43 protein-coding genes (1 of these 43 running past the window's edge) are annotated in these 57,671 nt (G+C 74.5%); 31 read left to right on the top strand and 12 right to left on the bottom strand.

Translation table 11 applies throughout. The annotated features are described in order from the left end of the window. A protein-coding gene (locus ACTMS2_RS24220; RefSeq protein WP_441177447.1) for a hypothetical protein crosses the window boundary here: on the bottom strand, window positions 1–2,414 show its 5' portion. The gene continues 934 nt to the left of window position 1, outside the view; the window shows 2,414 of its 3,348 coding nt (coding positions 1–2,414); the start codon lies at window positions 2,412–2,414; the stop codon falls past the left edge of the window. Between the two features lie 67 nt (window positions 2,415–2,481). Between ACTMS2_RS24220 and ACTMS2_RS24215 the strand changes: the two genes are divergently transcribed. Further along, window positions 2,482–3,150 carry a M23 family metallopeptidase gene (locus tag ACTMS2_RS24215; protein WP_441177446.1) on the top strand — a complete coding sequence of 223 codons (669 nt, stop codon included), beginning with the start codon at window positions 2,482–2,484 and terminating at the stop codon, window positions 3,148–3,150. 18 nt (window positions 3,151–3,168) lie between these two features. Here the strand turns inward: ACTMS2_RS24215 and ACTMS2_RS24210 are convergent, their stop codons facing one another. Further along, window positions 3,169–3,903, bottom strand: coding sequence for a DUF899 domain-containing protein (locus tag ACTMS2_RS24210; RefSeq protein WP_441177445.1), 735 nt, complete (start codon window positions 3,901–3,903; stop codon window positions 3,169–3,171). Between the two features lie 458 nt (window positions 3,904–4,361). Between ACTMS2_RS24210 and ACTMS2_RS24205 the strand changes: the two genes are divergently transcribed. After that, entirely contained in the window at window positions 4,362–5,267 is a 906-nt protein-coding gene (locus tag ACTMS2_RS24205) for a Sir2 family NAD-dependent protein deacetylase (protein ID WP_441177444.1), read from the top strand. A 69-nt stretch (window positions 5,268–5,336) separates the two neighbouring features. On the opposite strand, the gene ACTMS2_RS24200 is transcribed toward ACTMS2_RS24205, so the two are convergent. Beyond that, window positions 5,337–6,287 carry a tetratricopeptide repeat protein gene (locus ACTMS2_RS24200; RefSeq protein WP_441177443.1) on the bottom strand — a complete coding sequence of 317 codons (951 nt, stop codon included), beginning with the start codon at window positions 6,285–6,287 and terminating at the stop codon, window positions 5,337–5,339. 187 nt (window positions 6,288–6,474) lie between these two features. Between ACTMS2_RS24200 and ACTMS2_RS24195 the strand changes: the two genes are divergently transcribed. The 9 genes from ACTMS2_RS24195 to ACTMS2_RS24155 all read left to right on the top strand — a co-directional run bounded on the left by ACTMS2_RS24195 (window position 6,475) and on the right by ACTMS2_RS24155 (window position 18,591). Next, window positions 6,475–7,062: an STAS domain-containing protein gene (locus ACTMS2_RS24195; protein ID WP_441177442.1), complete on the top strand. Its 588-nt coding sequence runs from the start codon at window positions 6,475–6,477 to the stop codon at window positions 7,060–7,062. Window positions 7,063–7,167: 105 nt separating this feature from the next. Further along, window positions 7,168–8,766 (top strand): glycoside hydrolase family 64 protein, encoded by a 1,599-nt coding sequence (locus ACTMS2_RS24190; RefSeq protein WP_441177441.1) that lies wholly within the window; start codon window positions 7,168–7,170, stop codon window positions 8,764–8,766. A gap of 166 nt (window positions 8,767–8,932) precedes the next feature. Further along, window positions 8,933–10,069, top strand: coding sequence for a CaiB/BaiF CoA transferase family protein (locus ACTMS2_RS24185; RefSeq protein ID WP_441177440.1), 1,137 nt, complete (start codon window positions 8,933–8,935; stop codon window positions 10,067–10,069). A 366-nt stretch (window positions 10,070–10,435) separates the two neighbouring features. Further along, window positions 10,436–10,525, top strand: a complete 90-nt coding sequence (gene kdpF, locus ACTMS2_RS24180) for a K(+)-transporting ATPase subunit F (protein ID WP_151452733.1) — start codon at window positions 10,436–10,438, stop codon at window positions 10,523–10,525. After that, window positions 10,525–12,180 carry a potassium-transporting ATPase subunit KdpA gene (gene kdpA / locus ACTMS2_RS24175; protein WP_441177439.1) on the top strand — a complete coding sequence of 552 codons (1,656 nt, stop codon included), beginning with the start codon at window positions 10,525–10,527 and terminating at the stop codon, window positions 12,178–12,180. The genes kdpF and kdpA overlap by 1 nt, the downstream gene beginning before the upstream one ends. A gap of 19 nt (window positions 12,181–12,199) precedes the next feature. Then, window positions 12,200–14,386, top strand: a complete 2,187-nt coding sequence (kdpB, locus tag ACTMS2_RS24170; protein WP_441177438.1) for a potassium-transporting ATPase subunit KdpB — start codon at window positions 12,200–12,202, stop codon at window positions 14,384–14,386. Continuing rightward, window positions 14,386–15,267 (top strand): potassium-transporting ATPase subunit C, encoded by an 882-nt coding sequence (locus ACTMS2_RS24165; RefSeq protein WP_441177437.1) that lies wholly within the window; start codon window positions 14,386–14,388, stop codon window positions 15,265–15,267. Before kdpB ends, ACTMS2_RS24165 begins: the two co-directional genes overlap by 1 nt. Window positions 15,268–15,358: 91 nt before the next feature. Continuing rightward, the gene (locus tag ACTMS2_RS24160) at window positions 15,359–17,911 is read left to right on the top strand and encodes a DUF4118 domain-containing protein (protein ID WP_441177436.1); all 2,553 of its coding nucleotides are present in this window, start codon (window positions 15,359–15,361) and stop codon (window positions 17,909–17,911) included. Continuing rightward, window positions 17,908–18,591, top strand: coding sequence for a response regulator (locus ACTMS2_RS24155; RefSeq protein ID WP_441177435.1), 684 nt, complete (start codon window positions 17,908–17,910; stop codon window positions 18,589–18,591). Before ACTMS2_RS24160 ends, ACTMS2_RS24155 begins: the two co-directional genes overlap by 4 nt. 95 nt (window positions 18,592–18,686) lie before the next feature. On the opposite strand, the gene ACTMS2_RS24150 is transcribed toward ACTMS2_RS24155, so the two are convergent. Then, a complete protein-coding gene (locus ACTMS2_RS24150) occupies window positions 18,687–20,042 on the bottom strand; it encodes a carbohydrate-binding protein (protein WP_441177434.1) in 1,356 nt (451 codons plus the stop codon). Window positions 20,043–20,243: 201 nt separating this feature from the next. Between ACTMS2_RS24150 and ACTMS2_RS24145 the strand changes: the two genes are divergently transcribed. Then, window positions 20,244–20,603, top strand: coding sequence for a hypothetical protein (locus ACTMS2_RS24145; protein WP_157747160.1), 360 nt, complete (start codon window positions 20,244–20,246; stop codon window positions 20,601–20,603). Between the two features lie 57 nt (window positions 20,604–20,660). Here ACTMS2_RS24145 and ACTMS2_RS24140 read toward each other — a convergent pair whose 3' ends face one another. Then, on the bottom strand, window positions 20,661–22,529 hold the full coding sequence (locus ACTMS2_RS24140; RefSeq protein WP_441177502.1) for an adenylyl cyclase: 1,869 nt from the start codon (window positions 22,527–22,529) through the stop codon (window positions 20,661–20,663). Between the two features lie 297 nt (window positions 22,530–22,826). Further along, on the bottom strand, window positions 22,827–23,114 hold the full coding sequence (locus ACTMS2_RS24135) for a DUF1905 domain-containing protein (RefSeq protein ID WP_441177433.1): 288 nt from the start codon (window positions 23,112–23,114) through the stop codon (window positions 22,827–22,829). 110 nt (window positions 23,115–23,224) lie between these two features. On the opposite strand from ACTMS2_RS24135, the gene ACTMS2_RS24130 reads away from it, so the two are divergent. Together ACTMS2_RS24130 and ACTMS2_RS24125 are read left to right on the top strand one after the other, a co-directional pair. Beyond that, complete coding sequence (locus ACTMS2_RS24130; protein ID WP_441177432.1) at window positions 23,225–24,076, top strand: ATP-grasp domain-containing protein; 852 nt, start codon at window positions 23,225–23,227, stop codon at window positions 24,074–24,076. A gap of 289 nt (window positions 24,077–24,365) precedes the next feature. Then, the gene (locus ACTMS2_RS24125; protein WP_441177431.1) at window positions 24,366–25,769 is read left to right on the top strand and encodes an endo-1,4-beta-xylanase; all 1,404 of its coding nucleotides are present in this window, start codon (window positions 24,366–24,368) and stop codon (window positions 25,767–25,769) included. Between the two features lie 79 nt (window positions 25,770–25,848). Here ACTMS2_RS24125 and ACTMS2_RS24120 read toward each other — a convergent pair whose 3' ends face one another. Both ACTMS2_RS24120 and ACTMS2_RS24115 read right to left on the bottom strand, forming a co-directional pair. Next, window positions 25,849–26,796 (bottom strand): cation diffusion facilitator family transporter, encoded by a 948-nt coding sequence (locus ACTMS2_RS24120; protein ID WP_441177430.1) that lies wholly within the window; start codon window positions 26,794–26,796, stop codon window positions 25,849–25,851. A 197-nt stretch (window positions 26,797–26,993) separates the two neighbouring features. Beyond that, entirely contained in the window at window positions 26,994–29,621 is a 2,628-nt protein-coding gene (locus ACTMS2_RS24115; protein WP_441177429.1) for a CHAT domain-containing protein, read from the bottom strand. Window positions 29,622–29,807: 186 nt separating this feature from the next. Between ACTMS2_RS24115 and ACTMS2_RS24110 the strand changes: the two genes are divergently transcribed. From ACTMS2_RS24110 to ACTMS2_RS24100, 3 genes are read left to right on the top strand one after another with little or no spacing between them, the layout of a single operon-like run. Further along, complete coding sequence (locus tag ACTMS2_RS24110) at window positions 29,808–31,118, top strand: S8 family peptidase (RefSeq protein ID WP_441177428.1); 1,311 nt, start codon at window positions 29,808–29,810, stop codon at window positions 31,116–31,118. 31 nt (window positions 31,119–31,149) lie between these two features. Continuing rightward, window positions 31,150–31,788 carry an RNA polymerase sigma factor gene (locus ACTMS2_RS24105; RefSeq protein ID WP_441177427.1) on the top strand — a complete coding sequence of 213 codons (639 nt, stop codon included), beginning with the start codon at window positions 31,150–31,152 and terminating at the stop codon, window positions 31,786–31,788. Beyond that, the gene (locus ACTMS2_RS24100; protein ID WP_441177426.1) at window positions 31,763–32,227 is read left to right on the top strand and encodes a hypothetical protein; all 465 of its coding nucleotides are present in this window, start codon (window positions 31,763–31,765) and stop codon (window positions 32,225–32,227) included. The genes ACTMS2_RS24105 and ACTMS2_RS24100 overlap by 26 nt, the downstream gene beginning before the upstream one ends. A 138-nt stretch (window positions 32,228–32,365) precedes the next feature. On the opposite strand, the gene ACTMS2_RS24095 is transcribed toward ACTMS2_RS24100, so the two are convergent. Next, the gene (locus ACTMS2_RS24095; RefSeq protein WP_441177425.1) at window positions 32,366–33,409 is read right to left on the bottom strand and encodes a hypothetical protein; all 1,044 of its coding nucleotides are present in this window, start codon (window positions 33,407–33,409) and stop codon (window positions 32,366–32,368) included. A 423-nt stretch (window positions 33,410–33,832) separates the two neighbouring features. Here ACTMS2_RS24095 and ACTMS2_RS24090 point away from each other — a divergent pair, with 423 nt between their 5' ends. After that, complete coding sequence (locus tag ACTMS2_RS24090; protein WP_441177424.1) at window positions 33,833–35,167, top strand: hypothetical protein; 1,335 nt, start codon at window positions 33,833–33,835, stop codon at window positions 35,165–35,167. 135 nt (window positions 35,168–35,302) lie between these two features. Here the strand turns inward: ACTMS2_RS24090 and ACTMS2_RS24085 are convergent, their stop codons facing one another. Next, window positions 35,303–36,439 carry an FAD-dependent monooxygenase gene (locus tag ACTMS2_RS24085; RefSeq protein ID WP_441177423.1) on the bottom strand — a complete coding sequence of 379 codons (1,137 nt, stop codon included), beginning with the start codon at window positions 36,437–36,439 and terminating at the stop codon, window positions 35,303–35,305. Window positions 36,440–36,500: 61 nt separating this feature from the next. Between ACTMS2_RS24085 and ACTMS2_RS24080 the strand changes: the two genes are divergently transcribed. The 10 genes from ACTMS2_RS24080 (at window position 36,501) to ACTMS2_RS24035 (ending at window position 54,598) form a co-directional block, all read left to right on the top strand. Next, the gene (locus tag ACTMS2_RS24080) at window positions 36,501–37,139 is read left to right on the top strand and encodes a TetR/AcrR family transcriptional regulator (RefSeq protein WP_441177422.1); all 639 of its coding nucleotides are present in this window, start codon (window positions 36,501–36,503) and stop codon (window positions 37,137–37,139) included. A gap of 149 nt (window positions 37,140–37,288) precedes the next feature. Next, window positions 37,289–37,552, top strand: coding sequence for a hypothetical protein (locus ACTMS2_RS24075; protein WP_441177421.1), 264 nt, complete (start codon window positions 37,289–37,291; stop codon window positions 37,550–37,552). A gap of 562 nt (window positions 37,553–38,114) precedes the next feature. Further along, complete coding sequence (locus ACTMS2_RS24070; RefSeq protein WP_441177420.1) at window positions 38,115–38,972, top strand: DUF4132 domain-containing protein; 858 nt, start codon at window positions 38,115–38,117, stop codon at window positions 38,970–38,972. Between the two features lie 5 nt (window positions 38,973–38,977). Further along, on the top strand, window positions 38,978–44,017 hold the full coding sequence (locus tag ACTMS2_RS24065) for a hypothetical protein (protein WP_441177419.1): 5,040 nt from the start codon (window positions 38,978–38,980) through the stop codon (window positions 44,015–44,017). 113 nt (window positions 44,018–44,130) lie between these two features. Continuing rightward, window positions 44,131–45,321 carry an ATP-binding protein gene (locus ACTMS2_RS24060; protein WP_101409609.1) on the top strand — a complete coding sequence of 397 codons (1,191 nt, stop codon included), beginning with the start codon at window positions 44,131–44,133 and terminating at the stop codon, window positions 45,319–45,321. Then, window positions 45,318–49,007 carry a vWA domain-containing protein gene (locus tag ACTMS2_RS24055; protein ID WP_441177418.1) on the top strand — a complete coding sequence of 1,230 codons (3,690 nt, stop codon included), beginning with the start codon at window positions 45,318–45,320 and terminating at the stop codon, window positions 49,005–49,007. Before ACTMS2_RS24060 ends, ACTMS2_RS24055 begins: the two co-directional genes overlap by 4 nt. Beyond that, entirely contained in the window at window positions 49,004–50,905 is a 1,902-nt protein-coding gene (locus tag ACTMS2_RS24050; protein ID WP_441177417.1) for a hypothetical protein, read from the top strand. The genes ACTMS2_RS24055 and ACTMS2_RS24050 overlap by 4 nt, the downstream gene beginning before the upstream one ends. A 318-nt stretch (window positions 50,906–51,223) precedes the next feature. Further along, on the top strand, window positions 51,224–52,231 hold the full coding sequence (locus tag ACTMS2_RS24045; RefSeq protein ID WP_441177416.1) for a hypothetical protein: 1,008 nt from the start codon (window positions 51,224–51,226) through the stop codon (window positions 52,229–52,231). A gap of 166 nt (window positions 52,232–52,397) precedes the next feature. Next, entirely contained in the window at window positions 52,398–53,237 is an 840-nt protein-coding gene (locus ACTMS2_RS24040) for a class I SAM-dependent methyltransferase (RefSeq protein ID WP_441177415.1), read from the top strand. 158 nt (window positions 53,238–53,395) lie between these two features. After that, entirely contained in the window at window positions 53,396–54,598 is a 1,203-nt protein-coding gene (locus tag ACTMS2_RS24035; RefSeq protein WP_441177414.1) for an erythromycin esterase family protein, read from the top strand. Window positions 54,599–54,604: 6 nt separating this feature from the next. Here ACTMS2_RS24035 and ACTMS2_RS24030 read toward each other — a convergent pair whose 3' ends face one another. Then, on the bottom strand, window positions 54,605–55,861 hold the full coding sequence (locus tag ACTMS2_RS24030) for a CobW family GTP-binding protein (protein WP_441177413.1): 1,257 nt from the start codon (window positions 55,859–55,861) through the stop codon (window positions 54,605–54,607). A gap of 166 nt (window positions 55,862–56,027) precedes the next feature. Here ACTMS2_RS24030 and rpmB point away from each other — a divergent pair, with 166 nt between their 5' ends. Genes rpmB through rpsN form a run of 3 tightly spaced genes read left to right on the top strand, consistent with a single transcriptional unit; the run spans window position 56,028 to window position 56,736 of the window. Next, on the top strand, window positions 56,028–56,264 hold the full coding sequence (gene rpmB / locus ACTMS2_RS24025) for a 50S ribosomal protein L28 (RefSeq protein ID WP_441177412.1): 237 nt from the start codon (window positions 56,028–56,030) through the stop codon (window positions 56,262–56,264). Beyond that, window positions 56,264–56,431: a 50S ribosomal protein L33 gene (rpmG, locus tag ACTMS2_RS24020; protein WP_013287204.1), complete on the top strand. Its 168-nt coding sequence runs from the start codon at window positions 56,264–56,266 to the stop codon at window positions 56,429–56,431. Before rpmB ends, rpmG begins: the two co-directional genes overlap by 1 nt. Beyond that, complete coding sequence (gene rpsN / locus ACTMS2_RS24015) at window positions 56,431–56,736, top strand: 30S ribosomal protein S14 (protein WP_441177411.1); 306 nt, start codon at window positions 56,431–56,433, stop codon at window positions 56,734–56,736. Before rpmG ends, rpsN begins: the two co-directional genes overlap by 1 nt. A 116-nt stretch (window positions 56,737–56,852) precedes the next feature. Here the strand turns inward: rpsN and ACTMS2_RS24010 are convergent, their stop codons facing one another. Further along, on the bottom strand, window positions 56,853–57,566 hold the full coding sequence (locus ACTMS2_RS24010; RefSeq protein ID WP_441177410.1) for a hypothetical protein: 714 nt from the start codon (window positions 57,564–57,566) through the stop codon (window positions 56,853–56,855). Window positions 57,567–57,671: the final 105 nt, after the last annotated feature.

Here is a 57,671-nt window from a genome sequence, read left to right as displayed (position 1 = left end):
GCGCGTACGTCGCGGTGCTGGTCGGGCTGCCGCCACGCCGACACCAGCACCGTCATCGCCGCCGGGGGACCGAAGCGCCCGAGCAGTCGCAGCGCCTGCTTGCGGCTGGTCACCTTGCCCCGCCCCAGGGCGACGGCGGACAGCGGGGCCACCAGGTCGGCCGGGCGGGTGAAACGCGCGACGCGACCGGCGGCGTAGAGGGCGACCCTGGCCCGCTCGTCGTCGGCGTGCGACAGCAGCAGCGGCAGCGCCTCTTCGGGCCGGTCGGTCCACGGCAGCGCCGCCAGGGCCGCCTCGGCCAGGGTGACGTTCGGCGAGTCGACGTGGCGCAGCACCAGCTCGCGCCCGGGGCCCGACACCGGCGCGGCGGCCCGGACGGCGGCCGCCCGGTGGTGCAGCGGGGTGCCGGCGTCGGCGGCGAGGCGCGCCTGCAACCGTACGAACGCCTCCTGCTGGCGGGGCAGCCACCGCTCGGCGTGCACGGGCGGGCCCGGGACCCAGCGGGTGCCGGCGGTGAGGAACGCCCCCTTCGGCGGGTGGCGCAGCACCCGGTCGAGCAGGTCGGTGCGTCGTGCGCTGACGGTCCGCCACACCGTGGGGAAGGTGATGGTCGAGGCGTCGGAGCGCAGTACGTACGCCACGCGTTGCGCCCGTGTCCTCGGATCGGCGAGCCACAGCTCGACGGCCTCCCGCACGACGGGGGCGACGGTGCCGGTAGCCGTCGCCCGGCGCAGCAGTTCCTGGAGTTCGGGCAGCCCCCAGGCCCGCCGACCCAGGGCCCGGGTCACCGCGAACAGCGCGGCGAACCGGCCCCGGGCCATGCCGGCCTCGACCCAGCCACGCAGCCGGGCGAAGACCAGCTCCTCCTGCCCCCGACGCAGCGTCTCGTCGAGGCGTCCGAGCGGTGGCAGCCGGTGCCCGCCGAAGAGCCGGTCGAGGGTGTCCAACGCCCACCGCAGCAGGGCCGGTTCGTCGACGTGGTGGCCCAGCACCCGGGCGGCGAGGGTGCCGAGCGCGGCGAGGGTGCGCGCCGACGCGTCGCGTGTGGTCGTGGCGTCGACGGTGATCCGGGCCAGCATCTCGACGGCGTCCGCGCGCAGCATCGGGGCGAGGTCCGCCAGCTCCGCCAGCGCCACGGCCCGGACCGGGTCCTGCTCGTTGCGCAGCCGGTCCAGCCTGGCCAGGGCCTCGGCCGCCGCGACGGGGTCACGGCTGCGCCGTGCGGCGGCCAGGAGCAACTGGTACGCGACGGCCCGGTCGCGCGCGTCGGCGGCGCGCAGCGCGGGGGTGAGCACGGCCGACGCCGCCGGCCAGGGCAGCAGCGCGCTCCAGGACCGCACCTGCGCCTCGTCGTGGCGGACGTCGTCGAGGGTGAGCACCCGGCGGGCCTCCCGCTCCCGCCAGGCGTGCGGCAGCACCTCCATCAGCGGCGCGTCGGGAATCCGGGTGGCCGTTTCGACATCGGCGAACACGGCGTCGTGCAGCTCGCCCCGCCGCGCCGGGGGCAGCGCCCCCAACAGCCGCCCCAGTGAGTTGTTGCGGTCGCGTACCCGCCGGCCCAGGGTGACCAGGTCCGCCTGCGGCAGCCGGACGAGCCGACGCAGCAGCGCCGGGGGCAGCCACTGGTAGCCCACCCAGTCGGCGCGGGACACCGCGGTCAGCAGGGCCAGTACCCGTCGTGGCGCGGCGGCGGCGAGCGGCCCGTAGCTCGCCAGGTCGCCGGGGAGGTACCCGGTGGGCGCGTAGCGTTCGAGCAGCGCCAGCGCGCGTTCCGGTCGACGTGCACCGGCGACCAGGACCCGTGGGCCGTGCGTCGACCACCAGCGGTCCCGGTCGGCGGGGTGGATGTCGGGCAGCGTCGACTCCGCGTGGTCGAGCACCACGTCGCCGTGGCGGCGGGCCAGGCGGACCGAGTCCGGCAACGCGTGTTCGACGACCGGCAGCAGCCGGCGGACGGTGTCCGCCCCGCAGGCGGGCAGCAGGGCGACCGCCTCGGCGGCGCCGAAGCGCCCGAGCACGCCGTCGACCAGGTCGTCGGCGACCGTCGGCCGGCGCAGGTGCCGCAGCGACCGGTAGACCAGGTGGCGCAGGTCGGCCGACGCGTCCCCGACGAGTGCGTGCAGGTCGTCGCCGGCGAGCCAGCCGGCGCGCAGGCCCGCCTTCACGGCGACCGCCCGGATGGTGGGTTGCGGGTCGCCGAGGGCCGCCCGCACCGCCGTGTGGTCGCCGACGATCCCGGCCGCGGTGACGGCCAGGAAGCGGTGGTACGCCTCCCCGCCGCGCAGGTCCGCCAGGATCTCCGGCAGCTCGCCCGTGGCGGCCACTTCACGGGCGCGGCGGGCGAGCGCCACCATCCGTTCCCGGTGGGTCAGCGCGTCCAGTTCACCGAGCAGGCGACGTGTCGATTTTCGCACGCCGCTCATTGTGTCGGTCGGGATGCCGCCCCGCACACCCGTTCCGCGGGGCTTGCCGGCGTCTGCCATGCTCGGGCCGGTGACGACCGGCCTCCGCAGCAGTCCCCGCACCCACCGTCGCGTCCGCAGCCGCCGCCTCCGGGTCGCGCTCGTCTCCGGCGCGGTCGCGCTGCTCCTCGCCGCCGCCGTGTTCGTCGTCGCGGTGGTCGTGCCGCTGGTGCGGCCGGCGGGACCGCGTCCGCTCTTCCAACTGCCCGTAGCGTGCGGGGAGACGTGGCAGTTGGGCACCTATCCCGGTCACGACGACTACGACGTGGACCTGTTCCCGACCGAGGGCAAGGCGTGGGGGCGGCCGGTGCTCGCGTCGTACGCGGGGAAGGTCACCGTGGCGGGCATCAACGGGTCGGTGGGTGGCCGTACGCCCGAGGACCCGGACGGGCCGCGCGGGCGTGGCGGCGGCTACTGGGTGAAGATCGACCACGGCGGGAAGTGGGAGACGCAGTATCTGCACCTGCTGGAGCCGCCGCTGGTCCGGGTCGGTCAGCGGGTCGCCCAGGGCGAGCAGATCGGGCGGGTGGGCAGCACCGGCAACTCCGGCGCCCCGCACCTGCACTACGAGCAGCGGCGGGGCTGGGAGAAGGTCGAGGCGTACTTCGACGGCGCGCCGTCGGGCATCACCCACGACGACACCGAGTACACGGTCAGACGCAAGAGCAACAACTGCCCGCCCGGGTGAGCGTGGCGCCGATCGCCGTCAGTGGCAGTGGCAGTCGCCGCCGGTCGTGGCCGTGTCGTAGGTGTCGTGGAGGGGGAACTCGTTGACGTAGCGCTGCCGGCCCAGCGGCGTGAGGTCCAGGAAGTTGTAGGTGTTGAGCAGCGTCTCGAGACCCCGGCCGTACACCGAGTAGGTGTGCAAAATCCGTTCGCCGTCGCGGACGAAGACGCTCAGGCCGTGGCCCTCGCCCTTGATGAAGCCGGTGAGGCCCTGCGCGGCCAGGGTCTCGGCGTCCTTGTAGTTGTATTCCACCGGTGCGACGGCCGGGTCGTTGGTGGCGTGGAAGTCGTAGTTGAAGTCGCTGCCGTGCGAGGAGTACCAGGGAAAGCCCCAGCCCATCCGGCTCCTGAAGGACGCGAGGGTCGCGTACGGCGCCCGGGAGACCACGGCGAGGGTCGTGTCGCTGGCGTGCAGGTGCGCGAGGTGGCCGAAGTTGTCGACCAGCAGCGAGCAACTCGTGCAGCCCTCGGTCCACTCGGGATCGAACATGAAGTGGTAGACGAGCAGTTGTCGCCGCCCCTCGAACATGTCCGCCAGCCGGACGGAGCCGGAGGGCCCGGTGAGGGAGTAGTCCTTCTCGACGGCGACCGCGGGCAGTTCGCGTCGCAGCGCGGTGACCTCGTCCCGGCGTCGGGTGATCTCCTTCTCGCGCTCGAGGAGTTCCTTGCGGGCCTCGACCCACTCGTTCCGGGACACGACCTTCGGAATAGTCATCGACGACACGCCTTTCCGCTGAAGCGCCTGCGCCATTCTTATCGGGCGCTACGCGTTCACACCAGCCTCCGGCCGGCGCGGTGGGATTCCCATTTCCGATGACCGTCGCGGCAATTTCCGTCGGCGGAGGCGACAACGGGCAGGTCGGACCGTCCGACCCGTCCCGGGCCGGTTCCCGCGCGGGGGAACGGTGGTCGGCGTACGCCGGGCAAGTGCGCAAGGGAGAACAAATTCGCCGACGCGCCCGGTCCGCTCGCGGATCGCGGAGCGCCGTCGCGCGGCGGGACAGCCGGTGGCGTACGGGGACGGCGGGACAGGCCGCACCGGCCCGCCGGCGGTGGGCCGGCGACTCGCTCGCCGGGGCGGTCCGACGAGCCGTCCCGCGCATCCCCGCCGGGCGGTCGCGGACGCCGCACTAGTCTTGCGGCGCGGGTACGTGACGGAAGGGGACGGTTCCGGTGGGGGAGCGGTCGGTACGGAAGGCCGCGGCGCTGTTGGCGCAGGCGCGTCGCGTCGTGGTCTTCACCGGCGCGGGCATCTCCGCCGAGAGCGGCGTGCCGACCTTCCGCGACGCCCTCACCGGCCTGTGGCGCAGCTTCGACGCGCGGCGGCTCGCCACGCCGGATGCCTTCCGCGACGATCCCGCCCTGGTCTGGGGCTGGTACGAGTGGCGGCGCGCCACGGTGGGCCGGGCCCGCCCGAACGCCGGTCACGTGGCCGTGGCGGCCATCGAGGCTCGCGTCCCCCACGCGGTCGTCGTGACGCAGAACGTCGACGACCTGCACGAGCGCGCCGGCTCCGTCGCACCGATCCACCTGCACGGGAGCCTGTCCGCGCCGCGCTGCTCGGCCTGCGCCCGCCCAGCGCCGCTGCCCGCCGGGGCGTCGCTGCCCGACGGGACCTCCCTGTCCGCCGAGGCGCCGCCGTTGTCCGGCGGGGCAACGCTGCTCGACGGGGCGCCGTTGTCCGGCGGGGCAACGCTGCTCGACGGGGCGCCGTTGTCCGGCGGGGCGCCGGACGAGCACGGTGACGGCCGCGTGGCGCCGCCCCGGTGCGCGCACTGCCCGGGCCTCGTCCGGCCCGGGGTGGTGTGGTTCGGCGAGGCGTTGCCGAGCGCCGCGTTGGAGGCCGCCGTCGAGGCGGCGTCCGCCTGCGACCTGCTGCTGACCGTGGGCACCTCGGGACTGGTGTATCCCGCCGCCGAGATCCCCCGGGTGGCCGCCCGCTTCGGCGCCCCGGTGGTGCAGGTCAACCCGGAGGAGACGCCCCTGGACACCGTGGCCGACGTGAACCTGCGCGGCCCGGCCGCCCAGGTGCTTCCCGCCCTCGTGCACGCCGCCTGGGGCGCCGCCGACCCGGCCTGACGGCGCGCGGCGAGGTCTGGGCGGTCGTCCAGGCGGAGGACCTGGCGCCGGGCGGCCGAGGCCGTCGGATCAGGAGGGGCGAGGCATGCCGAGTTGGTCCAGCCAGCCGTCCACGTCGAACCCCTGCTCCTCGGCCCGGTCGAGCCACCGGGCGGCGCGGGCCTGGTCGGTGGGCACGCCGGAGCCGAGCAGACACATCACCCCCAGGGTGGCCGCCGCCCGCGCGTTCCCGGCGTTCGCCGCCCGCTCGTACCAGCCGGCGGCGACGGCCTCGTCCCGGGGGAAGCCCCGGCCGCTGGCGTGCCCGGCCGCGACGTTGTACAGGGCGCGGGGGTGCTCCCGCTCGGCGGCGCGCAGCAGCCACTGCCGCGCCACCGCCTCGTCGCGCGGCACCATGTCCCCGGTGTCGTACAGGACGTGCAGCTCGAACATCGCGTCGGCGTTGCCGGCCTCGGCGGCCTGCCGGTGGTACGCGACCGCCGCCTCGCCCTCGCCCAGCAGGTAGTGCACGATGCCGGACCAGTAGCGCGCCTCCCCGGTCGGGTCGTCGGCGCGCAGCGGCTCCAGCAGTGTCAGCGCGTACCGCCCGACCCGGCCCACGGCCTCCCGGCCGACGGCGGCGAACAGGTACGCGCCCTGGCGGTTGCCCTGCCCGGCGGCCTCGGCGAAGCAGCGCAGGGCCGCGTCCAGGACGTCGTTCCCGCTGGTGGGGACCGGGTGCGGCGACGGCCACGCCGGCGGCTGCCCGATCGGCAGGTCGAGCAGCCGACGCCCCAGGGGCACCCACGCGTCGGTCCGGCCAGCCCGCGCGGCGGCCAGGTAGCCCCGGACCAGCACCTCGCACGCCCGGATCGGCAGGATCCCGATCATCACGTCCCCGCGCACGATCCGGCCGTCGATCTCACGGCACAGCCCTTCGAGGTACGCGGCGTCGAGCGGCTCGGCGGCCGTCACCCGCTCGGTCTCGGCGAGCAACGTGTCGCCGGGGGCGGACGAGGCGGTGGCAGGGGTCAAGGTCACGCCGCCACCCTACTGTCGGCGCTCACGCGCCCCGGGGCCCGCCCGGGCCGGAGTTGTCACACAACCGTCATCCGCCCGAAGGGTGACCGCGAACCGCGACCGGCAGGTTGAACCGGGCGGCGACGCCCGCCGGCGAGCGCGTGGTGGCGACGCCGTACGGATGCGGTGGAAGGAAGGGACCGGCACGATGAGCGTCGTCCGGGGTGACGAGCACACGACTCTGATCTGCGACGTCTGCGGCGAGACGGTCGTGGAGGCGGGGAGTGGACCGGCCGGTGTGGTCTGGGAACTGGTGTCCGACCACGAATGGACCGGCTCGCCGCTCGCCGACGGGCCGCACCGCTGCGCCCACTGCACCCTGCTGGCGGGTTCCGGAGAGGCGAGCACGGGCGGCCCGGGACCGGGCGGGATCCTCGGCATCGACCATCGCGGCGACGCGACCGTCATCACCTGCGCCGGAGACATCGACGTCGACGGTGCGGGCACGCTGCGTACGGCCCTGCTGCACGCCACCGACATGGGCGGGCACGTCGTCGTCGACCTGACCAACGTCCGGCTGATCGACTCCACCGGGCTGGGCCTGCTCGTCGGCGCCCAGCGGGACTGCGCCGCGCGGGGTGCCACGCTCAGCCTGGCCGCGCCGTCGCCGTTCCTGCGGACCGTCCTGCGGACCCTGCGCCTGGACGAGGTGCTCCCGGCGTACGACAGTCTTGGCGAGGCGGTCGCCCGGGTGACCGGCGCCGAATGGACCGGGGCGCCGGGGCACCGACCCTGATCCCGGCGGACCTATTGGCGTACGTCTATTGACAGGGGGGCGCGTCGGTCCGACGCTGAGAGAGCGCTCTCTCAGTTGTCCACCACCCCCTGAGGAGGAGTACGCGTGAAGCTCCGAAGAAGGCTGCTCGCCGTCGTGTCCGCGCTGGTCGCCGCCGTCCCGGTGACCGTCGCGGCGTCCCCCGCCCACGCCGTCGGCCCCGCGCTGCTGCCCGTCACGATCACCAACAGCACCGGTCGGGGCGAGGCCGTCCACCTGTACGTCATCGGCGTGCAGCTCTCCAGCGGCCGCCTCGGCTACGTCAACCAGGGCGGCACCTTCGTCCCCTGGTCGGGCGGGCAACTCCCGCCGTCCCCCGCCCCGGACGCCTCGATCCCCGGCCCCAACAACGGCGGCAGCACCACCATCCGGTTCCCGCGCGGCTTCTCCGGCCGCGTCTACTTCTCCTTCGGCGAGAAGCTCAAGTTCTTCCTCACCCCGGACGGCTTGGTGCAACCCGCGCCCTGGGCGGCCGGCGACGCCAACCGCGACATCCTGTTCGACTGGAGCGAGTTCACCTACAACGACGCCGGACTGTGGCTCAACAGCTCGCAGGTCGACATGTTCGCGGTGCCGCACGCGGTCACGGTGACCGGCGCCAACGGCGTCACCAAGCGCACCGGCGACGTCGTGGCGGGCGGCCGCAACGCGATCATCGAGGGCATCCGGTCGCAGCCGGGCTGGGCCAACACCGTGCACACCCGCTCCGACGGGACCGTGCTGCGGGTGCTCGCACCCGGCAAGGCAGCCGGCGCCGGGCTGTTCAGCGCCACCTACCTGGACTCCTACATCGCGTGGGCGTGGAACGCGTACACGACCAGGACGCTGACCGTGGTGCCCTTCGCCGACCAGCCGAACACCCGCTACTTCGGGCGGACCTCCGGCAACGTCATGACCTTCACCAACGGTGCCGGGCAGGTGGTCGCCTCCTTCAACCGGCCCTCCTCCGCGAGTGTCTGGGGCTGCGACGGGGACCTGCCCGCACCCAACGACCCGGTCGTCGGCCCGATCTCCCGGACGCTCTGCGCGGCACTGAACCGGGGCACCCTCGGCACCATCGACACCCAGCCCAGCACCAACGCCGCCGAGTTCTACCGCAACAACCCGACGAACCACTACGCCCGGGTCATCCACGCCAACATGGTCGACGGCAGGGCGTACGCCTTCGCCTTCGACGACGTCGGCGCGTTCGAGTCCCTGGTCCACGACGGCGACCCCCGCGCGGCCGGCGTCGTCCTGAGCCCCTTCGGCGCGGGCGGCAGCGCACCGGGGAACCCCGGCGGCGCGGTACCCGTGCTGAGCACCTGGAACAACAAGTGCATCGACGTGCCGAGCGCGAACTTCGTCGACCGCGCGCAGTTGCAGATGTGGAACTGCAACGGCACCGACGCGCAGAAGTGGACGTTCACCGGCGACACCCTGCGCAGCCGGAACGACAAGTGCATGGACGTCGACGGCGGCGCCACCGGCAACGGCGCGGTCGTGCAGCTCTACGCGTGCAACGGCACGGGAGCACAGCGGTTCACCCTGAACGCGGCGGGCGAACTGGTCAACCTCCCGTCCGGCAGGTGCGTCGACATCCGGGACTGGAACGGTGCCGACGGCGCGAAGCTCCAGCTCTGGGACTGCGCGGGCGCCGCCAACCAGAAGTGGCGCAAGGGCTGACCGGCCCGGCGGGTGGCGGCGCCCCGTCGCCACCCGTCGCCGGGGCGAGCGACGGCCGCCGCGCCCGCTGTGCCATCGTGGTCCTTCCATCGACGCGCCGGACGTCGGCACCCGGCGGGCGCCACGACGCGCCGGGGCGTGGCGTCGACGGGGAAGGGGCGCGGCGATGGGGGAGCAACGGTCCGGGCCGCTCAGCGGCGTCCTCGTCGCCGACTTCTCACGCATCCTCGCCGGCCCGTACGCGACCATGCTCCTCGCCGACCTCGGCGCCGAGGTGATCAAGGTGGAGGGGCCCGGCGGGGACGACACCCGGGCCTGGATGCCGCCCGTCCGGGAGGGGACCTCCACCTACTACCTCGGCGTCAACCGCAACAAGCGCTCCATCGCCCTCGACCTCGCCGACCCCGCCGACCTGGAGGTCGCCCGGGAACTCGTCCGCCGCGCCGACGTCATGATCCAGAACTTCCGGCCCGGCGGGCTGCGGCGCTTCGGCCTCGACTACGACAGCGTCGTGGCCCTCAACGAACGGATCGTCTACGCCTCGATCAGCGGGTTCGGCGCCGGTGCCGGCGCCGATCTGCCCGGCTACGACCTCGTGGTCCAGGCCGCGTCCGGCCTGATGAGCCTCACCGGCGAGCCGGACGGGCCGCCCTACAAGGCCGGGGTCGCCGTGTTCGACGTGATCGCCGGCCTGCACGCGGCCGTCGGCATCCTCGCCGCCCTGCACCACCGCGACCGCTGCGGCACGGGCCAGCACGTCGAGGTGGACCTGCTCTCCGCCGCGCTGTCCGGCCTGGTCAACCAGAGTAGCGGCCACGTCGCCGGGGGCGCGACGCCGTTCCGGATGGGCAACGGACACCCGAGCCTGTTCCCGTACGAGCCGCTGCCCACCGCCGACGGCGACCTCGTCGTCATCGCCGGCAACGACGGGCAGTTCCGCAAGCTGTGCCACGTGCTCGGCCTGCCCGACCTGCCCGACGACCCCCGCTTCGCGCGCAACCAGGACCGCACGGTCAACCGGGAGGCCCTGCGGCCCATCCTGGTCGCGCGCCTGGCCGAGCGCACCCGCGACGAGTGGTTCCGGGACCTGCGCGCGGCGGGCGTGCCGTGCAGCCCGATCAACACCGTCGCCGGCGGCGTCGACCTGGCCCGGCGACTCGGGCTCGACCCGGTGGTCAGCGCCGGCGGCGTGCCCGGCATCCGCAACCCGATCGGCCTGAGCGCCACCCCGCCGCGCTACGACCTGCCGCCGCCGGGGCTCGACGAGCACGGCGACGAGATCCGCGGCTGGTTGGCCGGCTGACGCCCGCCCCGCCCCGGCTGACGCCCGTCCGGCTGCCGGACCTCGCCCGGCTGCCGGGTCCCGGCCGGCCCGCCCGGCTGCCGGGTCCCGCCCGCGTTCTTTGGTCGGAGGGCGTCGGTGAGCGGCGTCACGGCCGCAGCCCGGCCGCGTGAAGAACGCGTCAAGAAACGTGCCGCCGCCGTCATGATCGCGTGATGAACCCTGTCCCTCGCGCGGGCACGGAGTTTCGATTGCCCGGCACGGCCGGAAGGCGGTCGTGACGAGCGGTCCGGTAAGAGGAGTCAGTGTGTCCGACGTGGTGTTCGTCCTGGTGACGGTGGGGCTGTTCGCCGCACTCGCCCTCGTGGTGAGGGGCGTGGAGAAGCTGTGAACGTCGTCGATGCCGTCGGCCTGGTGCTGGCGCTGGGCCTGGGTGTGTTCATGGTGGTCGCGTTGCTGTTCCCGGAGCGCTTCTGATGTCCGCCACGACAGCCGGCGCCCTCTTCGTCCTGTCCCTGGTGGCGGCCCTGGCGGCCGTCCACCGGCCGTTCGGCGACCACCTGTACCGGGTGGTCGCCGCAACCCGGCACTCCCGCGTCGAGCGTGGGATCTACCGTCTGGTCGGGGTCGACCCGGCCGCCGGGCAGACCTGGGGCGTGTACGCCCGCGCCGTACTCGCCTTCGCCAGCGTGTCGATCCTGTTCCTGTACGTGTTCCAGCGGTGCCAGGACCACCTGTGGCTGTCGCTCGGGCTCGACCCGGTCGTCGCCCACGGCGCCTGGAACACCGCGGTGTCCTTCGTGACCAACACGAACTGGCAGTGGTACGCGGGCGAGTCGACGATGGGCCACCTGGTGCAGATGGCCGGCCTGGCGGTGCAGAACTTCGTCTCCGCCGCCGTCGGCATCGCCGTCGCGGTGGCCCTGGTGCGCGGCTTCGCCCGCAGCCGCACCGGTGAGTTGGGCAACTTCTGGGTCGACCTGACCCGGATCACGCTGCGGGTCCTGCTGCCCGTCGCGGTCCTCGGCGCGCTGGTGCTGATGGCCGGCGGGGTGGTGCAGAACCTCTCCGGCGGCACCGAGGTCGCCACCCTGACCGGCGGCACCCAGACCGTCACCGGCGGCCCCGTGGCCAGCCAGGAAGTGATCAAGGAACTCGGCACCAACGGCGGCGGCTTCTACAACGCCAACAGCGCGCACCCCTTCGAGAACCCGACCCCCTGGACGAACTGGATCGAGATCTTCCTGATCCTGCTGATTCCGTTCAGCCTGCCGCGCGTCTTCGGCCGGATGGTCGGCCAGACCCGGCAGGGCCACGCGATCGTCGCGGTCATGGCCGTCCTCGCGATCGCGAGCGTCACGCTGACCAACGTCTTCGAGCTCGCCGCCGGTGGCACCGTCCCGCAGGCCGTCGGCGCCGCGATGGAGGGCAAGGAGGTGCGCTTCGACGTGTCGAACTCGGCCACCTTCGCCGCCGCGACGACGCTGACGTCGACCGGGGCGGTGAACTCGTTCCACGACTCGTACACCGCGCTGGGCGGCATGATGACGCTGGGCAACATGATGCTCGGCGAGGTCGCACCGGGCGGCGTCGGCGCCGGCCTCTACGGGATGCTGGTGCTCGCCGTGATCACGGTGTTCGTGGCCGGGCTGATGGTCGGTCGCAGCCCCGAGTACGTGGGCAAGCGGATCGGCTCCCGCGAGATCCGCTTCGCCTCGCTGTACTTCCTGGTCACCCCGGCCCTCGTGCTGATCGGAACGGCCACCGCCTTCGCCACCGGCAACCACGCGACCGCGCTGAACGTCGGCCCGCACGCCCTCACCGAGGTGCTGTACGCGTTCACCTCCGCCAGCAACAACAACGGCTCGGCCTTCGCCGGCATCACGGTGAGCACGCCGTGGTGGAACACGGCGCTGGGCCTGTGCATGCTGCTCGGCCGGTTCCTGCCGATCATCTTCGTGCTCGCCCTGGCCGGGTCGCTGGCCCGCCAGCGACCCGTACCCGCCTCCGAGGGCACCCTGCCGACCCACCGGCCCCTGTTCGTCGCGATGGTCGCCGGCGTCACGGTGATCCTCGTGGCGCTCACCTTCCTGCCCGCGCTCGCGCTCGGCCCGCTGGCCGAAGGGCTGTGACCCGATGAGGAAAGAGACCATGACCGTCGTAACGCGGGCACCGCACGACCGGGCCGACGCGGGCACCCCCGTCGTACGGGGCGGCCGGGGCGGCGGCCTGCTGGACGCGCGGCAGCTGCTGCGGTCACTGCCCGACGCGCTGCGCAAGCTCGATCCCCGCACCCTGTGGCGCAACCCCGTGATGCTGATCGTCGAGATCGGCGCGGCCTGCACCACCGTGCTCGCGCTGGCCGATCCGTCGGCGTTCGCGTTCGCCGTCGCGGCCTGGCTGTGGCTGACCGTGCTCTTCGCCAACCTCGCCGAGGCCGTCGCCGAGGGGCGCGGCAAGGCACAGGCCGCCAGCCTGCGCAACGCCAGGAAGGACACCGTGGCCACCCGCCTGCGCGGCTGGACGCCGGGCGCCGCGGTCGGCGCCTACCGCGACGAGGCCGTGCCCGCCCCGGAACTCGCGCAGGGCGACATCGTCCTGGTGGCGGCCGGGCAGCTGATCCCGGGCGACGGCGACGTGGTGGAGGGCATCGCCAGCGTCGACGAGTCGGCCATCACCGGCGAGTCCGCCCCGGTGATCAGGGAGTCCGGCGGGGACCGCAGCGCGGTCACCGGCGGCACCCGGGTGCTCTCCGACCGGATCGTCGTACGGATCACCCAGCGGCCGGGGGAGAGCTTCGTCGACCGGATGATCGCGCTGGTCGAGGGCGCCAACCGGCAGAGGACGCCGAACGAGATCGCGCTGAACGTCCTGCTCGCCGCGCTCACCGTCGTCTTCCTGCTGGTGGTGGCGACCCTCCAGCCGCTGGCCGTCTTCGCCAAGGGCCACCAGGCGGCGGCGCCCGACAACGGCGCGATCACCGACGCCGGCGTGACGGGCGTGGTGCTGGTGTCGCTGCTGGTCTGCCTCATCCCCACCACCATCGGCGCGCTGTTGTCGGCCATCGGCATCGCCGGCATGGACCGCCTGGTCCAGCGCAACGTCCTGGCCATGAGCGGTCGCGCCGTGGAGGCCGCCGGCGACGTCGACACCCTGCTGCTGGACAAGACCGGCACCATCACCCTCGGCAACCGGCAGGCCGCCGGGTTCCTGCCCGTCGACGGCGTCGACGCGAGCCTCGTCGCCGACGCGGCGCAGCTGGCCAGCCTCGCCGACGAGACGCCCGAGGGTCGCTCGGTGGTGGTCCTGGCCAAGCAGGAGTTCGGGCTGCGCGAGCGCGAGCCGGGCCTGATCCCGCACGCCACGTTCGTGCCGTTCACCGCGCAGACCCGGATGAGCGGCGTCGACCTCGACCCCGGCGGGAGCGCGCCCTGGCCGGCCCGGCGGATCCGCAAGGGTGCCGCCTCCGCCGTCACCGGGTGGGTCCGCGAGCACGGCGGAGAACCCGCCGGGCAGCTCGGGCGGATCGTCGACGAGATCAGCGGCGCGGGCGGCACCCCCCTGGTGGTCGCCGAGCACGTCGACGGCGAGCCGGCCCGCGCCCTGGGGGTGATCCACCTCAAGGACGTGGTCAAGGCCGGCATGCGCGAGCGCTTCGACGAGATGCGCCGCATGGGCATCCGCACCGTGATGGTCACCGGCGACAACCCGCGTACGGCCGCGGCGATCGCCGCCGAGGCGGGCGTCGACGACTTCCTCGCCGAGGCCACTCCCGAGGACAAGCTCGCCCTGATCCGGCGCGAGCAGCAGGGCGGCCGGCTGGTCGCGATGACCGGCGACGGCACCAACGACGCCCCCGCCCTCGCCCAGGCCGACGTCGGCGTCGCGATGAACACCGGCACGTCGGCCGCGAAGGAGGCCGGCAACATGGTCGATCTCGACTCCGACCCGACCAAGCTGATCGAGATCGTGGAGATCGGCAAACAACTGCTGATCACCCGGGGCGCGCTGACCACGTTCTCCATCGCCAACGACGTGGCGAAGTACTTCGCGATCGTCCCCGCCATGTTCGCCGGCATCCACCCGGGCCTCGACACCCTGAACGTCATGCGGCTGGCCAGCCCCGAGTCGGCCATCCTCGCGGCCGTCATCTTCAACGCCGTGGTCATCGTCGCCCTGATCCCGCTGGCCCTGCGCGGCGTGCGCTACCGGCCGGCGTCGGCGTCGCGGCTGCTGCGCCGCAACCTGCTGGTCTACGGCCTCGGCGGCATCGTCGTGCCGTTCGTCGGCATCAAGCTCGTCGACCTGCTCCTGCAACTGCTTCCGGGAGTCTCCTGATGCGTCTGCCCACCTGGCTCTCCGCACACGTGGCCGCGCTGCGCGCGCTGCTGGTCTTCACGGTGCTGCTCGGCCTGGCCTACCCGCTCGCCCTGGTCGGCGCCGGTCGGCTGCCCGGCCTGCGCGACCGGGCGGACGGGTCCCTGATCACCGCCGACGGCCGGCCGGTCGGCAGCGCGCTCATCGGCCAGGCGTTCACCGACGCCGACGGTGAGCCCCTGCCCCGCTACTTCCAGTCCCGGCCGTCGGCCGCCGGCGACGGCTACGACCCGACGGCCACCGCCGCGTCCAACCTCGGCCCGGAGAGCGTGGTCGACACCCTCGCCGCGGACCCGCGCGCGTCGAGCCGGAGCCTGCTCAGCCAGGTCTGCGCCCGCAGCCGCGCCGTCGGCGAACTCGACGGCGTCGACGGCCGGCGCCCCTACTGCACCCCCGACGGCGTGGGGGCGGTGCTGGCGGTGTTCCGCGCCGACGGGCTGACCGGCCCTGTCACCAGGGTCGTCAGCGTCAACCAGAGCGCGCCGGCCACCCCGTTCCTCGCCACGTACGAGGGGGTGGTTGTGGAGCTGGCCCGGCCCGGCGAGGACCTCGTGGCCGCCGGCGGCCTGATCGTGCCGGTGCGGGGCGACGCGCCGCGGACCCCCGCCGTGCCCGCCGACGCGGTCACCGCCAGCGGCAGCGGCCTCGACCCGCACATCAGTCCGGCGTACGCCGAGATCCAGGTGGCGCGGGTGGCCCGCGAGCGGGGCGCGGATCCGGCGGCGCTCCGGCGCCTCGTCGCCGAGCACACCCGGGGCCGGGCGCTCGGCTTCATGGGTGCCCCCGCCGTCGACGTGCTCGCCCTCAACCTCGCCCTCGACGAGACGCTGCCCGTCGCGTGAGGGTCGGCGTGGGGCGGGGCCGGGTGCCCCGCCCCACCCGTGGTCCGTGGTACGACGACCGGCCGTGCCGGTGATCAGGGAGGATGGCTGCGTGCCCAGGGGAGAACTGCGCATCTACCTCGGGGCCGCGCCCGGCGTCGGCAAGACGTACGCGATGCTGGAGGAGGCCCGGCGGCGCGCCGAGCGCGGCACCGACGTGGTGGTCGGCCTGGTCGAGACCCACGGCCGCGCCCAGACCGCCGCGATGGTCGGCGACCTGGAGGTGCTGCCGCGCCGGGTGGTGACCTACCGCGGCGCGACGTTCACCGAGATGGACCTCGACGCGGTGCTGGCCCGGCGGCCCGAGGTCGCCGTGGTCGACGAGCTGGCCCACACCAACGTGCCCGGCTCGCGTCACGAGAAGCGCTGGCAGGACGTACAGGAGCTGCTCGACGCCGGCATCACCGTCCTGTCGACCGTCAACGTCCAGCACCTCGAATCGGTCAACGACGTCGTCGCCCGCATCACCGGCACCACCCAGCGCGAGACGGTGCCCGACGCGGTGGTCCGCGCCGCCGAGCAGGTCGAGCTGGTCGACATGACCCCGGAGGCGCTGCGCCGCCGGATGGCCCACGGCAACATCTACCGGCCCGACCGGATCGACGCGGCCCTCGGCAACTACTTCCGCATCGGCAACCTCACCGCCCTGCGCGAGCTGGCCCTGCTGTGGCTGGCCGACAAGGTCGACGAGCAGCTCGGCGCCTACCGCGCCCAGCAGGGCATCTCCGAGACCTGGGAGGCCCGCGAGCGGGTGGTGGTGGCGCTCACGGGCGGGCCGGAGGGCGCGACGCTCATCCGCCGCGCCGCGCGGGTCGCGGCCCGCAGCAAGGGCGCGGACCTGCTCGCCGTGCACGTCGCCCGCAGCGACGGGCTGGCCGGCGCCGATCCGGCGCAGCTCGCCCGGCAGCGCGTCCTGGTGGAGAGCCTCGGCGGCACGTACCACCAGGTGCTCGGCACCGACATCCCGGCGGCGCTGCTCGACTTCGCCCGGGGCGTCAACGCCACCCAGCTGGTGCTCGGCGCGAGCCGGCGCGGGCGGTTCGCGCAGCTCTTCTCCCGTGGCGTGGGGGTGACCACCACGGCGCTGTCCGGGCCGATCGACGTGCACCTGGTCACCCACCCGCAGATGGGCCGGGGGCGGCACGGCGCGGGCGTGCCGGCCGCGCTGTCGCGGCGGCGCCGGCTGCTCGGGTTCGGCCTCGCCGGGCTCGGCATGCCGCTGCTGACGGTGCTGCTGCGGGCCCTGCCGGACCTCAGCCTCACCAACGACATCCTGCTCTTCCTCACCGGCGTCGTCGGGGTCGCACTCGTCGGCGGGCTGTGGCCGGCGCTGGTCGCCGCGCTGGGTGGTTCCCTGCTGCTCAACTGGTTCTTCACGCCCCCGTTCCACACGCTGACCATCGCCGAGGCCGACAACCTGCTGGCCCTGGGCGTCTTCGTCGCCGTCGCCGTGGCCGTCAGCGGGGTCGTCGACGTCGCGGCGCGGCGCACCAGGGAGGCGGCGCGCGCCTCCGCCGACGCGCAGACGCTGGCCACGGTGGCCGGTGGCGTCCTGCGCGGTGAGCGGCCGCTGCCGGCGTTGCTGGACCGGCTGCGCGAGACGTTCGGGCTGCGTGCGGTCAGCGTCCTCGAACTCGTCGCCGACACCGGCGGTCGACCCGGGCGCGCCAGCGAGGACGGGGCGTGGCGGATCGTGGCCAGCGTCGGCGAGGACCCGGCGGGCAACCCGGGCGCGGGCGAGACGGCCGTGCCGGTGGACGACCGGATCACCGTGGTGCTCTCCGGCCGGCGGCTGGAGGCCGCGGACCGGCGCGTCGTGGAGGCGTTCGCCGCCCAGGCCGCCGTCGCGCTGCGGCAGGAACGCCTCGCCGAGGAGGCGGCCAGCGCCCGGCCGCTCGCCGAGGCCGACCGGATGCGTACGGCGCTGCTCGCCGCGGTCAGCCACGACCTGCGTACGCCGCTGGCCTCGGCGAAGGCCGCGGTGAGCAGCCTGCGCAGCCACGACGTCGAGTTCGATGCGGACGACCGCGACGAACTGCTGGCCACCGCCGACGAGTCCCTGGACCGGCTCGGGCGGCTCGTGGCGAACCTGCTGGACATGAGCCGCCTGCAGGCCGGCGTCCTCGGCGTGACCCGCGTGTCGATCGGGCTGGAGGACGCGGTGCCGAGGGCCCTGGACGAGCTGGGCCCGCAGGCCGCCGACGTCGGCACCGACATCCCCGCCGACCTGCCCGCCGCCGTCGCCGACCCGGGGCTGCTGGAGCGGGTGCTGGTCAACATCGTCGCCAACGCCCTGCGGCACAGCCCGCCGCAGCGGCCCCCGGCCATCACCGCCAGCGCCCACGCCGGGCAGGTGGAGCTGCGCGTCATCGACACCGGCCCCGGTATCCCGCAGGACCAGTGGGAGCACGTCTTCCTGCCGTTCCAGCGCCTGGGCGACCGGGACAACGCCACCGGCGTGGGTCTCGGCCTGGCCCTCTCCCGCGGCCTCGCCGAGGCCATGGGTGGCAGCATCACTCCCGAGACCACCCCCGGGGGCGGCCTCACCATGGTGCTGCGGTTGCCCGCCGCCACCTCGGACGCGGCGGAGGGGCAGCAGGAATGACCCGCATCCTGGTGGTCGACGACGAGCCGCAGATCGTCCGCGCCCTGCGGATCAACCTGCGGGTCCGGGGCTACGACGTGCAGGCCGTCGCGACCGGCACGGCGGCGCTCAAGGCAGCCGCCAGCGATCCGCCCGACCTGGTGGTGCTCGACCTGGGCCTGCCCGACATCGACGGGGTGGAGGTCATCCGGGGCCTGCGGGGCTGGACGCACGTGCCGATCATCGTGCTCTCCGGCCGCGCCGGCAGCCAGGACAAGGTCGCGGCCCTGGACGCCGGCGCCGACGACTACGTCACCAAGCCCTTCGGCATCGACGAACTCCTCGCCCGGATCCGCGCCGTGACCCGGCGACTGCACGTCAGCGCCGACGCGACCACCGCCACGCTGCGGGTCGGCCGGCACACCGTCGACCTCGCCGCCCGTACGGTCACCCGGGACGACGGCGCCGACGTCCGGCTCACCCCCACCCAGTGGGGGGTGCTCGAACAACTGCTGCGTCACCCGGGCAAGCTCGTCAGCCAGCGCCAGCTCCTGCACGACGTCTGGGGTCCCGAGTACCAGAACGAGACCAACTACCTGCGCCAGTACATGGCCCAGTTGCGTCGCAAGCTGGAGGACGATCCGGCCCGCCCGCGCCACCTGATCACCGAGCCCGGCATGGGCTACCGGTTCCGGCCCTGAGCGCGGTGGGGGCGCGCGTGCGTCGCGGGTGCCCGGCGCCGACCGTCGGCCACGGGGGTGCGGCCGCGCGGTCGGCGCCCGGGGTGGCGTGCGGCTCAGCGGCCCTGGAGGGCCCGGACGTTGTCGCCGAACGTCCAGCCCTTCGACCCGTCCCAGTTCAGCGACCAGGTCATCAGGCCCTTCAGGCCGCCCCGGTAGGTGTTCCACGCCTGGGCCACCGTCGCCGGGGCCATGTGGCCGCCCCCGGCGCCGGGCTGCGCCGGCAGCCCGGGGACCTGCTTGTCGTACGGGACGCGGATGGTGGTGCCCTGGACGACCAGCCCGGCGTTGAGGCAGTCGGTCTGGGCGGTGAAGCCCTGCACGGTCCCGGCCGGGTACGAGTCGCCGGAGCAGCCGTACATGCTGCCGTTGTAGTACTGCATGTTCAGCCACCAGAGCCGGCCGTTGTCGGCGTACCGCTTGATGACCGGCAGGTACGCGCCCCAGATCGAGCCGTAGGTGACGCTGCCGCCGGTGACGTACGCGGTCTCCGGCGCCATGGTGAGGCCGAAGCCCGCCGGCATCTGGGCGAGCACCCCGTCGATGATGCGGATGAGGTTGGCCTGCGACGGGGAGAGCTGCGAGATGTTCCCGCTGCCGGTGAGTCCGGTCTCGATGTCGATGTCGATGCCGTCGAAGTTGTACCGCTTGAGGATCGGTACGACGGTCGCGACGAACCGGTCGGCGACCGCCGCCGAGCTGAGGTCGATCCCGGCGGTCGCGCCACCGATGGACAGCAGGATGGTCAGGCCGGCGGCCTTGGCGCGGCACATCTCGGCCGGGGTGGGCACCTTGACCGTGGCGTCCATGCCGTCCTCCCAGAGCACGGTGCCGTCGGCGCGGATGACCGGGAACGCCGCGTTGATCACGTTGTATCCGTGCGCAGGGATGCGGGGGTCGGTGATCGGGATCCAGCCCAGCGGCGGGTGGACGCCGTTGGCCGCGCCGTCCCAGTTCTCCCAGTAGCCCTGGAGCACCTTGCCGGCCGGCTTCGGCTTGCCGGCGCAGGTGTCCGGGCCGGGTGGGGTGGGCGTCGCGGTGGGCGTCGGGGGCGGGGTCGGCGTCGCGGTGGGGGAGGGCCCGGAGGTGGCGGTCGGAGTGGGCGACGGCGTGCCTCCGCCGTCGCAGGCGCCCAGGTCGCTCCAGAGGGCGGGCGTCGCGGCGGGGTTCCAGCCGGCGCCCGGCGGGGGTGTGTGCGCCACCAGCGCCTGGTAGAGCCGTCCCGCGTGACTGACCCGGCTGCCGACGGCGTAGGCGGTGCCTTCGGCCCAGGCCGGCGCGGCGCAGGCCGCGGCGGCGACGTCGGGGACGCCGGGCTGCGCGGCGGCGCGACCGTCCACGGCGGGCACGGCCAGGGCGGCGGTCAGCGCCGCGCCGGCCAGGAGTGCGGGCATCGTACGTCGAAGTCGCATGGCATTCCTCCTCGTCGATGGCGGCAGGCTATCAGTTAACTTTGTTAAACGTAAGCGACGGGGTGGCGGCGCCGGACGATCGGGATGGCGGGGAGAGCGGTAAAACTTTTCGCCGACATCGACCGTGCTCATGGAGCTAATCTCCGAGATTCGATACCCTCCTGTGGACCCACCCGCCGTCCACCGTGGAGGAGATCGAGCATGCGCAGATTGATGTCGGCGATCGGAGCCGGAGCGATGCTGACCGTGGGGCTGCTCGTCGGCGCCAGCCCGGCACAGGCCGCGAGCTGCACGCTCGTGCAGTCCGAGATCTACAACGGGGCCAACATCATCGCCTGGTCGCAGGGCCTCCAGGGCTGCTCGGGCGACGTCTACTGGGAGATCCAGTCGGGTGACGCCGGCGGTTGGCAGGTCGCGCAGAGCGGCACCACGCACTACGACGACGAGGTGCAGAGCTACTACGGCGACGTCGAGCTGCCGTGCTACCTGCGGGTCTACGCGAAGTTCGGCACCCAGGAGAAGCTGACCCAGCCGGCGCGCAACAACAACTGCGCAGGCTGACGACCGGGCCGGACGGGGCGGGGTGCGCGCCCCGTCCGGCTCGGTTTGCCGCAGGAGTTACGGGGCGGGATAGCGCGTGAGGTACACGGGCGCGCCGACGCGCGTCGTGTCGGCCGCCTCGCCGACGCCGTTGACCACGTGGTCGATCGTGCCGGCGCTCAGGTTGACGGTCATGACGTGGTGCAGCCGCACGCCCGGGGTGACGGGGACCTCGAAGCCGTTCTCGGTGCGGATCGACGGGTTGTTCTGGTTGAACACGTACACCCCGCCGCCGTGCAGGGTGTGGTGGCGCACCCGGTCGCCGACCTTGTAGCCGGCCCATCCCCTGGTCCTGCCGTTCATCCAGTCGGCCTGCGTCGGCGGGTCGTACGGCAGCTCGTTCTGGTAGAGCACCGTCGTGCCGTGCTCGCCGTTCCAGACCGTGTTGTACCGCTGGAAGTGCTCGACGAAGAGGCCGGTGGCCGTCACGTGGTCGCCGTTGATGACGGCGCCGTAGCGGCCGGTGTTGGTCCGCCAGCGGTCGGTGTCGCCGTTGACGCCCTCGGTGAAGCCCTCGACGCCGTGGTCCCCGCGCCACACCCAGGTGTGGTCGATGAGGACGTGGTCGGCGTTGACCTCCAGCGCGGTGTGCGTCCTGCCGACGTGCGGCCCGCCGACGCGGAAGTACACGTCGGAGAGCGTGATCGGGTTGTGCGGGGTGCTGGCGTTGCGGCCGTGCCGCTGGCCGACCCGCAGCAGCACCGGCGACTCGGTGCGGCCCGCGTCGACGGTGACCCCGGCCACCACCACGCCGGGTACGCCGGCGACGTCCAGCGGGATCGCGCCGTTCACGGCGGTCAGCGTGGCGTGGCCGATGCCGAGGACCACGGTGTCGGGCCGCCTGACCTCGATGCTGCGGGCGATGTCGTACACGCCGGGGGTCAGCAGCAGGTGCCTGCCACGGGCGAGCTGGGCGTTGATGACGTGCACCGGGTCGGAGGGCTTGGCGACGAAGAAGTCCCGGATGCCGATGGTGCGGCCCGGCGTCATGCCGTCGGCCCAGGAGACGCCCCGGGTGTCGCGCCGGGCGGCGGGGACCCGTACGTGGTACCTGCCGCGCTCGTCGACGAACAGGTACGGCTTCTCCCTGCTCAGCGGCGTCGTGTCCAGCGTGGTGTAGGGCGGGTCGGGGAAGCCGGCGTCGTCCGGAGCACCCACCGTGCCCGCGAAGACCTGGTTCCACACGGCGTTGGACCAGCTCTCGACCTCGCTGTTGCGGGTCAGCCACTGCTGCTGGGAGCCGTTGGTGGTGGCGGGTAGCCGGGAGTCGGCGATGAACCCGCCGCTGGCGTACTGCGGGCCGGCGGTGCAGTAGTCCATCAGCGACAGTCCGCCGCCGCTGACGTCGAGGCGGCGCATGGACACCGCCTGGGACACCGCCCAGAAGTTGGCCGAGGCCCGGCAGCCGTCCTGGCCGGTGGCGTCGACGGACAGCGACAGGTTCGACAGGGTGCGCCAGAAGTTGACCAGGGCGATGCAGTTGCCGGTGCCGCCGTCCTCGAGGCAGCGGTTGTAGGCCTCGATCTTGCCGGTGACGGTGACGTCGGTGGGGGAGGCGCCCAGGCCGGAGACCTCGGTGTAGTAGCCCACCTTCGCCCGGAGGGGCTGCGCGGGCGTGCCGTAGCTGCCGGGCTTGAAGAGGTACGCGTGCCGCGCGGTGCCCATCTCGGCGTCGACCTGTCGGGCGTGCGCCGCGTCGAGTGTCGCCTGGATCTCGGCGAGGGGTGTGTCGGGGTCGAAGATCGTCACGTTGGGCCCGAAGTCCGGGGTCCCGTGGCGGGCCGGGCCGGCGGCGGCCGCCGTGCCGGTCGTGCCGGCGACCGCCGCCATTACCAGGCCGAGCGCGAGCGCCCGGCGCAGCCGCCGTCGCTCGTCGGGGGACTGCATTCTCATCGGTGTTCCTCTCCGCCGGCCGGGGCGGGTGCCGGGCACGGCGACGCGGTGGGGGAAGGTGCTCCGGCGCTGGGCGCGGGTGGGCGCGCCGGTGTCGGGCGGGCGGTCGTCGTCGACCTGCCGCCGGGGGCGACGGTGGGGACAGCGCGTCTGTGAGAGCGCTCTCTCGCCGCCGCGGGCTTGCCTCACGTCGGGATGGAAGGGATGGCATGTTTCTACCCCCTGGGCCCCGCCGGCGCTACTCCTGCGATCAGGAAAGATGTGCGTACGCCGTGCGGGTGGGCCGAGCGTTCAGCCGTCGACGACCAGGCGGACGGTCACTCCGTCGCCCACCGCCAGCCCCTCGGCCCGTCGTACGGCCGCCTTCACCGGCACGAGGTAGCGCCCGTCCTTCGGGAACAGCGAGGTGCGCCAGCCGGTCTGCCCGATCCGCGCCGCGACCGGGATCATGCCCCAGCCGTAGCTGACCCCTGCGGCGCGCGCGGCCAGCTCCTGACAGCCGTCCTCGGTGACGGTGACGAAGTGCCACGGCGCTGGCCCCCGCCAGAACCACAGCTCGCCGCTGAACTCCAGCTCCATCGGCTCAGCATAGGGACGGGGACCGACGCTTCGGTCCGGGTGAGCCACTGACCGATCCGCGCCGCGCGGCGGCACTCGCGTCGTCAGCGTCGATCAGGGAGCATGCACCCGTGCTGCTGCTCGTTCCGGCGGACCCGCTGCGTCCGCGCCACCCGGATGCCCACTTCGCCCCGGAGGCGCACGCCGCCCGGGACGCCGGCTTCGAGGTCGCCGTCGTCGACCACGACGCGTTGGCTCGTGGCGACGACGTGCCGCGAGCGGTGTCGCGGGTGACCGGGGAGGGCGTCGCGGTCTACCGGGGCTGGATGCTGCGCAGCGAGCGGTACGCCGCCTTCGCCGACGCGCTGGCCCGCCGGGGCGTCGCCCTGCGGACGACCGGGGAGCAGTACCGGCGCGCCCACGAGTTGCCCGGCTGGTATCCCGGCCTGGCCGAGCTGACGCCGCGCTCGGTGTGGACGGTCGGGACGCGGCGCGCCGACTTCGACCGGGCGCGGCACGCGCTCGGCGGCGGGGCGGCGGTGCTACGCGACTTCACCAAGTCGATGAAGCACCACTGGCACGAGGCGGCGTTCATCCCGGATCTCGACGACGGCCAGGCCGCCTGGCGGGTCGCGAGCCGCTTCGTCGAGCTGCGCGGGGATGATCTCGTGGGCGGCCTGGTGCTGCGCCGGTTCGAGCGGTTCACCGGCGCCGAGGTCCGTACGTGGTGGGTGGACGGCGCCTGCGTCCTGGTCGGCGCCCACCCCGACAGCCCGCGCGACACCCCGCCGGAGACGTTCGATGCGGGGTTGGTCAGCGGGTCGGTGGCGGCGCTGGGGCTGCCGTTCGTGACCGTGGACCTGGCCCTGCGCGCGGACGGCGGATGGCGGATCGTCGAGCTCGGCGACGGGCAGGTCAGCGATCGACCGTCCACCATCGCACCGGCCGTCATGGTCGATGTGCTCCGCCAGGGTGCGGGCTGAGTCCCGAAACTTCCGGTGCCCCGGCCGGTTGCGGGACGGCCGTTCGACGGGGGTGAGGCTCTGGCGGGGCGGGCGGAGCGGAACGCCAGCGCCGGAAGGATCCGATAATCGGGCGTTGAGGTTCCGGACACGTTCCGATACGGTCCGATGGAAGGGCTTCGATCAACACACGGTGTCGAGGATTCTGACGGCGGCGTGGTCTCCGGGCGACCACTCCATCGGCCCCACCGTGGCGGGCGGTTGTCGAGGCGGCCCTGCCCATCCGTTCGATCCATCGAAAGGCTCTGCCATGGACAACAATCCAACCCCCGCCGGCGGGCGCCCGGTGGCCCGCAGGCGGCCGCGCGTCGCGCTGGCGTCGGTCGTGGTCGGTCTCTCCGTCGCCGCCGCGACGATGGCGGTGGCGTCCGGCGCCAACGCCGGCACGACCCTGGGGGCGTCCGCCGCCGAGAAGGGGCGCTACTTCGGTGCTGCGGTGGCGGCGCACAAGCTCTCCGACACCACCTACGTCGGGATCCTGAACCGCGAGTTCAACTCGGTCACGCCCGAGAACGAGATGAAGATCGACGCCACCGAACCACAACAGAACCAGTTCACCTTCACCAACGCCGACCGCATCGTCAACCACGCCCGTGCCAACGGCATGCAGGTACGCGGCCACACCCTCGCCTGGCACTCACAACAGCCCGCCTGGATGCAGAACATGTCCGGCACCGCCCTGCGCGCCGCCATGCTCAACCACGTCACCCAGGTTGCCACCCACTACCGCGGCAAGATCCACTCCTGGGACGTCGTCAACGAAGCCTTCGCCGACGGCAGCACCGGCGCCCGCCGCGACTCCAACCTCCAACGCACCGGCAACGACTGGATCGAAGCCGCCTTCCGCGCCGCACGCACCGCCGACCCGAACGCCAAACTCTGCTACAACGACTACAACACCGACGACTGGACGCACGCCAAGACCCAGGCCGTCTACACCATGGTCCGCGACTTCAAGCAGCGTGGCGTGCCCATCGACTGCGTCGGCCTGCAGTCACACTTCAACAGCGCCTCGCCCTACCCGGGCAACTACCGCACCACCCTGTCCAGCTTCGCCGCACTCGGCGTCGACGTCCAGATCACCGAACTCGACATCGAAGGCTCCGGCAGCAGCCAGGCCACCACCTACCGCAACGTCGTCACCGACTGCCTCGCCGTCACCCGCTGCACCGGCATCACCGTCTGGGGCATCCGCGACACCGACTCCTGGCGAGCCAGCGGCACCCCGCTACTCTTCGACGGCAACGGCAACAAGAAGCCGGCATACGACGCGACGCTGAGCGCGCTGAACGCCGGCACCAGCACGCCGCCCCCGACCACCGCGCCCCCGACGACCCCGCCGCCCAGCTCCCCGCCGCCGTCCGGTGGCTGTGCCGCGTCGGTGTCGTTGAACTCGTGGAACGGCGGCTTCGTCGCCACCGTACGGGTCACCGCCGGAGCCACGCCGATCAACGGCTGGGCGGTCGCCCTCACCCTGCCGGGCGGCGCGACGGTCACCAACACCTGGAGCGCGCGCGCCAGCGGCGCCACCGGCGCCGTGACGTTCCAGAACGTCGACTACAACGGCCGACTGGCCGCCGGGACCACCACCGAGTTCGGCTTCCAGGGCACCGGAACCGGACCGACCGGCACCCCCACCTGCACCGCGAGCTGACCGCGTACGGCCCGGTGTGGGACGTCCTCCCGCACCGGGCCGCCGACGTCGCAGGCACCTCTCGTTCGGATCGGGGAGGTCAGCCGGTGTGACCGGCCGGCTCGACCGCCGGGACGGACCGGCGGTCGATGTCGGGCTCGAGGTAGATCGCCGTAGCGGTGGGCAGCACCCTGCGGATTCTCGCCTCGGCGTCGTCGATCGTGGCGGCGACGTCGGCTCCCCGGTCGACCGTTCCGATGGCGATCTTCGCCGCGACCAGGAGGTCTTCCGGTCCGAGGTGCAGGGTGCGGAGGTGGATGACGCCGTCCACGCCAGGGGTGGACACCAGCTCGGTGTGGATTGCGGTGATCTCTTCGGGCAGGGCGGCCTCGCCGATGAGCAGGCTCTTGGTCTCGGCGGCGAGGACGACCGCGATGACGACCAGGAGGGCGCCGATGCACAGGGTGGCGATGCCGTCGAAGATGGCGTTGCCGGTGAGCACGCTGAGTCCCACGCCGGCCAGCGCGAAGACCAGGCCGAGCAGGGCGCCCGCGTCCTCGAGCAGGATCACCGGCAGTTCGGGGGCGCGGGCGTGGCGAACGAAGGAGACCCAACCTCGGGTGCCGCGAACCTTGTTGGCCTCCTTCACGGCGGTGTACAGGGCGTAGCTCTCCAACGCGATCGCGATGACCAGGACGGCGACGGCGATCAGGGGCGAGGTGAGCTCGTGCGGGTCGCTGATCTTGTGGTAGCCCTCGTAGAGGGCGTACAGGCCTCCGATGCTGAAGAGCACGATCGCGACGATGAAGGCGTAGATGTAGCGTTCCCTGGCGTACCCGAACGGGTGCAGCGCCGAGGGGGCGCGGCGGGCGCGCTTGCCGCCGATCAGCAGCAGCGCCTGGTTGGTCGAGTCCGCGACCGAGTGCACGCCCTCGGCGAGCATCGACGCCGAGCCGGTTATCGCGGCCGCGACGAACTTGCTCACCGCGATGCCCAGGTTCGCGATCAGGGCTGTCACCACGGCTTTGGTGCTGCCTTCAGCCGCCATCGGTTGGTTCTCCCTCGTCACATGTCGTCGGTCGGGGCGTCCTACGACACGACACCCGTCCGTCAGGGTCTTCTACCGGCATCGCGCCCGGGTATGCGTCGGCCCGTCCCCGCGGGACGGGCCGATGATCCGTCGTCGGCTGCGGTCTGTGCCCCGTCGCGTGGGGGCCGAAACACCGCCCCTCCCGGCCGCGTCGTTCAGCCGGCGCCGAAGCAGACGAAGGCGGCGGCGGTGGCGTGCGCGGCTGCGCCCCCAGCGGCGAACGCGCGCTGGGCGTCGGCGAGCGCCAGCGCCGGGGCGGCGCCGGCGCGCATCCGCCGGTGCAGGTCCAGCATCAGCGCGGTGGTCAGGTCGGCCGGGACCGGCAGCACGGTCGCGATCAGGGTGCGGGCACCCAGGGCCAGCAGCACGGCGGTGAAACCCATGACCTCGTCGCCGGGCCGGACGCCGGAGAGGCCCGAGTCGCAGGCGGAGAGGACCACACAGCCAGGTGGGTGGGTCAGCCGCTCCAACTCGTACGCGGTCAACGGCCCGTCGGCCAGCTCCAGGGTGGAGAAGAGCGGGTTGTCGGCGCGGAAGGTGCCGTGTGCGGCGACGTGCGCCAGCGCGGTGGCGTTCAGCGCGCCGGTGACCGCGTCGGCCGTGGCGTCGCCGCCGGTGAGGTGGCGGGCGCCGGGCAGGGCGGCGCCGAGCTGGCGTACCTCGGTCTCGGCGGCGGGCAGCCGGGGCCCGGCCACCAGCACCGGCGGGCCGGTCGGGACGATCCGACCGGCGGCGCGCAACCAGACCGTCGCCGAGGGCGCCACCGTCACCGGCCGGCCGGCGCAGGTCGGCAGGCCGGACCAGGCCACGGCGTGCAGCGCGCCGATCGGGACGATCACCAGTGGCCGGTCGCCCAGGAGCCGGCGTACGGGGTCGAAGAGCTGCCGGTCCAGCGCGGTGGCGGCGAACTCGACGCCGGCCCGGGCGCTGGCCGAGTCGCCGGTGGTGACCAGCCGGCGCAGGCCGAAGCGGTGTCGTCGGGCCCGACCCAGCGCCTCGTCGAGCGGACCGAGGTCGTGCAGGCTGGTCCGCCCGTCGCGGACGAGCACCGCCCGCAGCCGGGGCCCGTGCGTCACCAGTTCCAGCAGCACGGCGTCGCCCAGCGCGGCGGCGAGGGCCCGCACCGAGGGCGGTGCCACCAGGCCGTCGCCGGCGGCGCCCCGCGCGGCACCGCCCACTCCGCGCGCCAGTTCCCGGATGCGCTGTTCGAGCCGGCCCTGGCTGCGCCGCAGCGTGTGCACCGGGTGGCCGGCGAGCAGCGCGTCCTCCAGGGCGGTGCTGACCATCCGCAGCTCGGCCAGGGCGGCGGCCAGTTCGGGATCCTGCGGCGGCTGCACCGGGCGCATCCGCAGGGCGTTGGCCCGCCAGCGCTCCGCCCAGGCCAGCACCTGTGCGGGCGTGCCGGCGCGTACGGCGATGTCCAGCCCCTCGGCGGCCAGTTCGTGCCCGTACGTCCCGCTGTGTGCGCGTAGCTCGGTGGCGCCCAGGGAGGCCCGGTGGCCGTCGAGCACCGCCAGGCCCCGGCGCAGGGCCCGGGCCGCGCCCCGCGGGTCACCGTCGAGTCGGCGGCGCAGGGCGAGCGCGTACCAGCCCTGGGCGCGGTGGGGTGCGGTGCCCCGGCGGTGCGCCCGGGCCGCCACCGCCAGCAGCTCGGCGGCCCGGGCGGGCCGGCCCAACGTCTCGGCCAGGCGGGCGGCCTCGATCCGGGTGGTCAGCGCCGGCGAGGGCCAGCCGGTGGCGTCGAGCTGCCCGGCGGTGCGCACCATGGCGGTGAACAGGGCCGCCGAACGGTTGCCCCGGGCGAACTCGGCGCGCAACTCCACGTGCCGGGCGAAGGCGGCCCAGATGCGGCGTCCCTGCCGGCGGAAGCGGGCCCGCGCCGAGGCGGCGGCGGTCGCGGCGGTGTCCAGGTCACCGGCGAGCAGGGCCGCGCGGGCCCGGGCCAGCAGCGCCTCGGCGAAATCCGAGGCCATGCCCCGCCGGCGCAGCTCCGACACGGCGGTGGTGGCGACCTCGACCGCCTCGTCGACCAGCGGCACCGACAGCAGCAGCTCGAACCGGTCCAGCAGCAGCGCCGGGCGGGGTACCGACAGCCGGCGGTACTCCTCGTCGACCGTGGCGAAGCCGCGCAGCGCGCCCGCGACGTCGCCGCGTTGCCCGGCGGCGATGCCGATGTTCCAACGGGCGTCGGCGGCGGCCAGGTCGAGCCCGAGCTGGTTGAAGATGGCCGCGGAGCGGGACAGGTCGTCGTCGGCGTCGCGGCCGGTGCCCCGGTGGGCGTTGAGGAGCCCGCGGTTGTTGCGCGCGCGGGCCTCCAGCAGCAGGTCGCCCTCGCGCCGGGCGACCTCCACCGCGATGCCGTAGTCGCGGACCGCCTCGTCGAACCGCCCCCGGTAGTGCAGCACGACACCCCGCTGCATCCGGGCCCGGCCGGCGTCGGCGCCGGTCAACCGGGGCAGGGCCAGGGTCACCGCGCGCAGGGCGGCGCCGGTGCGTCCGGCGTTGGCCAGGACGTACCCGAGGCTCATCCGGGCGAGCGCCCGCACCCGGGGCGAGTCGGCGACCCGCACCGCCCGGCGCAGGTGCCGCAGGGCGCCCGGCAGGTCGTTGATCTCCCGCAGGGCCAGCCCGATGGCGCGTTCGGCGGTGGAGCGCTCGTCGGCGTCGGGGTGCCCGGCGGCGAGGACCCGCCGGCCGATCACGATCGCCTCGCGGGGCCAGCGCTGGACGGCGTCGAGCGCGGCCTGGGCCGTGCCGGCACCGGAACCGGCGCTGTCGGCCATGCCAAGAAGAATCCCGCAGTCGCGCTCCTCGGTCAATCGCGAGGGCGGTATCGGAATTCCGTCGGCTGAACGGCGATCAATTGACACTCGACTATCCTTTGAAATAATCGTCCGGTGCCTCGGAGCGTCCTTCCGTGGCTGCCCGGCCCGTCGCCGACCACGCATCTCCGACCGCTTGGAGGACCGGTGCCGTCCGACGACTCCTTCGTGCCGCGCCCGCCCGCCGGGTTGTCCCGTCGGCAGGTCGTGGCCTGGTCCACCCTGGCCGTGGCGGCGGCGCCGCTCGGTCTCGTCGGGGCCGGCCGGCCGGCCACCGCCGGCGAGTCACCCGACGCCACCTACCAGCGGCTCTTCCTGGAGGCCCTGGCCGCGGACCCCGACGTGCGTCGGTACGCCGTCGCCGGCCGGGAGTTCCTCCACCGGCCACGGCAGCTCCTGGTGGCCCGCCCCGACGTGCAGCGGGTCGTGGCTCGGCTGCGCGGCTACGGCCACCCGGTCACCGAGGGCGTCGGCTTCGGCGGGGTCGCCCGGCTCCTCTTCGCCGTCGAGACCGACATCCCGTCGGTGGTGACCAGGCTGCGCGACCCGCAGCAGTGGCCCGGGCAGCCGGTTCCCCTGGTCCAGCCGCACCACGTCCTCGTCGGCTTCGGCAACATCATGGGCAACCCGGGCGGCCCGCCCCGCGTCGCCGCCGCCCTGCCGGCGCCGGATCCGGCGCGCGCCGGTGAGGGCGCGGGAGTGACGGTGGGAATCTGCGACACCGGCATCTGGCGGCAGGCCGGCTCCCGTCATCCGCAGTGGCTGGGCGGCAGCTACCTGCCCGAGGTCGACGACGAGGACGCGGTCTACGTCGGCGCGGACGTGCTGGCGCTTCAGGGCGGCCACGGCACGTTCGTCGCCGGAGTGGTCCGGCAGGCCGCGCCGGGCGTACGTCTCGACCCCGAGGCCGCGCTGGACGCCACCGGCGTCGGCGACGAGGAGATGCTGGTCGCCGCGCTCGGGCGGCTCGGTCCGCAGGTGTCGGTCGTCAACCTCTCGCTGGGCTACTTCACCCAGGACGACCAGCCTCCGCTGCCACTGGTCGACGCGCTGGCCGGGCTGCCCGGCAGAGCCGTGGTGGCCTCGGCGGGCAATGCCGGCACCAGTAGGCGGACGTGGCCGGCCGCCCTCGACCGGGTGCTGGCGGTCGGCGCGGTGAGCGCCGGGTCCACCGGCCCGGTACCGGCGCCCTACAGCAGCCACGGGTCGTGGGTGGACGCCTGCGCCCTGGGGGACTGGCACAGCACCTACGTCCGGGGCCGGCTCCCGTTGCCGGGCCATCCCACCCGCTACTTCGACGGATTCGCCGCCTGGGCCGGCACCTCGTTCGCCACGGGCCACGTCGCCGGCCGGCTGGCCGCGCTGATGACCAGCGCCGGACTCAGCGCCGAGGCGGCCCACGCCGCGCTGATCGCCGGCCCCCGCTGGCATCCCGACTACGGCGTACTCGTCGCGTGAGGCCGGTATCGGCGCGCCGGGCGGTGGCCGGATGAGCGAGCGCGGCACGGTCGGGCTGGTCGCCGCCGCCTCCTGCGGGGACGAGGGGGCGTGGGGCGAACTGGTCCGCCGCTACACGCCCCTGGTGCTGTCGGTGATCCGGTCCCACGGACTCGACCACGTCGACGCGGCGGACGTGAACCAGACCGTCTGGCTGCGTGCCGTGGAGCAGTTGGGCCGGCTGCGGGAGTCGAACGCCCTGCCCGCCTGGCTGGTCACCACCACCCGGCGCGAGTGCTACCGGCTGCTGCGCCTCGGTCGGCGGACCCAGCCGTTCGACCCGTACGACGACTCGGTGGGCGGGCACGTCGGCGCGTCCCTGCTGGTGGACCCGGTCACCCCCGACGAGGACCTGCTGCGCGCCGAGCGGCGGCAGGCGCTGCGGGAGGCGTTCGCGCAGTTGCCGCCGCGCTGCCGCGAACTGCTCACCCTGCTGATGGCCGAGCCGCCGGTCAGCTACCGCGAGATCGGGGCGCGGCTGGGCATGCCGGTGGGCAGCGTCGGTCCCACCCAGGCCCGGTGCCTGCACAAGCTGCGGAACTGCCCGGCGCTCGCCCCGTTCGTCGGGGCGCACCCGGGCAACGACGGGAGCGGAGGTGACCGGGATGGAGCCGTGGCCGCCAGCCGCTGACGACGCCCTACTGGCCGAGTTGAGGGCCGCCCTGCGCGAGCCCGGTCCGGTGCCGGAGGAGTTCGTGGCCGGGGCGCTGGCCGCGTACGGGTGGCGGACCGTCGACGCCGAGTTGGAACTCGCCGAGTTGACCTTCGACTCGTCCTGCGACCCGGAGCCGGCCGGTCTCACCCGGTCCACCGGATCGGCGCGCACGCTGACGTTCCGGGCCGGTGCGGTCGTCGTCGAGATCGAGGTGACCCGGGCCGGCATCGTCGGGCAGCTCTCGCCGGCCCGGGGCGGGCGGGTCACCGCGCGCACGTCGATCGGTGCGTACGAGGAGGTGCCGGTGGACGCGGTGGGCTTCTTCTCGATGGGGGTGCCGCCCGCCGGCCCCGTCCAGCTCTGTGCCCGCACCGCCGGGTACGCGGTGGCGACCGCCTGGGTCAGCCTGCGCTGAGCGGACGCCCCTTCGCCGCCATCGCGCGCGTTGGGCGGCGCTCCGGCCCGCGCCGGGTGGCGGACGGGGTTTGCGCCGGAACGGGTGGAACGGAGGTCGCGGGCCCCGTCCGCGACCTCCGTCCCTGCCCTCGGAGGGCTACCCGGCCCGCTGGCCGACGGTGACGTCGTAGCGGACGCCGCCGAGGTCGGCCCGGGCGGCACCGGTGGTGTCCGGGCCGATCTGGGTCACGTTGACGGCGGTCTTCTCCCGGGTCGGCACGGTCGCCGTGAAGCTCAGCGAGAAGGCGAGCCGCTCACCGGGGTTGAGCTCCAGGTTGTCCAGACTGGCCTGGCCGATGTCGACGATCTCGACCTGGTTGCGGCCCACCTCGCGCACGCCCTTGCCGGCCTTGCCCCCCTTGACCCAGCGCTCGAACAGGGTCGGGCCGAGGTCGGCGACGAGCCGGCCACCGGCGGTCTGGAACGGGGCCCCGTTCTGGCTGAAGACCACGCTGCTGCGGGCCGGGCGGGTCAGGGTGTTGCCGATGGCGAACGGGCGGATCTGCGCCTGACCGCCGGCGGTCAGCGCCACCGAGTTGACGTTGCGCCAGGCGATGTTGTTGTTGTGGCGGGTGTTGACGCCGATGTCCGGGCCCTCGAAGGTCATCGGGTCGTTGGGGGAGACCCAGCGGGCCAGCAGGCAGAAGTGACCGGGGCCGGGCACGTTGTCCCACGGGATGGTGACGGAGGTGACCCCGGGGTAGACCGGTACCGCCATCGCCCCGATCTGCGTCCACGCGCCCGGCCAGGCCGCCCCGCCGCCGGGCGTGGTCCGGTAGACCAAGATCGTGCCCTGCTCCATGACGCTGTCGCCGTACGGGCCGGGGTTGCGCAGCTTGATGAAGATGTAGTTGCGTTGGCCGACGATCGGGTTCTGGCTGGTCGCGCACTCGACGGCGGTGTGGCAGACCTTGATGTCCGGGCTCTGCCAGAGGGGATTGAGCGCGTGCGGCTCGATCCCCACGTCGGCGGGAGTGTCCTGCATGTACACGTCGACGGCAGCGGCGGCGGCGCGGCTGTCCGTCGGGCCGGCCAGTGGCGCGGCGCCGGCCGCGGTGACGGACAACAGCGTCGCCAGCGCCGCGCCGGTGAACAGGGCGAGCGTCGAGCGGCGCGCTCTTCCTGCGAGTCTGGTGGACACATTTCCTCCCGGTGGTGGGGAATCGCCGCGCGCCCCGGTGTGGCGGCGTGGGCGGGTGGACATCCATACGGAGCGCGATCGACAGAAATAAATACGTCTGTCGCTGTCGGTCTATGTCAGATGACGGGGGTTCGCATCAACCTGGCGAAAGCCGCGCAACGGCCCTCGGCGCGACCGTCCGTCGGCATCCCGCCCATCGCCCCGCCCGCCGTCCTTTGCCCCGCCCGCCGTCCGTCGGCCTGGCCGCCCCGAGCGTCGGCCCAGCCGGCGCGGGGTCCGATCGCGGCCGACAACTCGGGGCATTGGGCGCAGTAGCTGTCCGATGGTCGACGGGTCACTGACCGCGACGGCCGCCCGGGTGCTACCTCTTCGCCAGCGTTCGGCTGACCGGGCCGGGCCGGCAGCGCGCGAAGGAGCCGCCACATGTTCCCGTTCCCCGACGAAGCGACCAGGAAGGCGCTCGATCTCGGCCGGCGCGAGGTGTTCCAGACGTACCGGGTGCTGATGGCCTGCGAGCTGCAACGGTTGCGTCCCCTGGTCGCCGCGCTGCGGGCGGGGCTGCGTCGCGACCGGTCGACCGCGCGACTCGACACGGTGGCCGGCCTGGTCGACGGGCCCTGGTTGCAGCAGATCTCGGTACGCGGCGCGACGGTGCACCGGGCGGCCACCCTGTTCAAGGAGGTGCAGGACTCCCTGGACGGGGTCGTGCCATCCGCCGCCGGCAATCCCTACCTCGGCGCCGCCCTGGACGAGCTGCAGAACAAGATCGTCGACGTCATGAACGACGTCGGGAGCCCCGGGCACACGGCCGTCAACAACGCCTTCGCGCGTCTGTTCGGGTCCACCTCGTCGGTGGCCAAGGCCCGCTTCGCGCAGACGGTCACGGCGCTGCGGGCCATGCTCAAGCGCACCGACGGCCAGCGGTCGGGATTCGTGTGCAACCTGACGTTGCCCGACGGGATGGGCGCGCTCGCCAGCGGTCAGGGCGACACCGCGATCATCAACGTGGGTCGCTCCGCACTCGACGGAACGATGCACGTGTGGGAACTCGCCGCCACACTCCTGCACGAGGGGACGCACACCCTGGCGGAGAACCCGACGGTCGACATCGTCTACCGCCACCGCAACGCCCCCTACTACCTCCAGGGCCAGATCGCCCTGCGGAACGCCGCCAACTTCGAGCAGACCGTCTACGAGGCGCTGGGCCAGGGCGGGCCGTTCCCCGCCGACGTCCAGGTGGCCGCCATGCGGGGCCGTGCCGCGCCCCGGATGGACTCGCTGCACACCGTTCTCGCGTCCCGCATCACCCGCGCGTGGGTACGCAGCTACGACTTCGCCTGCCTCGACTTCAGCAGGACCGACCTGCCCAGGTCGGTGGCCGCCGTGCTCACCGACCTGCCGCAGGGTCGGGCGTACGCGCCGTTGACCAAGGCGTACATGGAGGCGCTGCACGCGGCGATGCTGTCGCTGATGCGGGCGGAGGAGCGGCTGGTGGTGCGGGCCGAGCCGAACATGCTGAACCACTCCACGGTGATCAACGCGGACGGCACCATCCGGTTCACCATCAACTCCGACCTCGCCGCCCGGACGCCCATGGCCCAGCTGCTGCACTGGATGCTCGACGAACTCGTCACCGAGGTGAACTGCCGGATCCCCAAGGACAGCGCGGAACTGTTCGCCCTCATCCTGAGCATCGAGAAGTTCGACCGGGACAACGTGCACGACGCACTGACCGACTTCTACGGCTCCTTCCAGTAGGCGGCGGCTGCCGGGCGACGCCCTGGGGCGCCGCCCGGCGCGCACCTCGGCGGAGCCGGCGAGCCCGTCGACGGCCCGACGTCCGGGCACGGCGCGGGTGCGGTGTCGGCGCGCCGGGCGGCCCGCGGCGCGCTCTCAGTCGAGCGACGGCGGACGCCAGTCGGCGTAGCGGGCCATCGAGCGCAGCGCCAGTCGGGGCGGGGTGAGGCGCAGGACGGCGTCGCGGGCCGCCACGGCGACGGGGTTCTCCAGTTGCTGACCGAAGCGGCCGACCGCGCGGGACGCCCTCGCCACCCGCTGGCTGCGCGGGCGGCGCTGCCGGTCGTAGGCGAGGGGCCCGTCCGGGCGGCCGGCGACGGAGGCGAGCACGACGGCGTCCTCCAGCGCCTGGTTGGCGCCCTGGCCGAGGTTGGGTGTCATCGCGTGCGCCGCGTCGCCGATCAGGACGACCCGGCCCTTGACGTACGTCGTCAGGGGTTCGTCCAGACAGGCGAGGTCGTCCCGCAGGACGGTGCCGGTGGCGGCGATGAGGGCGGGGATCGGATCGTGCCAGCCGCCGAACCGCTCGCGCACCCGGGCCGGCTCGTCGCCGGCCGGCGCGCCGGGCGCGGCGTTGACGGAGGCGAACCAGTAGACGCGGCCGTCGGTGAGCGGCACCATGCCGAACTCGGCGCCCCGGTCCCAGCTGATCGCGACGACGAGCTCGCCGTCCCAGGTCGGGGTGACCCCGCGCCAGGCGGTCACGCCGATGGGGGCGGGGGCGGCGGCCTCCGGCCAGAGCAGCCCGCGCAACGTGCTGTGGATGCCGTCCGCGCCGATCACGAGATCGGCGCTCGTCCGGGCCGTCCCGTGCCGGCCCTGGTAGGTCACCTCGCCGTCAGCGGTGACGGCGCGGACCTCGGCGCCGGTCAGCACGACGCCGTCCGGCAGCGCGCCGAGCAGGATCTCGTGCAGGGCGGCGCGGTGGATGCCGACGGCGGGTGTGCCGAGCGCGCGGGCAAGCTCGCCGGGCCCGATGCGGGCCAGCCACCGGCCGTCGGCTCTGCGGGTGCCGCCGGAGACGTCGGCGCGGCCCCGCTGCCGTACGGCAGCGCCGAGGCCCAGCGCGTCCAGGCAGCGCAGCCCGTTCGCTTGCAGGACCAGTCCCGCCCCGACCGGACGGAAGGCGGCGGCACGTTCGAGCACCGTCACCCGCCAGCCCGCGCGGTGCAGGCCGATGGCCGCGCCCAGCCCGCCGATGCCGGCTCCGACCACCACTGCCGTCCGCGTCATCGCCGCTCCTTCTACAGATGTAGAAAGAGATACTACCGCCGTGGAAGGAGGTGGCGACGCCGTGCCGACCGACCGGTTCGCGGTCCTGACCGACGCCGCGATCGACGTACTCGCCGAACTCGGCATGCGTGGGCTCACCCACCGCGCCGTCGACGCGCGGGCCGGGCTGCCGCAGGGCACCACGTCCGCGTACTTCCGCACCCGCGCAACGCTCATCGAAGCGGTGGTGCGCCGGCTCGCCGACCTCGACCGGGCCGACCTGGAAGCCGCCGGGGTGCCGGCCGGGGAAGGCGTCCCGGAACTCGCGCCGGACGACGTCGTCGCGGTGGCCGGCGGCATCGCCGCAATGCTCGATCGGTGGATGAGCACCGCCCGCAACCGCACGCTCGCCCGCTACGCCTGCCTGCTGGAGGCCACGCACCGCCCGGAACTCCGGACGATCCTCGCGTACGGCGACGCGTCGCGCGCGCAGTCGAGGGCGATGCTGGCGGCCGCGGGCGCCCGGCACCCCGGGCAGGCCGGTGACCATCTCGTCGCCTGCATCGACGGTCTGCTCTTCGACCGGCTGGCCGGCGCGGGCGCGCGCACCGCGCCGCCACCCGGTACGGCCGCGAACCGTGCGGACCTCACCGTCGCGGTCACGACCCTGTTGCGGGCGTTCGCGGGTCGGCACCCCGACCCGCGACGTCCCGCCGGCTGACCGCCGCCGTCGCTCCGATCGCGGGCCGTTCACCCCCGAGAAGGCCTGCCGTGGCGTCGGGACCGGGCATCGACCACAATCGGGAACCGTCATCGTCCATCGTCGAGAGGACACGAGTGAAACGCCGACTCCTGCACGCACTGACGGTCGTGACCGTCGTTCTTTCCGGCTCGGCTGTGGCCGCCGCACCGGCCTCGGCGAGCGACGCGTGGGGCATCGTCTGCAACCTCCGGGAGAACACCTGGCTGCGCGCCGCGCCGCACAGCCACGTGCTGCTCACCCTGACCGCCGGGCGCGGGTTCCGCTGGCACGGTCAGGTCTGGGCCGTCGACGACGACGTCTGGATCTACGGTCACGGCGCCGAGCACCCGTCCGTGGACGGCTGGGTGCCGGCCGGCAACACCACCTGCTGAGCCGACGGTTCCGCCGGGACGGCGGCGGGCGCCCGCCGCCGTCCCGACGCACGTCCCGCCAGGCCACCGCTCGCGTCGCGGCTGTCGACCTGCCGCCGCGGGTACGCCGCGGCTCGCCCCGCTGTCGGCCGCCGGACGACAGACCCTGATCGCGTTGCTCGGCAGGCTGCTCGATCACCATGGCGGGGTGCCGTCCCCCTGATCCGGCCGGCGCCGTGCCACGACGGGGCCTCGACCCGACGCGGCCCGGGGTGCCGCGCCCCGGCTGGAGAGGACCGCCGGCGCCGGACCGGCTGGAGCGAGGCTCCTCCGGTCGCCGTGTGACCTAGGTCATCACCGTGGGCTCCCGCCGGGCTCGCCGTCGGCCCTGCGCTGCGCACTCCGGCCCGCTGGACCTGCGGCTTCCGTGAGCCGCGCCGTCCTCGTGCCGCCGGCCCGGCCTCGGCTGCTCGGCCGATGGGTCGCTGTCGTGTCGGTCACTACTGTTAGCGTGCCCTCGTTGTCGATCACGGCCGATTCCTCACGAAATCTGGCTGTTCTGCCACTGCGGAGGGTGTTCCTGATGGCCTGGCTACCGGTGGGGGACTCGTACGAGATCTCTCTCGTGGACGGAAAGGTGGCGGCCCGGTCCACCGGCCCGCGCGCCGGCGGCCGTCCACTGAAGACTCTGCCGAAGGCGCTGCGCGACGCCCCCGAGGTGGACGGGCTGCGCCAGCTCGCCCAGTGGCTGGACCGGCACGGCGCCGAGTGCCTGGGCCGGGTCGACGCCTGGGTGGTGTCCTCGCTGCCGGTGCCGACCGCGCTGCTGGCCCGCGTCTGGCCGGACCCGGCCTGGCAGCACGCGTTGCGCGACCTCGTGGTGCTCGGGGACGACCCGGCCGAGACGGGCTTCCTGCGCGACGTCACCGACGGCGGCGACCTGCGCGTGGTCAACCTCGACGGCGACACCGTCCGGCTCTCGCCGGCGACCGCCACGCTGCCCCACCCGGTGCGCCTGCCCGACCTGGCCGACCTGCGCGAGTTCGCCGATGAACTGGACGTGACCCAGCGCATCGAGCAGTTGCACCGGGGCACCTGGGACAAGCCCGACGACCTCAGGGCGCGGGACACCACGGTCACCGACTTCCGCGGCACCACGGTCCCCAACCGGCTGGCCGTCCGGGCCGCCACGCTCGGCTTCCGGGTCTCCGGCTCGCAGATCAGGTGCCGCGTCTGGGAGGCAGGCCGCACCGTCGAGGCCGCGCTGTGGTTCGACGAGGACTACTGGGACTCCGAGGCGACCCTGGGCACCCTCTCCTGGGCGGTCGTGGACGGCCCGACGCTGCGGTTGACCGAGGTCGGGCCGGTGGCCTGGTCGGAAGGAATGCGGATGGCGACGGCCCTGTCCGGCGCCGTGACCGGAACGGGGAAGAAGGCGTGAGCGCGATGACCACGACCGCGGACGAGCACTCGGCCGAGAGCCTGCTGACCGCCGGCGCGGTGCTGCCGACCGACACCGCCGGGGCGGGGGAGCGGGCGGTGCCCCTGACCGCCCGCACCTACCGGCACCCGGCCCTCGACGACCGGCCGGTGGTCCGCCTGGTCGACGCCGCCCTCGGCGAGGGCGAGGACATCGCCCTCGAATTCCTCGGCCTGGCGCCGGGCGCCGAGCCGGTCGTCGTCGGGCTGGGCCCCCGCCGCCCGTTGGCCTTCCCGGAATGGGTGCTGGTGCACCACCCGGCGGACGGTCGGCACGCGTTGGCGGTGGTGCCGGAGCTGCAGAAGCTGGCCAAGCAGGTGCGCTCGCGTCCCAAGGCCGCCCTGGACGCCCACCAGGGCATCGCCGACCGGTTCGCCCGTACGCTGCCGCACTTCCTGCCGACGTTCTTCGAGCAGGCGGCGCGGGTGTTCCTGGCCGCCGGGCAGGACGCGTACGCCACGCAGCTGTTCAACAAGGCGCGCAAGGCGGAGGCGCAGCACGGCCTGCCGGTCGACCTGCACCGGCTGGACGAGGTCTACGTGGAGTTCGCGTCGGCCAAGGTGGTGTCCGCGACCGCGCTGGCCGGCTACGCGAAGGAGCTGGCCGCCCAGTTGCCGGCCGACGAGGCGCTGGACCGCTTCTGCCGGCTGGCGCTGCGGGCCGCGGCCGCCGGGGTGGTCCCGTCCACCCAGTCGGCCACCGCGGTGAACCGGCTGGTCCGGACCGCCACCAAGGCCGCCGGCAAGGGCGCCGCCGCCGTCGCCGACCGTGAGGCGGCCTACCTGACCGAGCTGCTCCGGCTGCCGGTGGCCGCCGAGGCGCCGGCCGGCTGGTGGAAGGCGCACCTGCCGGCCGTGACGGCGCTGGCCGGGCGCGACCCGGCGGTCCGCGGCAGCCTGCTCGACCTGATGCCCGCCGACCGCGACGACCTGGTCACCTGGCTGGCCCTGCTCACCGACACCGGCGCGCTCACCGGCCTGTGCGACCCGGACGTGCCGGAGGCGGCCCGCCCGCGCGACGGCTCCGTCGGCTGGCTGCGCCGCTTCGTGAGCCGGGCCAACTCCGGGCACCACCACCGCCATCGCCGGCTGCCGCAGCTGTACCCGCTCGTCGAGCGGATGGCCGACCGGCTGCGCGTCGAACTGGCCGACAGCGGCGAGAGCCTCGACGTCGACGGCGACCTGGAACTGCTCGACCTGATGCTCGCCCTCGGCCTGCCGGTGACCCCGCCCAAGAAGCGCGACGTGCTCGACCTGGCGAACTGGGTCAAGCGTGGGGGAGAGCGGGACCTGCTCGCCGTGGCCGGCGACGACCGGTTCACCGCCGCCCTGCGCCGGGGCCTCGACCAGCTCGACGACCAGCAACCGGCGCTGCGCCGGATGGTCGACACGCCGGGCGTCCGGCCGCTGCTGACCGACTGGCTGCGGGCGCGGATCCGCGCCCGGTTCACCGCCGGGCTGCCGTACCTGCCGGCGTCGGTGGACTGGCTGGGCAGGATCCCGGTCGAGGCGCTGCGTCTCGTCCCCGACGTCGTCGGCGAGCCCGGCGCGGGCGGCGACCTCGGACAGGCCCTGGGCGTCGACCTCGCCGAGCACGTCGCCCGCGCCCTGCGCGGCGGCTTCGTCGACGAGCTGGGCTGGCCGGACTGGGAGGCGGCCTGGCAGGAGGTGACCGGCGGCGACCGCCGGGTCGAGGTCACCCGGCAGGAGGCCTGGCCGTACGTGATCCTGGCCGGGCCGACCACGGTGCGCGTGATCGGCGCCGAGGGCATCGTGCTCCGCCACGACCTGCGCATCCCGGCCAACGACATGTGGGGCCAGCCCGGCTACCACTACGTCGACGGCCACCTGCTGGTCTACTGGCGTTCCCAGGCGCTCGACTACGACCTGCGCGGCTACTGGCACTCGGCGCCCGGTGAACCGCAGCCCCTCCAGGGCCGCCACCACGGCAGCCAGCCACGCGGGAAGGGGATCACCCTGCCGCTGGCGGGCGGCGGGCGGACCACCGGCGACGGCGTACTGCACGCCGGCGACACCGCCGTGCCGTCCGAGCTACCGGTCATCACCGACGGCACCGACCACTGGGTCTACCGGCACAGCGAGGACGACGACACGTACGGCTGGCGCGAGTACGACCCGGTCGGCAACACGCACGGCCGCCGCGCCCTGCCCCGGTTCCTGGCGGACCTCCCGGTCGACGGCAGCCAGCTGCGGGAGCCGGCCAGCTGGCTGCGCCCGGCCCTGTCCGACCGGGCCACCCCGGCCGCGGTCCCGGTGGACGGTCTGCTCGGCTGGCGGGTGGTCACCCTGCCGGACGGCTCGGTACGCGGCGACGACCTCGCCGGCCGTACGGTCACCGTGGCCGCGGGGCAGGAGCCGATCGCGGCGCTGGTGCTGCCCGGCGACGACCGGCCGCGGGCCGTGCTCCAGGGGTTCGTCCTGCTCGACCCGGACGGGGTGGCGTCGGCGGTCCCCGGACCGCCGGCCAGCCGCGACTACCACCCCGACGCCCTGCCGCTGCCGCCGCAGGCGTTTCTCGGCCACCTGCTGCCCCGGGACCCGGCCGGCTCCACCACCCTGCGCCGGATGGACCGGGAGACCGCCGCCGCACTGCTCAAGGTCGCGGTCGACGAGCGGCGCGCCGCCCTGGCGGAAGAGGCCGCGCGGGCCGCGGCCCGCGCGGCGACGCGATCCGGGTCGACCGCCGCCACGCAGGCGATCACCGGTCTGCCCGTCGCCGTCCCGGCTTCCGCGGTCGGCACCGGCGGCGGCGCCGCACCGGCCACCGACGGGGACGACACCGACGCGCTGGTGGAGCTGGTCCGCTCGACGCTGCCGGCGATCGGCCACGACGCCCTGCTCGCCGGGGTGGCCGGGGCGCTGCGGCTGGCCGCCCGGGTGCGTACCGACCTGGACGCGGTGACCGAGCGTCTCACCAGGTCGTTGGCCGCGCCCGTCGCCGTGACACCGCCGGCCGCCGCGGCCGGACCCACCGACAGGCAGCTCAGCGCGGCGCTGGACGGGCTGCGCGGCTCGGTCCACGGGGCGGGCACCGCGACCTCGACCTTCACCCAGTTCCAGGCGTTCGCCATCCAGTGCTCCGCCACCGGGGTCGATCCCGCCGTACGGCTGCACCTGGACGGGCCGTCGCTGCCGTCCACCCTGAACTGGTGGTCGCTGCTCGGCGGCGTCGCCGCCGTCGCCTACCGGGCCGTCGCGGCGGTCACCCCCGACGAGCACCGGGAGACGCTGGCCGCCCTGCTCACGGAGCTGGACGGGCTCGACCTGAGCGCGGCGGCCGAGCCGGGGCGGTGGCGCCGGTGCAGGCTGCACCTGCTGGACGACGACCTGAAGAACCCCGACGGCTCGCGCCGCTACCCCCGGCCGGGCATCCTGCCGCTGCCCGACGGGGCGTTCCTCGCCGTGCTCAACTCCAGCGGCACGGCCACCGGCTACTTCTTCGACGCGCTGCACCACGACCCGGCCGGCGTCTTCGCCGTGCCCGAGCCGTACACGGTGCACTCCTCGGAGCCGGTCGGTGACGAACGGCCGACCGGCTGGCTGGCCGGCTTCCGCGCCGAGTGGGCCGCGCGCGGTCCGCTGCCCTGGCGGCCGGAGGCGGCCGAGCGGTTCGCCGAGCTGACCGGCGTCACCCCCACCGCCGCGAAGCTCGTGCTGGCCGGCCTGCCGTACGCGGACTCGGCCGGCACCGTCCCGACCGAGCTGCGCAAGGCGCTCGGGATCAGGCAGGTCGGCGAGGTCAAGCTGGCCTTCGGGGTGCTGCGGGAGGCCCGGCCGGCACTGCGGCGGGCCGTGGTCTCGGCGCTGCTGCCGGCCGACCCGGCCCGGCTGTGGACCGACGGGCCGGACGTGGCCGCCGCCGCGGCGGTGTGGAACGCCGCCCTGGGTCGCCGGGTGGTCGTGCCCGAACAGCTGCTCGCCGAGGCGACCCGCGCGATCCGCACCGGCTGGGCGCCCGCGAAGGCCCTGCCGGCGCTGCTCGACCCGGCCCGCTCGGCCGAGCTGAGCACCGACCTGGCCTTCGAGGTCAGGGGCGACCGGGTCCGGCCGGTCGACAACCGGACGACGGGCTTCACCGGCCACGTGCTGCGCTCCACGGTCGCCCTGGCGGCCTGGGTCGCCCACCACACGCCGGCCGGTGACCCGTGCCGGGCCGCGCTGCCGGCCGCGCTCGCCGCGATCCGGGACCGGCTGGCTAACCCCCACCTCCTGCTCGACCTCGAGCAGTACGTCTCCCTGCCCGAGTTCCGCCAGGTGGCGGGCACCCCGTCCGAGACGGGCCCGGGCTGGGAACGCTACGGCGCCATCGTGCTGTCCACCCACGACAGCCAACCGTCGCCCGCGCTGCGGCCGAACCTGCTCGACGCCGACGGCACGGACCCGTACCTGCCGGCGCTGCGCGGGGACGCGGCCAAGCCGTACCCGGTGGAGGTGGCGCTGCGGCTGGTGCGCGACCCGCGCTTCGTCGCGCTGCTCGCCGACGCGGGGGAGCCCGACGGTGGCGAGCGGGCGGCGGACGGGACCTGGTGGCCGCAGGACCCGACGCGGTCGGTGCCCGACCTGGTCGCCGAGGTCGCCGGGGAGCACGGCCTGGGCGCCGACGCGGCGGCGGCGTACCTGATGCTGCTGGCCATGCCCGACCCGACCGACCGCAACACGGCGAAGTGGACGGGCTGGAAGCCGGCCCGGCTGAAGGCGGCCCGCGCCGAACTGGCTGGCACCGACCTGGTCGTCGAGGCCAGCCGGTCCCGGGCCGGCCGGTCGCTGTTCCTGCCCGGCCCGTGGCTGGAACGCGGCGGCGGGCAGGCACCGATCGAGGGCTGGAAGGTGGCCCTGTTCGACCTCGCCCCCGACGGCACGGCCGCGCTCGGGGTGACCGTGCCGTTCGAACCGGCCGCCGCGCTCTACCGGCGGGCCTGGCAACGCCTCCGCGACGGCGACCGGCCCCGCTTCGACAACCTGCCCGGCCGCGGCGCTCCCCGCTGACCCGTACCCGAAAGGGCGGTGGTGTCCGCGACGACCTGCCCGGACGTCGCGGCGCCGCCGCGCCGCCGACCCCTGTCCCGAAACACCCCCAAGAGGAAGATCGAGGAACACCCGTGACCGTGACGGAACACGTCCGCCCCTCCGAGGCGCCGGAGACCGCCGCCCAGGTCCTCTCCGCCGAGCAGCGGTACGCCGACGAGCTGGCCTTCCTGGCCGCGTACGACGACGGGGCCCGGCCGCCGGGCTGGGCGCTGACCCCGCGCGCCGTGGTCACCTTCATCCAGGGCAGCGACGGCGAGGCGTTGAAGCTGCCCGCCGAGCGGCGTACCGGCCCCGACGGCACCGAGCTGCCGGCCAGCATGACCATTGCGGCGAAGTTCGTCGGCGAGCGCAGCCTGGTCGAGCGGTGCGTGGTCACCCTGGCCGGCGAGCGGGGCCTGCTGCTGGTCGGCGAGCCCGGCACCGCGAAGTCCATGCTGTCGGAGCTGCTGGCCGCCGCGGTCTGCGGCACGAGCGCACTGACCGTGCAGGGCACCGCCGGCACCACCGAGGACGCCTTCCGCTACGGCTGGAACTACGCCCTGCTGCTCGCGCAGGGCCCGACCCCGCAGGCGCTGGTCGACTCGCCGGTGCTGACCGCGATGCGTACCGGCCGGGTGGTGCGGATCGAGGAGGTCACGCGCTGCCTGCCCGAGGTGCAGGACGCGCTGGTGTCCATCCTGTCCGACCGGCGGATGAACGTGCCGGAGCTGTCCGGCACCGAGGACGGCCTGATCCGCGCCCTGCCCGGGTTCACCGTGATCGCCACCGCCAACCTGCGCGACCGGGGTGTGTCGGAGATGTCCTCGGCGCTCAAGCGCCGGTTCAACTTCGAGACCATCCACCCGATCGCCGACGCCGACGTCGAGACCGACCTGGTCCGCCAGCAGGCCACCGCCGCCGTGCGGCGCGCCGGTGCGGCCTACACGGTGGACGACGCGGTGCTGGACGCCCTGGTCACCGTGTTCCGCGACCTGCGTTCCGGTCGCTCGGGCGAGGGCTGGGACGTGGAGCGGCCCGGCACGGTCATGTCCACCGCCGAGGCGGTGCAGGTGGCGGTGTCGCTCGGCCTGTCGGCCGCGTACCTGCCCGGCGGGGACGCGCTCGACCTGGTGCCCGGGCACCTGCTCGGCGTGGTGCGCAAGGACGACCAGAACGACCACGCCCGGCTGCTCGGCTACTGGGACGGCCCGGTCCGCCGCCGCGCCGAGGACGGCTCGGCGATGTGGCGCCGGCTCTGGGACCTGCGGGAGAGCCTGCGGTGACGACCCTCTCCCGTACGCCCGGCGCGGCCCCGCCGACCGCCGGACCGGTGGCCGTCGGCCCGACGTCGGCCGACCCGCGCGCCCTGGTCGACGCGCTCGCCGGTTCGCTCCGGCCGTACCTGATCGGGGTGCGGCACCACAGCCCGGCGCTGGCGGCGGCGGTCCCGGCGTTGCTGGACGCCGCCGGGGCCGAGGTGGTCTGCGTCGAGCTGCCGGCCGACTTCCAGCGCTGGCTGCCGTACCTGTCCGACCCGGCCGCGCGGGCCCCGCTGGCCCTCGTCGGCAGCCACGGCACGGACGGCCCGATGGGCTTCTACCCGTTCGCCGACTTCTCCCCGGAGCTGGCCGCGCTGCGCTGGGCCCGGCAACGCGGCGTCGAGGTGCTCTGCTGCGACCTGCCGCTGGCCGACCGCGGCTGGACGGCCGACGGCACCGACCCGGCCACCGGCACCGACCCGGCGACCGACTCCGACCCGGCCGCCGGTGGCGGGCCCGAGCCGGACGCCGGTGAGCCGGTGCCCGGCCTGCGTCGCTCCTACGCCGCCGCGCTCAGCGCCAGCGGCACCGGCCGCGACGGCGACGACCTGTGGGACCGGGTGGTGGAGGTGCGCGCCCCGGGCAGCGCGCCCGAAGCGCTGCGCCGGGCCGCGCTCGGCGTCGGCTGGGCGATGCGCACCGACAGCGCCAGCCACGGCGGCGTACCGGCCCGGGACCTGGCCCGCGAGCGGCACATGCGCCGGGTGCTGGCCGAGGCCGGCGCCGACGGCCGGCGGGTCGCCGCCGTCGTCGGCGCCTTCCACGCGCCGGCCCTGCTCGCCGCCGCGCCGGCCGCCGACGCCAGCGTGGCGTCCGTCCGGCCGGCCACCGCCGCGACCGATCCGGTCCGGTCCGTGACGACGCCGACCGGACCCGCCGCCACCGACGGCGGCGCGACGGCGGTCACCTCGCTGGTGCCGTACGCCTTCGACCTGCTCGACTCCCGGTCCGGCTACCCGGCCGGTATCCGCGACCCGCGCTGGCAGCAGTCCGTCTTCACCGCCGCCGGCGACCCGGAACGGATCCGGGCCGCCGCCGCCCGCGCGGTCACCGACCTGTGCCGGGAACTCCGCGCGGCCGGCCACACCGCCGGCACCGGTGAGGCCACCGAGACGGTACGGCTCGCCGACGACCTGGCCCGGCTGCGGGACCTGCCCGCCCCGGGCCGGGGCGAGGTGCTGGAGGCGGTGACCACCGTGCTCGGCCAGGGCGAACTGCTCGGCCGGGGCCGGGCGCTGGCCCGGGCGCTGGAGACCGTGCTGGTCGGCGCCGAGCGGGGCCGCGTCGCACCCGGTACGCCGCGCTCCGGGCTCGGCCCGGCGGTCGAGGCGGAACTCGCCACACTGCGGCTGCCCAGCCCGGACAACCCCAAGGCCCGCGAGGTGCGGCTGGACCCGCTGCGTACCGAGCTGGACGGGCGGCGGGAGATCCTGCTGCAACGCCTCCAGGTCTGCGGCGTCGGCTACGGCGAGGCGGTCGCGGTGTCCGGCACCGGCGACGGTGCCGCCCTGACCACCCGCTGGCAACTGGCCTGGACGCCGTCCGTGGCGGCCCGGCTGGACCTGGTGGGCGTACGCGGGGTGACCGCGGCGCTGGCCGCGGCCGGAACCCTGCGGGAACGGTTCCGCCGGGAGGCCGCCGACGGTGGCCCCACCGCCGCCCAGCTGCTCGTCGGCCTGCGCGACGCCGCCCGGTGCGACCTGCCGGAGCTGGTCACCGACCGGCTCGACCTGGCGGCCTCGGTGCTGCCGGGCACCGGCACGCTGCCCGAGCTGCTGGCCGCGCTGGACCTGCTGGAGGCGCTGCGCCGCGAACACCTGCCCGGCACCACCGCCGACGGCCGGGCCCGGGCGGCCGAGCTGGCCGTCGTGCTGCTGGACGCGGCGGTACGCGGACTGCCCGGCCTGGCCGGCAGCGACGCCCCGGCCGACGCCGCCGCGCTGGTCGACCTCGCGGTCCGCGCCGGCGAGGACCGGATCGGCCTGCGCCTGGACGAGGCCCTCGACCACCTGGCCCGCGCCGGCTCGCCGTTGATCCAGGGCGCCGCCCTGGCCGCCCGGGTGCTGCTCGATCTGACCGACCTGGAGACCCTGGGCACCCGGGTGGCCGGCTGGGTCGACGCGGCGACCGGACCGGACACCCGCCGGCACCTGCACCGGCTGCTCGGCGGTCTGCTCACCGCGGCGCACCCGCTGCTGCAGTCCGCCCCGGCCGCGCTGGACCCGCTGCTGGAGCGCGTCGAGCGGCTGCCCGACGCCGACTTCCTGGACCGGCTGCCGGCGCTGCGCGGCGGATTCGACGTGCTGACCCCGGCGGCCCGGGACCGGCTGCTGCACACCGTGACCGACCGGCTCGGCGACCGGCTCGATCTGAGCCTGTCCGCCCCGCCCGAGCTGCTGGCCCGCTGGGCCGCCGCCGACGCGGCCGGCCGGGCCGCCCTGCTCGCCCGCCACATCCCCGTCCCGGGCACACCGAGCGGCTGCACCGACGCCGACGCCGAGGCCGAGGCCGCGCCCGGGCCGGACACCCCCGAGGCGGGGCTCACCCCCACCGACCGGTGGCGGCTGCTGCTCGGCCGCCAACCCGACCGGTTGCCGGCCGACGCCCGTCGCTACGCCCGCGCCCTGGACGAGCTGTACGGGGCGGGTCAGGGTGAGGGCGCCACCGACCTCGGTCAGGCGGCCGGGGGCGGCCAGGAGGCGTCCTTCCCGACCGCCCGCGAGTGGGCCGACGAACTCGAGGCGCTGTTCGGCACCGCGGTCCGCGAGGAGGTCATCGCCCGGGCGGCCGAGGACGGCCGTACCGACGTGCTCACCGAGCTCGACCCCGCCGCGGTACGCCCGTCGATGGAGCTGCTGACCTCGGTGCTGTCGCTGGCCGGCGGGCTGCCCGAGGGGCAGCTGGCCAAGCTGCGTCCACTGGTGCGGCGGCTGGTCGAGGAGCTGACGAAGCAGTTGGCCACCCAGGTCCGCCCGGCGCTGACGGGGCTGACCAACCCGCGTCCGTCCCGCCGCCCCGGCGGCCGGATCAACCTCGCCCGTACGCTGCGGGCGAACCTGGCGCACACCCAGCGCCTCGGCGACGGCCGGACGGTGGTGGTGCCGCAGCGCCCCGTCTTCAACAGCCGCACCCGCAAGGAGGCCGACTGGCGGCTGGTGCTGGTGGTCGACGTGTCCGGCTCGATGGAGGCGTCGGTGGTGTGGTCGGCGTTGACCGCCGCCGTGCTGGCCGGGGTGCCCGCCCTGTCCACCCACTTCCTCGCCTTCTCCACCGAGGTGGTCGACCTGACCGACCGGGTCGACGACCCGCTGTCGCTGCTGCTGGAGGTGCGCGTCGGCGGTGGTACGCACATCGCCGCCGGGCTGGCCGCCGCCCGCTCACTGGTGACCGTGCCGAGCCGCACCATCGTCGCCGTGGTCAGCGACTTCGAGGAGGGCTACCCGCTGGCCGGGTTGCTCGGCGAGGTCCGCACGCTGGTCAGTTCCGGCGTGCACGTGCTCGGCTGCGCCGCGCTGAACGACAGGGGAGCGCCCTGCTACTCGGTGCCGGTCGCCCAGCAGCTCGTCGCGGCCGGAATGCCGGTCGCCGCCCTCAGTCCGCTCGAACTCGCCCGCTGGGTGGGCGACCGCATCCGCGGAGGATCACGTTGACGCAACGCACCGCCACCGCCGTGGACACCGACCGGCTGCCGGCGGTGCTGCCGACCGTCGCCGCCGCGGCGGTGGCGGCCCTGCCGTCCCGGCTGCACAAGCGGCTGGACGCCGCCATCGAGCGGCTGGCCGGCGTACCGGTCGGTCACCTCGACGGGGGCGTGTCGGTCGACTGCGGACCGGAGGCGCTGGTCACCCTGACGCCCGGACCGGCAGGCGCGGTCACCGCCCCGGAGCAGGCGCGGTGCAGTTGCCTGCTGTCGCCCCGCTGCCTGCACCGCACCGCCGTCCTGCTGGCCTGCCCGGTCGCCGATCCGGGCAGCCACCCCGGTCCGGCGGCCACCGCCGCCGCGTCCCCGACGCCGGACCGCGCCGACGCGGCGTCCGGCAGCACCGGGCGTACCAGGAAGTCGGCTGGCGCGGCACCGACGAAGGCGCAACGGGCCGCCGCCGACGCGCTGTGGCGGGCGGGCGCGGCGGTGCTCTCGGCCGGCGTGCCGGCCGCCGGGGCGGTGCCGCAGGCCGAACTGCTGCGGGCCGCCCACGGCGCCCGGCTCGCCGGCCTGCCGCGGGCCGAGAGCGCCGCGCTGCGCACGGTGCGTGGCCTGCGCGCACAGCGGGGACGACAGAACGGCCACCGGCTGGCCGAGCTCGTCGAGGTGCTGCACGACCTGCTGTACGTCGCGGGCCGGCTGGCCGCCGGCGATCCCGACCCGGCGCTGGTCGGCGTCCTGCGGCGGGCCTACCAGCCGGACGGCACGCTGGAGGTGCACGGTGTCTGCCGGGAGCCGGTGATCAGTGCGACCGGGTATGCCGGGGTGGTCACCCACCTGCTCGCCGCCGACGGCCGTCAGCTCTCCTTCGGCGACGTGAAACCGGGCGGGCCGGACCGGGCCCGGGACTGCGCCCGGGCGGTCACCGAGATGGGCGCGGTCTCGGTCAACCACGCGGTGCTGTCCCGCGGCGGCCTGCGGATCACCGGCACCACCGTCTCCCCGGACGGCCGGCTCGGCGCCGGCAAGGGCGTGCGGGCCACCCCGCTCGCCGGCACCGACTGGGCCACCGGAACGCTGGCGGAACTGTTCGCCCGTCCGCTCGCCGAGGTGGTGACCGCCCAGCTCGCCATCGAGGACCCGGAGGACCCCGGCCGGGCGGGCACCGCGCTCGTCGGCGGCGACCTGGTGGTGGTGGGCGCCGTCGGCGACCAGGTGCTGGCCCGTGAGCTGGCCCCCGCCCCCGACGCCGCAGCGGAGCGCGCGCCGGTGCCGGACGGGCCGCTGATCCGGCTGGTGCCCGTCGACGCACACCCGGCGCTGGCCCACGTGGCCAACCTGCGGCGGCTCGCCTCCCGGCCCGGCCTGCGGGTGCGGGTGGTCGGCCGGCTGGACCCGGACCGGGCCAGCACGCTGCGTCCGCTCGCGGTCGGCCCGGTGCCCGGTGCGGCCGCGACGCTCCGGCTGCCGCCGGACTGGCACGGCCGGGCGGACCTCGGCTACGACGAGATCCAGGGCGGGCACCTGCCGCCGCGCGACCCGGCCGCGACGACCGGAGCGGTGCTCGCCGTCGGCGCCGACGCGGTCGCGGAGTCCCCGCTGTGGCGGGTCCGCCGGCTGGTGGAGCTGGCCGTCGCGGGCGGCCGTCGCGCCGTCGCCGAGGCGGCCCGCGGCGACGGCGCCGGCCCGGCCGGTCCGCTGCGCCGCGCCGGCTTCACCACCGCCGCCGCGCTGGCCGCCGCGCTCGCCGACGAGTCCGACCGGCGCGGTCGGGACGCGTTCGGTCGGCTCACCGATCCGGACCCGGACCGGTACGCCTGGGCCTGGCTCGCGGCGACCGTCCACCTCGCCGCCGCCGAGCGGGAGTTGATCCGGTCCTCCTGGACCGCGCCCGCCGTCGGCTGACGCGCCGACGCCGACCACGACCGGCGCCCGCCCGAAACCCCCGGGCGGGCGCCGGTCGTCCCGCCTTGTCGTTGATGCCTCCCGCACGCGCGGGCGCACCCGAAGGCGAGGTAGCGGCTCGCCGGATCGCCGTGCTAATTCGTATTAGCATCTTGACGCCGCGAAGAGGGCGCGCGCAGACTCATCGATCAACGAGCCCGATCGCGACGGGCGCGCACACCGTTCGGCCGCTCGGCGAGGTGGGGTGTCACCCGACCCGTCGCGGCCGCCCCGCTTCCCCTGCCCCCGTCGGCTCGGCCCACGAACGGAGGGAACGCGATGACGCGTACCCCTGAAGGATCCTTCTCCCGACGCGCGCTGCTGCGCGGCGCGGCGGCCGCCGGGGTGGCGACCGCGACCGCCGGCGCCGGTCTCGCCGCGACGCCCACGCCGGCATTGGCCGGACCGGCCGGCTTTCCCAGCTACCGGTACGTGCGCGACGCGTTCGACCGACCGTTGCGCTACAACCCCACCGGCGAGTTCATCTTCCCGTGCGTGCGCGGCGTCTACGACAAGATCAGCGGCTATCTCGGCCGCTACTACCTCTACTACGCGCCGCACGACGCGCCCGGCGGAATCTGCCTCGCCTACGCCGACCGCCTCGAGGGCCCCTACACCGAGTACGCCGGCAACCCCGTCGTCGACCGGGTGCTGCCGACCACGACGGTGAGCCACGTGTCCTCGCCGCACGTCGTGTGGGACGCGCCGACGCGGCAGTTCTACCTGTACTTCCACGGCGAGAACCACACGACCCGGGTCGCCCGTTCGACCGACGGCGTCCACTTCACCAACGAGACGCCGATCCTGTCGACGAATCTGGTGCCCAACACGACGGAGACCTCGTACGCGCGGGTCTTCGAGCACCCGGTGGCCGGCAAGGGAAACCGCTACGTGATGGTGTTCATGGGCGCCCACACGGTCCGGCCCGGCACCCGGAAGATCTTCTGGGGCTGGTCGCCGAACGGGTGGAGCGGCTGGCAGTTCGCCCCGAACCCGTTGGTGTCACCGTCGGGCGACGGGCTCACCGACATCTCCGCGCCGCACCTGCTGAAGCGCAACGGCACCGCGTATCTCGCGTATCACGGCAGCAGCGGCAACATGTACCTGACCGAGATCGGCAACAACTTCGACCGCGAGGTCCACCTCGGCGTGTTCCACCGGCCGATCGCCTCGGACAACGGTCGGGTGGCGTCGCCGACGTTCGGCACCGACGGCGGCGTGGAATACCTGCTGTACGAGGCCGGGCCCCGCCTCGACGCCAGGATCTGCGTGGCGCGCGCGGTCTGACCCGCACCGCCCGGCTCCGCCGACTCCGTCGCCGGTCGTCGGACCCGTCGGCGGCGCCTCGTCGAGCGGCTCGACGGCCCGGACGGCGCGGAGCAGACCTTCGTGCGGAAAGCGGTACGGTGCCCGAGGAGCGGACAACCGGCCCCTTTCACTCCTGGGAGCACAGATGCCCGAAGGCTGGCAGTGGGATCAGACGCTGTTCCGTGGCAGTGCCGCCTACTACGACCAGGGCCGGCTGCCCTATGCGCCCGGATACGCGGCGCGGCTCGCCGGTGAACTCGGCCAGCACGGTCAGGGCCGGCTGCTGGACGTCGGCTGTGGGCCGGGCACGGTGACGTCGGCGCTGGCACCCCACTTCGCCGAGGCCGTCGGCGTCGACCCGGATCCGGACATGCTCGTCGAGGCGCGCCGTCGCGCGGAGGGTCTCGGTGTGCGCAACGCGAGCTGGACGCAGGCGCGCGCCGAGGACCTTCCGGCCGGCCTCGGGGTGTTCCGGGTGGTGCTCTTCGCCCAGTCCTTCCACTGGACCGACCGCGAGCGCGTCGCCGCCACCGCCTTCGAGATGATCGAGCCGAACGGCTTCTTCGTGCACATGAGCGACCTCAAGGAGCCGGCGGCCGACCTGTTGCCGCTGCCGCACCCGGCGCCGCCGTTCGAGGGGATCGCCGCGCTGGTGCGCACGTACCTCGGTGCGGTGCGCCGCGCCGGGCAGGGCGTGCTGCGGCACGGCACGCAGAGCGGGGAACGCGCGATCATCGAGGGCGCCGGGTTCGAGGGGTACCAGCGGCTGGTCGTGCCCTCCGGCGCGGTGGTCGAGCGCAGCGCGGACGACATCGTGGCGTGGGTGTTCTCCCGGTCGGACTCCGCGCCTCACCTGTACGGCGAGCGCATCGGCGAGTTCGAGCGCGACCTGCGCGCGCTGCTGCGCGAGGTCTCGCCCGACGGCGTGTTCGCCGAGCAGTTACCGGACACGGAGATCTGGTACTGGCGCAAGCCGCTGGAGTGATCGCCCGGTCGTCCCAGGCCACGGACCCGGCCCGGAACGGCGTCCGGGGATGGTGCGGAATCGCCTCGGTGATACACCTATTTGAGGGTTGACCACGGATCCATCGCCAGAACCGCGCAGAACTCTCAACCGCGATGTTCAACGATACGGTTGAGGTCATGACCCTCGTTGTCCAGGACACCGCCCACGTCGTCGACGCCGCCAACGTCATGAGGCTGCTGCCGACGCGGCCACGGCTGCTCGCCCTGGGCGAGCCCACCCACGGCGAGCACGTCCTGCTCGACCTGCGCAACGAGCTCTTCCGGCAACTCGTCGAGCGGGAGGGCTACCGCACGATCGCGATCGAGAGCGACTGCGTGACGGGCCTGGTCGTGGACGACTACGTCACCTCGGGCGCCGGAAGCCTCGACGAGGCCATGGTGCGCGGCTTCAGCCACGGGTGGGGCGCCTTCCCGGCCAACCGCGAGCTGGTGCGCTGGATGCGCGCGTACAACGATGGGCGGCCCGCGGCCGAGCGGCTGCGGTTCGCCGGGTTCGACGGTCCGCTGGAGATCACCGGCGCCGCGAGCCCCCGGCGCGCCCTCTCGGCGCTGCACGCCTACCTCGCCGCCCGGGTCGACACCGGCCTGCTTCCCTGCACCGCGGACACGCTCGACCGCCTGCTCGGCGCCGACGACGGATGGACCAATCCCGCCGCCATGATGGACCCGGCCGAATCCGTGGGGCAGACGCCCGAGGCCAGGCAGCTGCGGCTGCTCGCCGACGACCTGGTGGCGCTGCTCGACGCGCAGACGCCGCAGCTGATCGCCGCGTCCTCGCGGGACGACTGGGACCGGGCGCGGCTGTACGGGCGCACCGCCGCCGGGCTGCTGCGCTACCACTTCTGGATGGCCGACACCTCGCCGAGCCGCCTGGCGCGGCTGCTCGGCGTGCGGGACTCGATGATGGCCGCCAACCTGCTCGCCGTCGCCGAGCGGGGCCCGGCGCTGGTCAACGCGCACAACGGCCACCTCCAGCGGCACCGCAGCAGGATGCGGATGGGGGGCCTGCCGCTGGAGTGGTGGAGCGCCGGCGCGATCGTCGACGCCCACCTGGGGGAGGCGTACGCCTTCCTGGCCACGGCCCTCGGCACGATCCGCCACCACGGCGTGGACGCCCCACCGCCGGACACCGTCGAAGGGATGCTGTACGCGCTCCCGGACGACCGGTACGTCGTCGACGCCCGGCGACTGGCCGCCGCCCTCGGCGACGTGACGCCGCCCGCCCGCGTGTCCCCGTGGTTCGGCTACTCGCCGCTGGACCCGGCCCACCTGGGCAGCGCCGACGCGATCGTGTTCGTCAGGGACGCGCTCGCCGGATAGGCGTGCCTACCCGTTGCCGAGGGGGAAGCAGCCGGCGAACGGGTCGTGGTAGGTCCGCCAGGTCTCCTCGCCGTCGGCGAGTTCCGCGTCGGTGAGCAGGCAGCCGGTGAGGGTGCGGTGCAACGCGACGGGGTCGGCGTCGAGGCCGATGAAGACCAGGTGCTGGTGCCGGTCGCCGTAGTAGGGGTCCCACTCCAGGGCGGCGGCGAGCCGGCGCTGGTCGCAGACGTGCTCCCACCCGTCCTCGGGCAGGCTGACCAGCCAGTGTCCGAGCGATCCCAGCGCCAGGCCGCCGCCGGCGAACTCCCAGGCGATGACCGCGTCGGGCTGGCTGGCCAGCCAGAGGTGGCCCCGGGAGCGGATCATCTCGGCGTTGACGTCCTCCAGGACGTCGTGCAGCCGCTGCGGGTGGAACGGGCGGCGGGCGCGGAACACGGCGGAGACCACGCCGCAGTCGGCCTCGGGTTCGTGCATGCCCAGCGCGAAGCCTTCCAGGCCCCGGGCGAGGACGCCGGGGGTCTCGGGGCGGTGCCGGTGGGTGTGGCGTAGCTGGCGGGTGAGCGCGTCCGCGTCGACGAGATCGCCGTCGACCCGGAAGTGGGTCGCCCACGGCGCCATCCGCTGGAGCAGGACGGCGATCCTGCTGGTGTCGAACTCCCCGTCCCGCGACCGCCCCCAGAGCAGCAGGGTGTCGGCGTACTCGATCTGCCGGGCCACGACGTCGGCGAGCGCGCGGTGGTCGTCCTCGGCGGCCTGGATGCCGAGCGCGGCGAGGTCGTCGGTGCTGGCCAGGCCGTCGAGCAGGTGCTCGGCGTCGAGGACGGTGACGTACGAGTCGACGCGGATCAGGTCGGTGAGCGGTGCGCCGTCGACGAGGTGGTGGGCGCAGGCGGCGGCGACGGCCTCGGGCTCCACCACCTCGGGCAGCATCAGCACCAGGTCGTGACCGGGGTTGTCCCGGGCGAGCCGGGCGAGGGTGGGCAGCACGTCCTCGCGCAGCGTGCAGGAGGCGCAGCCGTGCGCCAGCGCGACCTGCTCGTCCTCGACGATGCCGGTGCCGGTGCGGACCACCCGGCGGATCACGCCGCCGCGGATCCCGGTGAGGTCGTGCCGCACCAGCAGCAGCGACTCGTCGGCGGCGAGCAGCGTACGGGCGACGGCGAAGGTCGCCGCCGGCCAGAACCCGGACAGCACGGTGAGCGACGGACGGGTGGCGGCGTCGGCTGCCACGACGTGGACCGGGGCCTGCGGGGACGACGACATCGCGTTCCTCTCGACGTATTTGAAAACGATTGTCATTCTAAGCAGGCGGAGGCTGCGAGCGCGAACCGTGGTCGGCGGGCACCCCCGGTGCGGATCCGCCCGAACGGCTCATGTAGAAATGAAAACCGTTGTCGTTAGCCTGACGACCGAGCGAGGAGCGATCACTGTGTCCAGACGTTGTGACGTCACCGGCGCGCAGCCGAGTTTCGGCAACGCCGTGTCCCACTCCCACCAGCGCACCCGCCGACGGTGGAACCCGAACCTGCAGAACCACCGCTACTGGCTGCCGTCGGAGCGACGGTGGGTCAGCCTGACCCTGACGGCGAAGGCGCTGCGGACCGTCGACCGCAGGGGCGTCGAGCGGGTGGTCGCCGAGCTGCGCGGCCGAGGGGTGAAACTCTGATGGCCCGGCAGACCGACGTGCGCCCGATCGTGCGGCTGCGCAGCACCGCCGGCACCGGCTACACGTACGTCACCCGCAAGAACCGCCGCAACGATCCGGACCGCCTCGTGCTGCGCAAGTACGACCCGGTCGTACGCCGGCACGTCGAGTTCCGCGAGGCGCGCTGATGGCCCGCCGGAGCCTCGGCCACCGGCAGGCCCGCCGCGAGATCCTCGTCGCCCGGCACGCCGAGGCGAGGGGCGAGCTGAAGCGGACGGTCAGCCACCCGGACACCGACCCGGAGGTACGCGCCGAGGCGGCGCGCCGACTCAGCCGTCTGCCCCGGGACTCCAGCCCCGTACGACTGCGCTCCCGCGACCAGATCGACGGCCGCCCGCGCGCAGTGCTGTCCCGGTTCGGGCTGTCCCGGGTGCGGTTCCGCGAGCTGGCCCTGCGCGGCGAGCTGCCCGGGGTGCGCAAGGCATCGTGGTGACGTCGCCGCGCCCCGCCCGAACGTAGGCAGCCCCCGCTGGCCGGCCGGCCAGCGGGGGCCGCGTCAGGAGGTCCACCCTCCGTCGGAGGTGATTGGTCGCGCCGTTGAGGCGGCGCTCACTCGCCCGGGCCGGGGGGTGCGGCGCCGTTGTCGACGAAGTCGAAGGTCAGGCCCTCGCCGGGGTCGCCCTCGCCCACCGGTTGGGCGGTGAGCCCCTCCCGGTCCGTGGCGCGCAGGTGGAGCCTTCCCTCGCCGCTGATGGTGTAGGTCGGGCGGCCCTCGCTCTTCTCCTTCGTCTTCTCGATGGTGAACAGTTGGCCGGCTCGGCGGGCGTCGCAGGCGGCGGCCACGACCGTCGCCGGGGCGCTGCCGTTGTCGCGCAGACCCATGCAGTCGGGCTCGGCGCCGTTGTGCGCCTTCGCGGTCCGGATCTGGTAACGGTTGCCGTTGGCGGGCAGCAACACGAACAGGCTCTTGTCCGTGTCGCCGTCGGTCAGGTTCAGTCGGCCCTTGGCGTCGACGGCCAGGATCGACTCGAACGACCCGACCGGCCGCAGCACGATCTGCCGTTCGCCCCGCAGGATGGGGTCCGCGTCGCCGGTCGCGCCGGCGGCGGGCGTCCGTGAGTCGGTCGTCGGCGTGGCACCGGTGGGCGAGGGCGTGTCCGCGGCCCCGCTGGTGGGTGCCGACGTCGACGGCGAGGCGGTGGGCTCGCCGGCCGTGGGCTCGGCGCTGGTGCAGGCTGGCATGGACGCGGCGACACCGACGGCCAGCGCGGCCGCGACGGCGGCGCGGCGGACGGCCGTGGAAGGGGACGACAGGTTCGGCATGGCCAACTCCTTAAGTGGATCTTCATGACCCTAGGGCCTGTGTCGAAGTCGGCGGTGGTGCCTGAGCTGGCGTGACCGCTCGGCGTGTCGAAGATCGAAAATGGG

Origin of the sequence: Micromonospora sp. SD12, assembly GCF_052068495.1 — a bacterium.
In the GTDB taxonomy this organism is placed as follows: domain Bacteria; phylum Actinomycetota; class Actinomycetes; order Mycobacteriales; family Micromonosporaceae; genus Micromonospora; species Micromonospora echinofusca.
This window is presented reverse-complemented; position numbering and strand designations above follow the sequence as displayed.

What these genes read in the sequence shown, in the direction of transcription:
- ACTMS2_RS24035 (WP_441177414.1), top strand. Translation starts at nt 53,396, where the DNA reads ATGACCCTCGTTGTCCAGGACACCGCCCACGTCGTCGACGCCGCCAAC.
- rpsN (WP_441177411.1), top strand. Translation starts at nt 56,431, where the DNA reads ATGGCCCGCCGGAGCCTCGGCCACCGGCAGGCCCGCCGCGAGATCCTC.
- ACTMS2_RS24210 (WP_441177445.1), bottom strand. Translation starts at nt 3,903, where the DNA reads ATGACTATTCCGAAGGTCGTGTCCCGGAACGAGTGGGTCGAGGCCCGC.
- kdpB (WP_441177438.1), top strand. Translation starts at nt 12,200, where the DNA reads ATGACCGTCGTAACGCGGGCACCGCACGACCGGGCCGACGCGGGCACC.
- ACTMS2_RS24135 (WP_441177433.1), bottom strand. Translation starts at nt 23,114, where the DNA reads ATGGAGCTGGAGTTCAGCGGCGAGCTGTGGTTCTGGCGGGGGCCAGCG.
- ACTMS2_RS24165 (WP_441177437.1), top strand. Translation starts at nt 14,386, where the DNA reads ATGCGTCTGCCCACCTGGCTCTCCGCACACGTGGCCGCGCTGCGCGCG.
- ACTMS2_RS24215 (WP_441177446.1), top strand. Translation starts at nt 2,482, where the DNA reads ATGCTCGGGCCGGTGACGACCGGCCTCCGCAGCAGTCCCCGCACCCAC.
- ACTMS2_RS24100 (WP_441177426.1), top strand. Translation starts at nt 31,763, where the DNA reads ATGGAGCCGTGGCCGCCAGCCGCTGACGACGCCCTACTGGCCGAGTTG.
- ACTMS2_RS24125 (WP_441177431.1), top strand. Translation starts at nt 24,366, where the DNA reads ATGGACAACAATCCAACCCCCGCCGGCGGGCGCCCGGTGGCCCGCAGG.
- ACTMS2_RS24090 (WP_441177424.1), top strand. Translation starts at nt 33,833, where the DNA reads ATGTTCCCGTTCCCCGACGAAGCGACCAGGAAGGCGCTCGATCTCGGC.
- ACTMS2_RS24140 (WP_441177502.1), bottom strand. Translation starts at nt 22,529, where the DNA reads ATGCAGTCCCCCGACGAGCGACGGCGGCTGCGCCGGGCGCTCGCGCTC.
- ACTMS2_RS24030 (WP_441177413.1), bottom strand. Translation starts at nt 55,861, where the DNA reads ATGTCGTCGTCCCCGCAGGCCCCGGTCCACGTCGTGGCAGCCGACGCC.
- ACTMS2_RS24105 (WP_441177427.1), top strand. Translation starts at nt 31,150, where the DNA reads ATGAGCGAGCGCGGCACGGTCGGGCTGGTCGCCGCCGCCTCCTGCGGG.
- ACTMS2_RS24120 (WP_441177430.1), bottom strand. Translation starts at nt 26,796, where the DNA reads ATGGCGGCTGAAGGCAGCACCAAAGCCGTGGTGACAGCCCTGATCGCG.
- ACTMS2_RS24065 (WP_441177419.1), top strand. Translation starts at nt 38,978, where the DNA reads ATGACCACGACCGCGGACGAGCACTCGGCCGAGAGCCTGCTGACCGCC.
- ACTMS2_RS24085 (WP_441177423.1), bottom strand. Translation starts at nt 36,439, where the DNA reads ATGACGCGGACGGCAGTGGTGGTCGGAGCCGGCATCGGCGGGCTGGGC.
- ACTMS2_RS24150 (WP_441177434.1), bottom strand. Translation starts at nt 20,042, where the DNA reads ATGCGACTTCGACGTACGATGCCCGCACTCCTGGCCGGCGCGGCGCTG.
- ACTMS2_RS24070 (WP_441177420.1), top strand. Translation starts at nt 38,115, where the DNA reads ATGGCCTGGCTACCGGTGGGGGACTCGTACGAGATCTCTCTCGTGGAC.
- ACTMS2_RS24010 (WP_441177410.1), bottom strand. Translation starts at nt 57,566, where the DNA reads ATGCCGAACCTGTCGTCCCCTTCCACGGCCGTCCGCCGCGCCGCCGTC.
- ACTMS2_RS24155 (WP_441177435.1), top strand. Translation starts at nt 17,908, where the DNA reads ATGACCCGCATCCTGGTGGTCGACGACGAGCCGCAGATCGTCCGCGCC.
- ACTMS2_RS24145 (WP_157747160.1), top strand. Translation starts at nt 20,244, where the DNA reads ATGCGCAGATTGATGTCGGCGATCGGAGCCGGAGCGATGCTGACCGTG.
- ACTMS2_RS24040 (WP_441177415.1), top strand. Translation starts at nt 52,398, where the DNA reads ATGCCCGAAGGCTGGCAGTGGGATCAGACGCTGTTCCGTGGCAGTGCC.
- ACTMS2_RS24195 (WP_441177442.1), top strand. Translation starts at nt 6,475, where the DNA reads ATGAGCGTCGTCCGGGGTGACGAGCACACGACTCTGATCTGCGACGTC.
- ACTMS2_RS24115 (WP_441177429.1), bottom strand. Translation starts at nt 29,621, where the DNA reads ATGGCCGACAGCGCCGGTTCCGGTGCCGGCACGGCCCAGGCCGCGCTC.
- kdpA (WP_441177439.1), top strand. Translation starts at nt 10,525, where the DNA reads ATGTCCGCCACGACAGCCGGCGCCCTCTTCGTCCTGTCCCTGGTGGCG.
- ACTMS2_RS24045 (WP_441177416.1), top strand. Translation starts at nt 51,224, where the DNA reads ATGACGCGTACCCCTGAAGGATCCTTCTCCCGACGCGCGCTGCTGCGC.
- rpmG (WP_013287204.1), top strand. Translation starts at nt 56,264, where the DNA reads ATGGCCCGGCAGACCGACGTGCGCCCGATCGTGCGGCTGCGCAGCACC.
- ACTMS2_RS24185 (WP_441177440.1), top strand. Translation starts at nt 8,933, where the DNA reads ATGGGGGAGCAACGGTCCGGGCCGCTCAGCGGCGTCCTCGTCGCCGAC.